The 54,701-nt window shown below is 30.7% G+C and carries 45 protein-coding genes, 8 tRNA genes, 1 pseudogene, 1 riboswitch and 1 other annotated feature; of the genes and pseudogenes, 52 read left to right on the top strand and 2 right to left on the bottom strand.

Annotated features, from left to right (window positions below; genetic code table 11):
- The 38 genes and pseudogenes from OREMA_RS17605 to OREMA_RS0109575 form a co-directional block, all read left to right on the top strand.
- The coding region (locus tag OREMA_RS17605) for an oligopeptide/dipeptide ABC transporter ATP-binding protein (protein ID WP_040657395.1) at window positions 1-251 on the top strand (251 nt) is incomplete at its 5' end.
- Window positions 252-263: 12 nt separating this feature from the next.
- Window positions 264-1,238, top strand: a complete 975-nt coding sequence (locus OREMA_RS0109755; protein WP_018249074.1) for an ABC transporter ATP-binding protein — start codon at window positions 264-266, stop codon at window positions 1,236-1,238.
- A 454-nt stretch (window positions 1,239-1,692) separates the two neighbouring features.
- A complete protein-coding gene (locus OREMA_RS0109750; protein ID WP_018249078.1) occupies window positions 1,693-3,324 on the top strand; it encodes an ABC transporter substrate-binding protein in 1,632 nt (543 codons plus the stop codon).
- A 161-nt stretch (window positions 3,325-3,485) separates the two neighbouring features.
- A complete protein-coding gene (locus tag OREMA_RS0109745; protein ID WP_018249077.1) occupies window positions 3,486-4,490 on the top strand; it encodes an ABC transporter permease in 1,005 nt (334 codons plus the stop codon).
- A gap of 54 nt (window positions 4,491-4,544) precedes the next feature.
- A complete protein-coding gene (gene nikC / locus OREMA_RS0109740) occupies window positions 4,545-5,441 on the top strand; it encodes a nickel transporter permease (RefSeq protein ID WP_018249076.1) in 897 nt (298 codons plus the stop codon).
- Window positions 5,442-5,547: 106 nt separating this feature from the next.
- Window positions 5,548-6,540, top strand: a complete 993-nt coding sequence (locus OREMA_RS0109735; protein ID WP_018249075.1) for an ABC transporter ATP-binding protein — start codon at window positions 5,548-5,550, stop codon at window positions 6,538-6,540.
- A gap of 12 nt (window positions 6,541-6,552) precedes the next feature.
- Window positions 6,553-7,527 carry an ABC transporter ATP-binding protein gene (locus OREMA_RS0109730; RefSeq protein WP_018249074.1) on the top strand — a complete coding sequence of 325 codons (975 nt, stop codon included), beginning with the start codon at window positions 6,553-6,555 and terminating at the stop codon, window positions 7,525-7,527.
- Window positions 7,528-7,859: 332 nt separating this feature from the next.
- Entirely contained in the window at window positions 7,860-8,546 is a 687-nt protein-coding gene (locus OREMA_RS18380) for a GntR family transcriptional regulator (protein ID WP_018249073.1), read from the top strand.
- Window positions 8,547-8,918: 372 nt separating this feature from the next.
- Window positions 8,919-10,202, top strand: coding sequence for an IS110 family RNA-guided transposase (locus OREMA_RS0109720; protein WP_018247242.1), 1,284 nt, complete (start codon window positions 8,919-8,921; stop codon window positions 10,200-10,202).
- Window positions 10,203-10,636: 434 nt separating this feature from the next.
- A complete protein-coding gene (locus OREMA_RS0109715; protein ID WP_018249072.1) occupies window positions 10,637-12,298 on the top strand; it encodes an ABC transporter substrate-binding protein in 1,662 nt (553 codons plus the stop codon).
- Window positions 12,299-12,712: 414 nt separating this feature from the next.
- Window positions 12,713-14,377 carry an ABC transporter substrate-binding protein gene (locus OREMA_RS0109710; RefSeq protein WP_018249071.1) on the top strand — a complete coding sequence of 555 codons (1,665 nt, stop codon included), beginning with the start codon at window positions 12,713-12,715 and terminating at the stop codon, window positions 14,375-14,377.
- 129 nt (window positions 14,378-14,506) lie between these two features.
- Window positions 14,507-15,187 (top strand): hypothetical protein, encoded by a 681-nt coding sequence (locus tag OREMA_RS0109705; protein WP_018249070.1) that lies wholly within the window; start codon window positions 14,507-14,509, stop codon window positions 15,185-15,187.
- Window positions 15,188-15,310: 123 nt separating this feature from the next.
- A tRNA-Leu gene (locus OREMA_RS0109700) sits at window positions 15,311-15,397 on the top strand.
- 396 nt (window positions 15,398-15,793) lie between these two features.
- Entirely contained in the window at window positions 15,794-16,504 is a 711-nt protein-coding gene (locus OREMA_RS0109695) for a DUF421 domain-containing protein (RefSeq protein WP_018249069.1), read from the top strand.
- Window positions 16,505-16,532: 28 nt separating this feature from the next.
- Complete coding sequence (locus OREMA_RS0109690) at window positions 16,533-16,904, top strand: DUF4363 family protein (protein ID WP_018249068.1); 372 nt, start codon at window positions 16,533-16,535, stop codon at window positions 16,902-16,904.
- A 13-nt stretch (window positions 16,905-16,917) separates the two neighbouring features.
- Window positions 16,918-17,595, top strand: coding sequence for a DUF421 domain-containing protein (locus OREMA_RS0109685; protein ID WP_018249067.1), 678 nt, complete (start codon window positions 16,918-16,920; stop codon window positions 17,593-17,595).
- Between the two features lie 300 nt (window positions 17,596-17,895).
- A complete protein-coding gene (locus OREMA_RS0109680) occupies window positions 17,896-19,197 on the top strand; it encodes a hypothetical protein (RefSeq protein ID WP_018249066.1) in 1,302 nt (433 codons plus the stop codon).
- 508 nt (window positions 19,198-19,705) lie between these two features.
- Window positions 19,706-21,034 (top strand): FAD-dependent oxidoreductase, encoded by a 1,329-nt coding sequence (locus tag OREMA_RS0109675; RefSeq protein ID WP_018249065.1) that lies wholly within the window; start codon window positions 19,706-19,708, stop codon window positions 21,032-21,034.
- Between the two features lie 331 nt (window positions 21,035-21,365).
- The gene (locus tag OREMA_RS18870; protein WP_018249064.1) at window positions 21,366-23,516 is read left to right on the top strand and encodes a phospholipase D-like domain-containing protein; all 2,151 of its coding nucleotides are present in this window, start codon (window positions 21,366-21,368) and stop codon (window positions 23,514-23,516) included.
- 24 nt (window positions 23,517-23,540) lie between these two features.
- Window positions 23,541-24,959: a PhnD/SsuA/transferrin family substrate-binding protein gene (locus OREMA_RS0109665; RefSeq protein WP_018249063.1), complete on the top strand. Its 1,419-nt coding sequence runs from the start codon at window positions 23,541-23,543 to the stop codon at window positions 24,957-24,959.
- Between the two features lie 176 nt (window positions 24,960-25,135).
- Window positions 25,136-25,912 carry an inositol monophosphatase family protein gene (locus tag OREMA_RS0109660; RefSeq protein WP_018249062.1) on the top strand — a complete coding sequence of 259 codons (777 nt, stop codon included), beginning with the start codon at window positions 25,136-25,138 and terminating at the stop codon, window positions 25,910-25,912.
- A gap of 350 nt (window positions 25,913-26,262) precedes the next feature.
- Window positions 26,263-28,356 (top strand): alpha-amylase family glycosyl hydrolase, encoded by a 2,094-nt coding sequence (locus OREMA_RS17595; RefSeq protein ID WP_018249061.1) that lies wholly within the window; start codon window positions 26,263-26,265, stop codon window positions 28,354-28,356.
- Window positions 28,357-28,549: 193 nt separating this feature from the next.
- A complete protein-coding gene (gnd, locus tag OREMA_RS0109650; RefSeq protein ID WP_018249060.1) occupies window positions 28,550-29,446 on the top strand; it encodes a phosphogluconate dehydrogenase (NAD(+)-dependent, decarboxylating) in 897 nt (298 codons plus the stop codon).
- Window positions 29,427-30,917, top strand: a complete 1,491-nt coding sequence (zwf, locus tag OREMA_RS0109645) for a glucose-6-phosphate dehydrogenase (RefSeq protein ID WP_211205760.1) — start codon at window positions 29,427-29,429, stop codon at window positions 30,915-30,917. Before gnd ends, zwf begins: the two co-directional genes overlap by 20 nt.
- Before the next feature lie 233 nt (window positions 30,918-31,150).
- Complete coding sequence (tnpA, locus tag OREMA_RS0109640) at window positions 31,151-31,543, top strand: IS200/IS605 family transposase (protein WP_018249058.1); 393 nt, start codon at window positions 31,151-31,153, stop codon at window positions 31,541-31,543.
- Window positions 31,544-31,582: 39 nt separating this feature from the next.
- Window positions 31,583-32,776 (top strand): RNA-guided endonuclease InsQ/TnpB family protein, encoded by a 1,194-nt coding sequence (locus OREMA_RS0109635; protein WP_018249057.1) that lies wholly within the window; start codon window positions 31,583-31,585, stop codon window positions 32,774-32,776.
- Between the two features lie 496 nt (window positions 32,777-33,272).
- Window positions 33,273-33,947 (top strand): hypothetical protein, encoded by a 675-nt coding sequence (locus OREMA_RS0109630; RefSeq protein WP_018249056.1) that lies wholly within the window; start codon window positions 33,273-33,275, stop codon window positions 33,945-33,947.
- 84 nt (window positions 33,948-34,031) lie between these two features.
- Window positions 34,032-34,385, top strand: coding sequence for a hypothetical protein (locus OREMA_RS0109625; protein ID WP_018249055.1), 354 nt, complete (start codon window positions 34,032-34,034; stop codon window positions 34,383-34,385).
- Window positions 34,386-34,453: 68 nt separating this feature from the next.
- Window positions 34,454-34,930, top strand: coding sequence for a cell wall hydrolase (locus OREMA_RS0109620; protein WP_018249054.1), 477 nt, complete (start codon window positions 34,454-34,456; stop codon window positions 34,928-34,930).
- An 11-nt stretch (window positions 34,931-34,941) separates the two neighbouring features.
- Window positions 34,942-36,363, top strand: a complete 1,422-nt coding sequence (locus OREMA_RS0109615) for a PepSY1/2 domain-containing protein (protein ID WP_018249053.1) — start codon at window positions 34,942-34,944, stop codon at window positions 36,361-36,363.
- 182 nt (window positions 36,364-36,545) lie between these two features.
- Window positions 36,546-37,614 (top strand): annotated as a pseudogene (locus OREMA_RS19465) (IS30 family transposase).
- Window positions 37,615-37,738: 124 nt separating this feature from the next.
- Window positions 37,739-37,814, top strand: a tRNA-Val gene (locus tag OREMA_RS0109605).
- A gap of 144 nt (window positions 37,815-37,958) precedes the next feature.
- Window positions 37,959-38,036: transfer RNA gene (locus OREMA_RS0109600), tRNA-Asp, on the top strand.
- A gap of 105 nt (window positions 38,037-38,141) precedes the next feature.
- A tRNA-Phe gene (locus tag OREMA_RS0109595) sits at window positions 38,142-38,217 on the top strand.
- 14 nt (window positions 38,218-38,231) lie between these two features.
- Window positions 38,232-38,307: transfer RNA gene (locus OREMA_RS0109590), tRNA-Gly, on the top strand.
- Between the two features lie 17 nt (window positions 38,308-38,324).
- Window positions 38,325-38,400: transfer RNA gene (locus OREMA_RS0109585), tRNA-Cys, on the top strand.
- Window positions 38,401-38,498: 98 nt separating this feature from the next.
- Window positions 38,499-38,587 (top strand) — tRNA-Leu (locus tag OREMA_RS0109580).
- Between the two features lie 107 nt (window positions 38,588-38,694).
- Window positions 38,695-38,770 (top strand) — tRNA-Val (locus tag OREMA_RS0109575).
- A gap of 105 nt (window positions 38,771-38,875) precedes the next feature.
- On the opposite strand, the gene OREMA_RS0109570 is transcribed toward OREMA_RS0109575, so the two are convergent.
- Entirely contained in the window at window positions 38,876-40,021 is a 1,146-nt protein-coding gene (locus OREMA_RS0109570; RefSeq protein WP_018249051.1) for a tyrosine-type recombinase/integrase, read from the bottom strand.
- 1,273 nt (window positions 40,022-41,294) lie between these two features.
- Between OREMA_RS0109570 and OREMA_RS18865 the strand changes: the two genes are divergently transcribed.
- From OREMA_RS18865 to OREMA_RS0109520, 7 genes are all read left to right on the top strand, one after another.
- Window positions 41,295-41,468 carry a hypothetical protein gene (locus OREMA_RS18865; RefSeq protein WP_018249048.1) on the top strand — a complete coding sequence of 58 codons (174 nt, stop codon included), beginning with the start codon at window positions 41,295-41,297 and terminating at the stop codon, window positions 41,466-41,468.
- Between the two features lie 527 nt (window positions 41,469-41,995).
- Window positions 41,996-42,301, top strand: coding sequence for a hypothetical protein (locus OREMA_RS0109545; RefSeq protein ID WP_018249047.1), 306 nt, complete (start codon window positions 41,996-41,998; stop codon window positions 42,299-42,301).
- Between the two features lie 405 nt (window positions 42,302-42,706).
- Window positions 42,707-45,094, top strand: a complete 2,388-nt coding sequence (locus tag OREMA_RS0109540) for a DEAD/DEAH box helicase family protein (RefSeq protein WP_018249046.1) — start codon at window positions 42,707-42,709, stop codon at window positions 45,092-45,094.
- Window positions 45,094-45,405, top strand: coding sequence for a nucleoside triphosphate pyrophosphohydrolase (locus OREMA_RS0109535; RefSeq protein WP_018249045.1), 312 nt, complete (start codon window positions 45,094-45,096; stop codon window positions 45,403-45,405). The genes OREMA_RS0109540 and OREMA_RS0109535 overlap by 1 nt, the downstream gene beginning before the upstream one ends.
- 29 nt (window positions 45,406-45,434) lie before the next feature.
- Window positions 45,435-45,812 (top strand): HIT family protein, encoded by a 378-nt coding sequence (locus tag OREMA_RS0109530; protein WP_157280060.1) that lies wholly within the window; start codon window positions 45,435-45,437, stop codon window positions 45,810-45,812.
- A gap of 141 nt (window positions 45,813-45,953) precedes the next feature.
- Window positions 45,954-46,247 carry a hypothetical protein gene (locus tag OREMA_RS0109525; protein WP_018249043.1) on the top strand — a complete coding sequence of 98 codons (294 nt, stop codon included), beginning with the start codon at window positions 45,954-45,956 and terminating at the stop codon, window positions 46,245-46,247.
- Window positions 46,248-46,349: 102 nt separating this feature from the next.
- Window positions 46,350-46,556: a hypothetical protein gene (locus OREMA_RS0109520; RefSeq protein ID WP_018249042.1), complete on the top strand. Its 207-nt coding sequence runs from the start codon at window positions 46,350-46,352 to the stop codon at window positions 46,554-46,556.
- Between the two features lie 602 nt (window positions 46,557-47,158).
- Here the strand turns inward: OREMA_RS0109520 and OREMA_RS17585 are convergent.
- Window positions 47,159-47,500, bottom strand: a complete 342-nt coding sequence (locus tag OREMA_RS17585; RefSeq protein WP_018249041.1) for a transposase — start codon at window positions 47,498-47,500, stop codon at window positions 47,159-47,161.
- Between the two features lie 66 nt (window positions 47,501-47,566).
- On the opposite strand from OREMA_RS17585, the gene OREMA_RS0109510 reads away from it, so the two are divergent.
- The 7 genes from OREMA_RS0109510 (at window position 47,567) to rplT (ending at window position 53,606) form a co-directional block, all read left to right on the top strand.
- A complete protein-coding gene (locus OREMA_RS0109510) occupies window positions 47,567-47,815 on the top strand; it encodes a hypothetical protein (protein WP_018249040.1) in 249 nt (82 codons plus the stop codon).
- A 151-nt stretch (window positions 47,816-47,966) separates the two neighbouring features.
- Entirely contained in the window at window positions 47,967-48,860 is an 894-nt protein-coding gene (gene ytxC / locus OREMA_RS0109505; RefSeq protein WP_018249039.1) for a putative sporulation protein YtxC, read from the top strand.
- A gap of 68 nt (window positions 48,861-48,928) precedes the next feature.
- Window positions 48,929-49,528, top strand: coding sequence for a DUF445 domain-containing protein (locus OREMA_RS0109500; protein ID WP_018249038.1), 600 nt, complete (start codon window positions 48,929-48,931; stop codon window positions 49,526-49,528).
- Window positions 49,529-49,582: 54 nt separating this feature from the next.
- Window positions 49,583-49,826 (top strand) — a binding site (T-box leader).
- Between the two features lie 448 nt (window positions 49,827-50,274).
- Entirely contained in the window at window positions 50,275-52,188 is a 1,914-nt protein-coding gene (thrS, locus tag OREMA_RS0109495) for a threonine--tRNA ligase (protein ID WP_018249037.1), read from the top strand.
- A 255-nt stretch (window positions 52,189-52,443) separates the two neighbouring features.
- Window positions 52,444-53,004: a translation initiation factor IF-3 gene (infC, locus tag OREMA_RS0109490; RefSeq protein ID WP_018249036.1), complete on the top strand. Its 561-nt coding sequence runs from the start codon at window positions 52,444-52,446 to the stop codon at window positions 53,002-53,004.
- 20 nt (window positions 53,005-53,024) lie between these two features.
- Window positions 53,025-53,225 carry a 50S ribosomal protein L35 gene (gene rpmI / locus OREMA_RS0109485; RefSeq protein ID WP_018249035.1) on the top strand — a complete coding sequence of 67 codons (201 nt, stop codon included), beginning with the start codon at window positions 53,025-53,027 and terminating at the stop codon, window positions 53,223-53,225.
- 27 nt (window positions 53,226-53,252) lie between these two features.
- Complete coding sequence (rplT, locus tag OREMA_RS0109480; RefSeq protein ID WP_018249034.1) at window positions 53,253-53,606, top strand: 50S ribosomal protein L20; 354 nt, start codon at window positions 53,253-53,255, stop codon at window positions 53,604-53,606.
- Between the two features lie 248 nt (window positions 53,607-53,854).
- A riboswitch (cyclic di-AMP (ydaO/yuaA leader) is annotated at window positions 53,855-54,004 on the top strand.
- Window positions 54,005-54,701: the final 697 nt, after the last annotated feature.

Here is a 54,701-nt window from a genome sequence, read left to right as displayed (position 1 = left end):
CAAAGCATCCTTATACAGCAGGATTAATCAAATCAATTCCAAGATTAGATGGTAAATCTCATAGATTAACACCAATTGAAGGAAATGTACCAGATCCATTCAGTTTCCCAGAAGGGTGTAAGTTTGCAACAAGATGTCCATTTGCAACAGAAGAGTGTTGGTCTAAAGAACCACAATTAGAAGATATAAAAGATGATAATCATACAGTAAGATGCCATAGATGGGATGAAATAGACTTAAAAGCAGAGTAGGAGGTGAAGATTATGTCAGATACGATTTTAAAGGTAAGAAATCTAAAGAAACACTTTCCAATTAAAGGTGGAATCTTTGGAAAGGTAGTAAACTCAGTTAAAGCGGTAGATGGATTAAACTTTGAAGTAAAGCGTGGCGAAACCTTAGGTTTAGTAGGAGAAAGTGGTTGTGGTAAATCTACAACAGGTCGTCTGTTACTAAGACTTTTAGAAGCTACAGAAGGTGAGGTTATCTTCGAAGGTAAGAATATCTATGATTTAAATAAAAAAGAGATGAGAAGTTTGCGTCGTGAGATGCAAATGATCTTCCAAGATCCTTATGCTTCATTGAATCCAAGAATGACAATTGGAGAAATAATTGCAGAGCCAATGAAAATCCATAAGATAGCTACAGGAAAAGAAGCAAAAAGAAAGGTAAAAGACCTATTAGAAAGAGTAGGTTTACAACCAAACTATGCAAGTAGGTATCCTCATGAATTTAGTGGTGGTCAAAGACAAAGAATAGGAATTGCTAGAGCTTTGGCAGTAGATCCAAAGATAATAGTCTGTGATGAACCGGTATCAGCACTTGATGTATCTGTACAAGCACAGGTAGTTAACTTAATGCAAGATTTGCAAAAAGAGCTAGGATTGACCTATATCTTCATTGCTCATGACTTAAGTGTTGTACGCCATATCAGTGATAGAGTAGCAGTAATGTATTTGGGAAGAATGGTAGAACTATCAAGTAAAGATGAACTATATAACAATCCAAAGCATCCTTATACAAAGGCATTACTATCAGCGATTCCAATTCCAGATCCAGAACAGAAAAGAGAGAAGATAATCTTAGAAGGTGATGTTCCAAGTCCGATTAATCCACCAAGTGGATGTCCCTTCCATACAAGATGTCCTTTTGCAACAGATAAATGTAAGACAGAAGTGCCACAGTTTGAAGAGAAAGATGATGGTCATTTTGCAGCTTGTCACTATGCTGATGAAATTTAATCATAAAAAGAAAGAACAATCTTGAGATTGTTCTTTCTTTTTATCTGATAAAAGGTGTTGACAAATAAGATTTTTTTGAGTATAATTATCAATAGAGAAGAATAATTATAAATTAGAAGTTAGTATTATTAGTAGAGTAGATATAAGTTATAAGTGATTAGATTTGAAGAATAATATGAGTAGTTTAGAAGTTGAGTAGAATAAATAAATATAATGCAATAACTAATTAAAAGAGTCTCTTTTAATTAGTTAAATTAGTTATATATACATATAATTGTTATTATATTTTGGATGTACTGGACTCTAAACTATTAAATTAGTTTGGAGTATTTTTATTTTTTGAGTATAATGACTTATGTTTGTCTTGTTATAAGGTTATTGAATTTCTTTATAGTAATTTTATTATAAAGAATAAAATAAAATAAAAAAAGAGAAATGAGGAGGAAGAAGTATAATGAAAAAAAGTATTATAGTTTTTTTGTTAATTAGTTTATTAGCTTTTCTAGCAATAGGATGTGCTAATACTAATGAAGCTAAAAAAGAAGTAGTAGAGAAAGAAGCTCAAAAAGAGGTTTCAGAGGAAAATAAGTATGGTGGAACTTTAATTTATGGACGTGGTGGTGACTCAGTTGGATTAGATCCAGCAAATGTTACTGATGGAGAATCACTAAAAGTAACAATGCAACTTTTCGATACTTTAGTTGATTATGAAGAGGGCAGCACAAAAGTAATCCCATCTTTAGCAAAAAGTTGGGAAGCTTCTGAAGATGGATTAGTATGGACTTTCCACTTAGAAGAAGGAGTTAAATTTCACGATGGAACAGACTTTAATGCTGAAGCTGTTGTATTCAACTTTGAAAGGTGGATGAACAAAAATCATCCATATCACCAAGGAGAATTTGAATATTGGGGATATATGTTTGGAGGATTCCCAGGTCTTCTTAATAAAGTAGAAGCTGTAGATGAATATACCGTAAAAATTACATTAAATAAAAAATCTGCTCCATTTATTTCAAACTTAGCAATGGCACCTTTTGCTATTTCAAGTCCAACAGCAGTTAAAAAATATGGAGAAGATTATTTCAAGCATCCAGTAGGAACAGGTGCTTTCAAGTTTAAAGAATGGAAGCGTGGAGATAGAATTGAATTAGTTAGAAATGAAGAATATTGGAAAGGTAAAGCTTATCTTGAAGGGATTGTTTTCAGATCTATTCCAGATAATACTGCTCGATTTATGGAATTACAATCTGGTACAATTGATATGATGGATGGAGTTAATCCAAATAGTGTACCACAAGTTAAATCAGATAATAAGCTTAAATTGACTTTAAGACCTAGTATGAATGTTGGTTACTTAGCTATGAACTTTGATAAGAAGCCTTTTGATAATAAACTAGTTAGAAAGGCAATTAATCATGCTATTAATAAAGAAGAGATTATTCAAGCATTATATGCAGGATTAGCAGAACCAGCTAAGAATCCATTACCACCTTCTTTATGGGGATATAATGAAGATGTAGATAAATATGAGTATAATCCAGAAAAAGCAAAGGAATTACTAGCTGAAGCTGGTTATCCAGATGGATTTAAAACAACACTATGGGCAATGCCTGTACCAAGACCATATATGCCGCAACCTAAGTTAATTGCTCAAGCTATTCAAGCAGACTTGAAGAAGATAGGGGTTCAAGCTGAAATTAAAAGTTATGACTGGGGTACTTACTTAGATAAGGTTGGAAATGGTGAACATGATATGTGCTTAATGGGATGGACTGGAGATAATGGTGATCCTGATAACTTCTTATATGTATTATTAGATAAGGATAATGCAGTTAAAGGAAGTGCAGGAAACTATGCTTTCTATAGAAGTGATGAGCTACATGATCTATTAATCAAAGCTCAAACTACAATGAATAGAGCTGAAAGAACTAAGCTATATAAAGAAGCTCAAGAGGTTGTTCATGAGGATGCTCCTTGGGTACCAATGGCACACTCTACTCCACCGATTGCTCTTAAAAATAAAATAGAAAACTATGTACCAAGCCCATTAGGAATTGAACATTTAAATGGAGTTTGGAAGAAGTAATTATAACAATAGATAACTATTGTTCAGCCTTAAGTGAAGACTTAAGGCTGAATAATTTATTTTTAGCTTATAATTGGTAATTAGTGATTAATAACTAATTTTTTTAATTATTAATCACAAATTACTAGTTATTAAATTATAGAAGGGAGTGTAGTTAATAAATGTTTAATTATATAATCCGCCGATTATTATTATTAGTTCCTATTATAATTGGTGTATCTATAGCGGTATTTTTAATGATTCATTTGATTCCTGGAGATCCTGCTCAAATTATGCTTGGTGAGAGGGCAAATCCTACAGATGTAGCTAGATTAAGAGAGGAAATGGGGCTGAATGATCCTTTATATGTTCAATACTTTACTTTTGTAAAACAGTTAGTAAAGGGAGATTTAGGTCGTTCAATATTTAGTAATGAAAAGGTGTCTGTAGAGTTGTTAGAAAGGTATCCTGCTACTATTGAATTGACTATATTTAGTATGCTGTTTGCTGTTTTAATTGGTGTACCAGCAGGTATTATATCGGCTACTAAAAAATATTCATTCTTTGATTATTTAAGCATGTCCGGAGCTTTAGTAGGGGTATCAATGCCAATATTTTGGTTAGGACTAATGGTAATTTGGTTGTTCGCTTTTAAATTAGGTTGGTTCCCTCCTTCAGCAAGATTGAGTGTGGGAGTAGAATTGAATAATATAACTAATTTTTATGTCTTAGATAGTATATTAACAGCTAATTGGGTGGCTTTAAAAGATTCATTATGGCATTTGGTTTTACCTGCAATATCATTGGGTACAATTCCTATGGCTATTATTGCGAGAATGACACGTTCTAGTATGTTGGAAGTTTTAAGTAAAGATTATATTAAAACTGCTTATGCTAAAGGATTAAGTCAAAAAGTCGTTATTTATAAACATGCTTTAAGAAATGCATTAATTCCAATTATAACAGTTATTGGACTTCAATTTGGAGTATTATTAGGTGGAGCGGTTATGACTGAAACAATTTTCTCTTGGCCTGGAGTAGGTAAATATTCCTTTGATGCTATTATGGCAAGAGATTTTCCAGTAGTTCAAGGTTCAATATTAGTTTTAGCAATTACCTTTGTTTTTGTTAACTTAGCAGTAGATTTATTATATGGAGTTATTGATCCTAAGATACATTACAATTAAATAGCTGATAGTCAGTTGATATTAACTGTTAGCTAGAATACAAGGAGGGATAGAATGGAAAGTACTCAAGCACAATTAGAGAATAAAACAATTGAAATAGAGGAAAAAAGCAGTGGATTGTGGGTAGAGGCTTGGAAACGGTTAATTAAAAATAAGACTGCTATGTTTGGTTTAGGGATTATCTCTCTTTTAATATTAGCAGCTATTTTATCGCCTTTTTTGGCACCTTATAATCCAATAGAAACAAATATTTTACAAAGATTAAAAGCACCTTCTGGAGGACATTTATTTGGAACTGATAATTTAGGTCGTGATATTTTAAGTAGAATTATCTATGGTTCTAGAATCTCTTTACAAGTAGGTATTATATCAGTTAGTTTGGCTTTGGTATTAGGTGTTGGTTCTGGAGTTATTGCTGGTTATTATGGTGGTAAGATTGATACTTTAATTATGAGGTTAATGGATATTATGTTGGCCTTTCCTAGTATTTTATTAGCTATTGGAATTATGGCTATTTTAGGTCCACAGCTAAGTAATGCTATGATTGCTATTGGTATTGTTAATTTACCACGTTTTGCTAGAATTATCAGATCTTCTGTTTTAAGTGTGAAAGAAGAAGAATATATAGAAGCAGCTAAATCTTTAGGAGCCAATGATTTTACAATTATCATGAAACATGTGTTGCCTAACTGTTTAGCACCTTTAATTGTTCAATCAACATTAAGTATTGCTACTGCGATTTTAGAAGCAGCAGGATTGAGTTTTTTAGGTTTGGGAGCTCAACCTCCAACTCCTGAATGGGGAGCTATGTTAAGTGCAGGTAGAGCATCGTTACAGATAGCACCCTGGGTAGTAGCTTTTCCTGGGATTGCAATTATGATTACGGTATTAGGATTTAACTTATTTGGTGATGGATTAAGAGATGCCTTAGATCCTAAGATGAAGGATTAATAAATTAGTCACTAACTATTGGCTAATAGCGTAAAGATTAAAAGAATTAAGCTAGTAGTCAAGCATTAATAGCTAGCAGCTAATAAGTACTAACGGAGGTGAGAAGATGAGTGAAAAAATATTAGAGGTAAAAGATTTAAAGACACATTTCTTTTTAGATAAAGGAGTAGTAAAGGCTGTAGATGGTGTTAGCTTTAGTATTAATAAAGGTGAAACCTTAGGGATTGTAGGTGAATCTGGTTCAGGTAAGAGTGTAACTTCAGCATCAATTATGCAATTAATCCCGACCCCACCAGGAAAGATAGTAGGTGGAGAGATAAATTTTAAAGGTGAAAACTTATTAGAAAAACCGATGCGTGAGATCAGAAAGATTAGGGGTAATGAGATTTCAATGATCTTCCAAGAACCAATGACCTCATTAAACCCAGTATATACAGTTGGAGATCAGATTGCAGAAACAATTCAATTACACCAAGATTTAGATAAAAAAGCTGCTTTAGAAAAAGCAGTAGAGATGTTAGAGAAGGTAGGAATACCTTCGCCGGAAAAGAGAGTTCATGATCATCCTCATCAAATGAGTGGTGGTATGAGACAGCGTGTAATGATTGCTATGGCTTTGGCATGTAGTCCAGACTTATTAATTGCCGATGAGCCAACAACAGCTTTAGATGTAACAATTCAGGCTCAAATTCTTGAATTAATGAAAGAGTTAAGAGATGAATATAACACAGCAATTATGTTAATTACCCATGATTTAGGTGTGATTGCAGAAGTAGCTGACAAAGTAGCAGTTATGTATGGTGGTAGAGTTGTAGAATATACAGATGTTAAGACCTTATTTAAGAATCCAAAGCATCCTTATACAGCAGGATTAATCAAATCAATTCCAAGATTAGATGGTAAATCTCATAGATTAACACCAATTGAAGGAAATGTACCAGATCCATTCAGTTTCCCAGAAGGGTGTAAGTTTGCAACAAGATGTCCATTTGCAACAGAAGAGTGTTGGTCTAAAGAACCACAATTAGAAGATATAAAAGATGATAATCATACAGTAAGATGCCATAGATGGGATGAAATAGACTTAAAAGCAGAGTAGGAGGTGAAGATTATGTCAGATACAATTTTAAAGGTAAGAAATCTAAAGAAACACTTTCCAATTAAAGGTGGAATCTTTGGAAAGGTAGTAAACTCAGTTAAAGCGGTAGATGGATTAAACTTTGAAGTAAAGCGTGGCGAAACCTTAGGTTTAGTAGGAGAAAGTGGTTGTGGTAAATCTACAACAGGTCGTCTGTTACTAAGACTTTTAGAAGCTACAGAAGGTGAGGTTATCTTCGAAGGTAAGAATATCTATGATTTAAATAAAAAAGAGATGAGAAGTTTGCGTCGTGAGATGCAAATGATCTTCCAAGATCCTTATGCTTCATTGAATCCAAGAATGACAATTGGAGAAATAATTGCAGAGCCAATGAAAATCCATAAGATAGCTACAGGAAAAGAAGCAAAAAGAAAGGTAAAAGACCTATTAGAAAGAGTAGGTTTACAACCAAACTATGCAAGTAGGTATCCTCATGAATTTAGTGGTGGTCAAAGACAAAGAATAGGAATTGCTAGAGCTTTGGCAGTAGATCCAAAGATAATAGTCTGTGATGAACCGGTATCAGCACTTGATGTATCTGTACAAGCACAGGTAGTTAACTTAATGCAGGATTTGCAAAAAGAGCTAGGATTGACCTATATCTTCATTGCTCATGACTTAAGTGTTGTACGCCATATCAGTGATAGAGTAGCAGTAATGTATTTGGGAAGAATGGTAGAATTATCAAGTAAAGATGAACTATATAACAATCCAAAGCATCCTTATACAAAGGCATTACTATCAGCGATTCCAATTCCAGATCCAGAACAGAAAAGAGAGAAGATAATCTTAGAAGGTGATGTTCCAAGTCCGATTAATCCACCAAGTGGATGTCCCTTCCATACAAGATGTCCTTTTGCAACAGATAAATGTAAGACAGAAGTGCCACAGTTTGAAGAGAAAGATGATGGTCATTTTGCAGCTTGTCACTATGCTGATGAAATTTAACTTAAAATTCTTTTCTACTAAAATTATATCATAGAACAAATAAATGTTAGTAAATATTTATATAATATTGATATTGAATTATAATCATCAAAATTAAGCCTATTAAGTGTTGACAAGGTATAGCAACTGTATTATAATTATAAAAAATATCGTATATTTATACAAATGGTTCTGTTTGGAAGTTTATTTTATAGTAGTTAAGTAATTTTTTAATTGAAGATAATTTTATCTTATTTAAGTAATAAAGTAACTTATGTTTGTATATTAATTAATGCTATTAAAATAAATTTTAGGCTCAGTAGGGATATGATTAATCAGAGGAGGTCAATCGAATGAGTAGTTTAGTAGAAGAGTATGGATTATATGACTTGACCAAGAAGGAAAGGGTGATTTATTTAGCTAAAAAGGATCCTTTTTTAAAGGTAGAAAGGATTTCTCAATTAGCTGAAACTACCTCTCATTATGTGAGAACTGTTTTATCAGAGGCTAATCTATCACTAACCAAGTTAAGAAAGCAATATGTTAAAAAGTTGGAAGATAAGAAGGATAAGAACAAGTTGTTGTTAGATTTATTAAATGTAAATCAATTAGGAAATTTAGACTTATTGGTACATAATAATACTGTTCTAAATAAGAGAAATAAGTATAATGATATTATAGGTGAGAAATCTAATTTTTTAGAAAGAACAATATTATTTCAAGACCAGAATGTACCTATTATGGTTAATACAACTATTGTTTCTGAAAATGTAGGATTAAATGATTTTGAAGAGTTAGAGAATAGAGCGGATACTTATTTTTCTGAAAATAGAATTCGAGCTGAGGTAAGCGATTCAAACTTAGCAGAACTATTGAATGTTAGTTCTGGTTCACCTGTATTGACATTGGAGAAAGAGATTTTTGTCTCTGAAGAATTAATCGGCTTAGATTTAGTTTATTTTATTCCAGGGGAGATAGAGCTTTTATTAAAGGTTAATAATGACCAAATAACAGTTATTAACTGTGAGAGTAATCTGTAGATAATAAGTAAATTAAAAAGCAGCAATTATTTTAAAATAATTGCTGCTTTTTTATATCTGAATTATAGTCTGTTTTGCTTTGTAATCATTATTTCTTTAAGTTATAGGCAATATTTTTTGACAATTGTATAATATTATAATAAAATTAATATCTGAGTTGTTTTCTAAATTTTAATAAATGACTTATGTTTGTCACTGATTAAATTTTAAGAAATTATCATAATAAAGCAAATAAATACTAAAAATAAATACATAATAAATAACAAGGAGCATTCCTGTAATAAATAAATATCTAGATAGACAAAAAGAGCACCTCCTGATATAATACGGGGTATCTAAAAGATCCCTAAATAAAAAGGAGGTACTCATAAAATGAATTATAATCGAAATCGTAAAATAATGCAAGTAAAAACTTCAACTTTAGTGATTGGGGTTGATATTGCAAAGAAAAAGCATGTTGCAAGAGCTCAAGATTATCGTGGTATTGAATACGGAAAAGCGTTAGCTTTTCAAAATTCAAAAGAAGGATTTGATAACTTTTCAAAGTGGATGTTTAAATTAAAAGATCAATATGAGAAAGAAGATATAATAGTTGGAATGGAGCCAACAGGTCATTATTGGTTGAATTTAGCTCAACTTTTAAGATGCAAGGAAATAAAGTTGGTATTAGTCAATCCAAGTCATACAAAGAGAAGTAAAGAGTTAGATGATAATTCTCCGACAAAGAATGATAAGAAAGATGCTAAAGTAATAGCTCAATTAGTTAAAGATGGGCGCTATTCAGAGCCTAATATACCAGTTGGTGTTTATGCTGATGTTCGTGTAGCAATGACCCATATGGAAAGATTAAATAAAGATTTACAACGGGTAGTAGGAAAGATACATCAGTTTATTGATAAGTATTTTCCTGAATATTTAACAGTATTTAAAGGTTGGGATGGAAAGGCGTCTTTAGTTACACTAAAGACATTTCCTCTGCCGTCTGAAGTAGTAAAAATGACACCAGAAGAAATAGTTTCAATTTGGAAGAAAAAAGTTAAAAGAGCAGTTGGAATAAAACGAGCTAAAAAGCTTATAAGAGCTGCTGAAAATTCAGTAGGTTTAACTGAAGGAGCTGAAATAGCAAAGTTTGAATTAAATTATTTCTTAGATCAATATGAAAATATAACAAATCAAAGCGAAGAATTAACCAATAAAATAGAAGAGTTATTAAAGAAAGTACCAGGTTCAGAATCAATGTTAAGTATCAAAGGGGTAGGAATAAAGACAGTAGCAGGATTTATTTCAGAAGTTGGAGATATAAATAACTATGAACATCCACGACAAATACAAAAGCTAGCAGGGTTGAATTTAATGGAAAATAGTTCAGGCAAACATAAGGGAAGAACTTGTATTACTAAAAGGGGAAGAGCTAAATTGAGAGCTTTACTATATAGAGTGATGCTGCCTCTGGTAGCAAAGAACGAAGAGTTTAAAGCACTTCATGAATACTACACAACTCGCTCTGAAAACCCTTTGAAGAAAAAGCAATCCCTAGTAGCTTTATCATGCAAATTAATTAGAGTATTATTTGCCTTATGGAAAAAGCAAGTGAAATATGATAGTGAAAAATTATTTAGAGATATTAAGCGTTCAAATTTACAGGAAGCTGCTTAAAGATATTTAAAGTAAATTATTGGAATGTAAATTTTATAATATAAATCAATTATTTATGTTTGTTTTTCTTAGAGTAAGTACTTTGAAAAAGGAAGACTGGAAGAGCTGGAATTAATTTTTTCAATACGGGCATAGACCCTGACAAGGAGCATATCCAGCCTCCACCCATGGATAGGTAGAACGAAGGAATGTAGGGACATAGATCCTGGGAGATATGGGAGGTTAAACTACCATGGAGATGTGGAGTTCCAATAAGCGACCATATTTTTTAAAATAATTGTTAAGTTTTTGGGGTTAGTTTATCCTTTCAATTCCAAATATTAATTGGTTTTAATAATTAAATCCATATTCCTTTTTTATAAGAAAACGAAATTCTAAGAATGAATGAGCATGAGTGAGATAAATTTAATTTATAGAGGGAGGTAATTTTAGTAATGTTTAAGAAATTAATTAGTATTATTGCAATTACACTTATATTGGCTTTTACTGTTGTAGGTTGTGGAGGAAATCAAGAAAGCAAGCAAGAAGAGCCTAAAAAAGAAAAAAATGAGGTTACTAAAGTAAGTGAAGAAGATAAATATGGTGGAGTATTTGAAGGAAGGATATCAGCTGATCCTCCAACATTAGATCCAGCTCATGGAACTGATAGTACATCTGCTAAAGTTATTAGAAATGTTTTTGATGGTCTAGTTGAATTCAATAAAGATTTAGAAATTGTACCAGCTATAGCTAAGAGTTGGAAGGTTAGTGATGATGGATTAACTTGGACCTTTGATTTAAGGGAGAATGTAAAGTTTCATAATGGGAATAAAGTAACAGCTGATGATGTTATTTATTCTTTTACAAGACTTTTAGATCCTAAGACAAAATCACCACGTGCATGGTTATTTGAAGGGGTTGAAGGTGCGAAATCTTTTCAAGAGGGCAAAGCAGAGAAAGTTACTGGATTAAGGGCAACTGATGATTATACTGTAGAAATTAAATTAACTGAGCCCTTTACTCCATTTTTATCTGTTTTAGCTATGGAAAATGCAGCAATTGTTTCTAAAGATGCAATTGCAGAATATGGTGAACAGTTCTCTCAAAATCCAGTAGGTACTGGTCCTTTTAAGTTTGTCGAGTGGAAACATGATAGCAAGATTGTATTAGAGAAGAATGAAGATTATTATCTAGATGGTCGTCCCTATTTAGACAAACTTCTTTTCAGAATTATTTCGGAGGGTACTTCTGCTTTTGCAGAGTATGAACAGGGAAATATTTATCAAATAGATTCTGATATTCCAGATGGGCAAATGTCAAGAGTACTAAATCCTGATGGAGAATTTGCTGATGAATTTAGGAAAGTAACTAGATTAGGAACTTATTACTTTGGATTTAACGTTCAACAAGAGCCATTTAATAATAAGAAGGTTAGAAAAGCAATTAACTATGCAGTTAATAAGAAGGTTATTGCTAATGTTCTTAAAAATGGTCTTGTAAAACCTGCACATGGTATTTTGCCACCAGGTATGCCAGGTTATAATCCAGATTTAGAAGGTTATGAATATGACCTTGAAAAGGCTAAACAGTTATTAGCTGAAGCTGGATATCCAGACGGATTGCCTGGAACTTATGAACTATCATATAATACTGCTAAAGCCCATCAGAGAATTTCAGAAGCTGTTCAAGCTAGCTTGAAGAAAATCGGCATTAATGTTGAGCTAATGAGTATGGATTGGGGTACTTATATCCAAAAAGTAGACAATGGAGATACAGAAATTTTTAGGATGGCATGGATTGCTGACTATCCAGATGCTGATAACTTCTTACATGTATTATTCCATTCTGATAACTTTGGATCAGGAGGAAACTATTCTTTCTACAAAAATGAAGAAGTTGATAAGATGTTAGATAAAGCTCGTGCTATGAAACCAGGTCAAAAAAGAATTGAGTTATACCAAGAAATAGAAAAGAAAATAATGGATGATTCGCCATGGGTTCCAGTATATTATTACACAACTCCAGTATTGGTTAAACCATTTGTTCATAATTATGTAATGACTGGTCAAGATGAATTATCCTTTACAGATGTTTGGTTAGAACCAAAATATCAATAAAGAAAAAAGTTCCAAAGTACTTAAGTGCTTTGGAACTTTTTTATAAATTTACAAAAATATAAAAACTTGATAAATTAGTTTGACTTTGTTATAATTATAAACGAGAAGAGAAGGAGCACAAAGCTAAATAAATAAGAAAACTCTAAAATTAGTAGTTTAGTAGCTAGTATAATATCAAAATATAATAATTGATTTTTAAGTATATTATTATATAATAATAATCATTTAGCGTAATTCTAAACTATTGGTTTAGAATTATTTTATTTTTTGGGAATATAAAGTACTTATATAAGTAATCTACAAAAGTGTTAATATTTTTATTTATTTGATAATATATATAGCTATATATATTATATAAATATTATTTAGTAGTTAAGAAATTATTTAATTTAAATTTGAGGAGGAAGAAGAGAGATGAAGAAAAGAAATTTATTTATTTTAATGCTATCATTTCTGATGGTGTTTGTTGTTGCTTGTGGTAATAATAAGACAGCTGATAATAATGCAAAATCAAAAGACAAAGTAGAGAATGTAAGCCAGATCAGTGAAAAAGATAAATATGGTGGTACTTTTAAAGGGCGTGTAAAGTCTGATCCCCCAACATTAGATCCAGCTCATTCAACTGATACTACATCTAGTCGAATTATTAGAAATATTTTTGATGGATTAGTTGCTTTTGATAAAGATCTAAACGTAGTTCCAGCTATTGCTAAAAGTTGGGAAGTAAGTGACGATTCATTAACATGGACTTTTAAGTTGAATAAAGGAGTTAAATTCCATAATGGGAGAGAAGTAAAGGCTGATGATTTTGTTTATACCTTTACAAGGATTTTAGATCCAAAGACTAAATCACCACGTGTATGGTTATTTGATGGAATTAAAGGTGCTAAAGAGTTTAGTGATGGAAAAGCTGATAAAGTAAGTGGTTTGAGAGCTCTTGATGATTATACGCTTGAAATTACATTAGCTAAACCTTTTACTCCATTTTTATCAGTATTAGCGATGGAGAATGCTTATGTAGTTCCTAAAGAAGAGGTAGAAAAATATGGTGAAGAATTTGCTCAACATCCAGTTGGAGCAGGACCATTTAAATTTGTAGAATGGAAGCATGATAGTAAGGTTATATTAGAGAAGAATGAAGATTATTATGTAAATGGTCGTCCTTACTTAGATAAGGTTGTTTATAGAGTTATTCCAGAAGGATCTTCAGCTTTTGCTGAATATGAACAAGGTAGTATTTATCAAGAAGTTGATGATGACTTGCCAGCTGGACAAATTAAAAGAATAATGGATCCGACTGGTGATTTTGCTGAAGATTTCAGTAATATTGCTAGATTAGGAACATTCTATATTGGTTTAAATACTCAAAAAGAACCATTTAATAATAAGAAGGTAAGACAGGCAATTAACTATGCAGTAAATAAAAAAGTTCTTACACAAGTAGTATTGAATGGTGTAGTAAAACCTGCTAAAGGTATATTACCTCCTACAATGCCAGGATATAATCCGGACTTAGAAGGATATGAATTTAATATAGAAAAAGCTAAGAAATTGTTAGCAGAGGCAGGATATCCAGACGGATTGCCAGGAACTTATGAGTTAGCTTATAATACAAGTAAGAAGAACCAAAGTATTGTTGAAGCTATCCAATCTAATTTGAAGCAAATTGGTATCAATATAACATTGATGAATATGGATTGGGGTACTTATATTAAGAAAGTGGACAATGGAGAAACACAAATGTTTAGATTAGCATGGATTGCAGATTATCCTGATCCAGATAACTTCCTATATGTATTGTTCCATTCTGACAATGCAGGTCCAGGAGGAAATGGTGCATTTTATATGAATAGTGAAGTTGATCAAATGTTAGATAAAGCTCGTGCTATGAAACCAGGGAAAGAAAGATTAGCATTATATCAAAAAATTGAAAAACAAATTGTTGATGATGCACCTTGGATTCCAGTTTATTACTATACTGCACCTATTTTAGTTAAACCATTTGTTCATAATTATGTATTTACAGCTCAATCTGCATTACCTTTAACAAATGTATGGTTAGAGCCACAATATCAATAATATATATTAAAAAGTAGTCAGATTTAATCTGGCTGCTTTTTTCTTTTTGCTCTAAAATCAATGTATAAAATGGCATAAGTTAGGGATAATACATTGTAGATAAGCAGTATGATAAAAGGAGTGAAAAGAATGAAGATGGAAGAATTAACGAAAAAAGAACAGATTATTAATTTTGCTAGGCATGATCCCTTTCTTAAAATCAGTGATATAGCTAAAAATGTAGAAACTACCCCTAGATATGTTAGAACGATATTATCAGAAGCTAATATTTCTTTGATGGAGTTAAGAGAGAAGTATGCTCGCAATATGGAGGAACGTTTGGCAGTAAAGGGTAATAACTTACAAAAGGCAACAGTACGTTTATTAAGAGAAGATGGTGAGGTTAATGTTAGTGAGGTTAGTTTGCAAAGGATATCAAATCTAGAGAGTAAAGAATTAGTAAAGACTAATCCCGAAGAAGAGTTATATAAGATTGTTCAGAAAAAATTATTAGATAGCCATCCATATAGTGTACAGGAAATTATCACTTACTTAAGTCCTGATATCAATCAGGAAAGAATTGCTGATTTAAATTCTTTATATGAATTATTCGGTAATAAAGGCGTTGATGGTTTTAAGTTCAGAAGTAATGTATTACAAGTAGAAAGATTTAATCCAATGATGGCAAATGAATTAGGGTTAAAAGAGGATGATCCTATTATAAGAAGTCAAAGAATGATTTTAATTGATAAGATGCCAATAGGTATAGAAAACTTCTATTTTGATGCTAATAGTATTCAATTGGTCTTTCCTGGTGAATTAGTAGTTTAATAGGCTATGGGTATTAGATGATAGGCGCTAGGAAGATCAATACCTTAAATCTTATTACCTATCCCCTATCTCCTAGAGTACTATTGACTTTTATACTTTGTATGTTATAATTATATAAGAAAAGCCGAGGTGGCGGAATTGGCAGACGCGTAGTGTTGAGGGCGCTATGGTCTATTGACCGTGTGGGTTCAAATCCCACTCTCGGCACCAATAAAATCAATTGAGAATGGATAATGGATATTTAAATTCAAAAAATAAATTAATATTACTTATAATTAGTGTTGAATAATTGTATATTTTTTGTCGGTGGTTGGGCGACGAATGGTAGACTAAAATTTCATAGAAAAAACTTAGAAACATACTCCAGATAATGGGGTATGTTTTTTATTTTATAAAGGGTAAGACAAAGTTAGTTTACTCTTTAGGATTTATTTTTACCTTTTCTACAAGAGAATAAGAAGGTATTGTCAAACTTCTAAAGTGTTGATATATAATTTTTAAATAGTCTGTACATTCTACTATAGGAATAATATATTAAATATCAGAAATAATACTATTGATCAGTTGATATATATTATTGTTCTATAACAGAGGGAGTTAAATAATATGATTCTAAATCTAATTATCAAAACTATAATAGCCTATTTCTTATTACTCTTCTTAAGTAGAGTAATAGGGAGAAAGATAATTGCTCAGATGACATTTTTTGATTTTGCAGTTGGTATCACTGTAGGAACAATTACTGGTTCTATAGCTATGGGGTCAAAGCCTACTAGTTTATCAGCTTCTATTGTCTTGATTATTTTAGCTTTGTTAGTTCTTTTAACTGATTATTTGCATTTGAAAAGTTATTTAATTAGAAAATACTTTAATTCCGAGCCAGTAGTGTTAGTCAAAAATGGAAAAATAGTTGAAGAGAATATGAAGAAAACTCGTTATACTATTAATGATTTAATGATGCAATTAAGAAAGAAGAATATCTTTGATATAGGTGATGTTGAATTTGCTATAGTAGAGATTGATGGTAAAGTTTCAGTTCAAGCAAAATCACAAAAACAGCCTGTTACACCACAAGATTTAAATCTATCGACTTTATATAAAGGATTGACTAAAGATCTTATAATTGATGGGAAAATAATGAATGAAAATTTAGGTGATGCAAAATTAGATAGAAAATGGCTGATTAGAGAGCTTTCAAATAAAGGTATTGATGATATTCAAAGAATTTTTTATGCAGGTTTAGATACATCAGGTAATCTCTATGTCTCTCTAAAGCAACATAAAGAGGAAACAGAAGGTGAATATGGACTAGAGTAAATATAAAAATTTCTTAGGAGGTAAAAGGATGTTTGATCGTTTAAGTACCCGTTATATTATCATGCTTTGTTGGGTTATTGCTCTTGTAGTTTTATGGGGTATATTACAGTTATCTTTGCCAGGTAAACTTTTAATTGATAATTTAAATAATATTGAAGAATCTATCACAGCTGAAGATTGGGATTTAACTAATGAAAATCTTAATAAGTTAAAAAAAGATTGGCATGATAATAGATTAGCAATTCAAATTAGTAATGGGTCAGCAGAAGTTTATGAATTTGAAAGAGCATTAGGCCACCTTAAAACTTTAGTTAAACACAAAGAAGATGACTCTCTTGAATACTTAGGTCTCTTAAAAGAAATATCTAAAAACATAACCAATGTTTTTCCAGGACCTTAAAGGGGTGATATAATTGACAGATTTTCTTTCATATTTAATTAGAGTTATATTAGTTTATTTCTTTACCTATTTTGGTACTAGAATGCTTTCTAAAAAAGCTATTGCTCAAATGACTGCCTATGAAATGGCAGGAGTTATAGTTTTAACAACTGTTGCTGCTGAACCTTTAGTTACTAAAATTACTACTAAAGCATTATTTGGAACTGGAGTACTTACCTTCTTAATCATCTTAACTAGCAAATTGACACTTATTGATAGACTAACTCCAATTTTGGAACATAAACCAACAGTATTAGTTAAAGATGGACAACTTGATATGTATGCTCTAAAAAACATGGATTTAAGTTTAAATCAAATGAAGGGATTATTGAGACAGAAGGGGTATGATAAGGTTTCCGATGTAGAGTATGCTATATTAGAACCTCAGGGTCAACTATCTGTTATACCAAAATCACAGAAAAGACCACTACAGCCTAGTGATCTAAATATTAGTACCCAATATGAAGGCTTAACAGTCCCACTAATAATTGATGGGGCAATTATAGAGAGAAACCTTCAACATGTTAAATTAACTAAGGAATGGCTAATGGGGGAGTTAAATAAGCAAGGAATTATTAATTATGAAAATGAAGTTAATTTAGCTGAACTGGATACCTTGGGGAATTTATTGATATCCAAAAATAAGGGTTAGTAATATTACAAGAAATTTAAATAAAAATATACTTAATCTATCTTATTGATAACTCATCAATTATAATTTAATAGAGCAATAATAAGAGGATGCTCAAAATTGAGTATCTTTTTTTGTCAGAATTATTAGTATAGAGATGATATATACTTGCTATGAATATAAAAAAATTAATTATATATTCTAATGAAAAATAATATTTAAAGGGGAAATAATCAATATTTCACAAGGGGTTTTTATAATAATATAGAAAATTATAATTAATGATTTAAATTATAAAAATCCAGGAGGTATATAGCAAATATGAAAAGAGATAGTTTAATTTTTATAGTGATTTTGATATTAGGAATAATATTAGTTGGGTGTAGTGATGATAGTTCTAATATAAGTGAGAAACTTATATTATCCAATTTAAAGGTTATTGATGCGGAGACATTAGAAGCAGAGTTTAATGATGGAAGTAAGATTGAAATTACCGACTTCACCCCAAAACCTTTACCTGAAGCTCAGGAAACTGAAGTTAGTTTTTTATATAATAAATTAGAATATAAAGCTAATGTTATTTATGGTGCAACAATCTTTAGTGGTAATGTGAATATGAGTAGTAAACTAAACTCAAATAATATGGCTATGAGTACAGGTGTTTTAACTACAGCGACTGATGTGAGTATAATGGCTGTAGATGAGTTGGGAAATGTATATTCAACAGATACAGATTCTAATGGTAATTTTGAGTTGCTTACAGTACCTGATGCTCCATATGTAATTATATTTATGAATTCAGCAGGTCAATATATAGGAATATTAAAAGATAATAATGAAGATACTGTTAAAATAACAGCATCAAATCAACGAGTTGACTTAGGAGAGATTAGTATAGATGAAGTTGCTCAAAGAGCAATTTCAGAGAATGTAAAGAGTTTAAATAATGTTGAAACAAGTAGTATAGAAGATCCTGATGCTATAACATATACAAGTGATGTAAATTCAATTAATTCAATGTTATTTTTACCTTCAACTAGCAATATAGCTCAAGTTCTTGGAAAGGAATTAATATTGGGAAAAGTAGACTATAGTGTTGAATTAAATAAGCCAATATTTATTGAAGCTAGTTTTAAATATACAGTGGATACTCCTGTTTCAGCAGATGATCTTATATTAAATAGGGTAGATTATTTCTATTACAAAGATAATTCTAAATATCTATGGAAGTATAAAGATGATGAAGATGGAAATGGAGCTTTTGAGGAAAGTGAGATACATAATCCTAATGATGTAGTAATGCCTGCTTTAATGGAAAGAAATAAAGAGTATACAGCAGATGTATATGGTGATGATTGGATATATAACTTTGAAGAGATTATTGATACACTTCCAAATGATAATAGTATTAATGAGAAGGAGATAATGGTTTTAAAATTAACTATGCCAAGTGGAGATATTAGATATAGTTATTTTGCAAAAGGCATAGGCTTTGTTGCATTTAAGAATACAGAAGGAACTTTTGACCAAGTTGATTATGCAAGAGCAGGTAAAGAAGTTTATGGAATCAATCCAGATTGGTTTACAACAGAATTAGAAGAAAACTTGAGAAGTAAATTTTAATAATTAACTTTACAAAGTAATAATTAATAGAGTAATTATTAAAATCCAAACTATAAAAAGATTCTTTAAATATTTAAAGAATCTTTTTATATTCTGTTTTACATTGTCACCTTAATCTCGAAATAATTCTCAATTTTTCCTCTAGTAAAGATATCTTCAGTCTTTATAATTGTATCAAGATTAGTTGCACCTATACCTATATTTTCATCATTTTTTAATAAATCATTAATATGCCTTTTTTAAAACAGTCTAAAAATATAATTAACTTTAATTGCACATAATAACTTCTAAATGTCCAAAAAATTATTAATTTAATAAATAAATTTTACAAGGACACACTATAAGAGAATATTTTTTATTTTATAAATTATTTGATGATTAATAAAATAGTGGATATAAATAGTATAGAAACCATCATTTTATTAATATTAACTTTAATTGAAAAAATTAATTACATATTATATAATAATAGTAGTAATCATTATTACTATTTAAAGGGGTGTTGCTAATGAAGATAGCTGTTATAGGTTGTACCCATGCAGGAACTGCTGCAATTGTAAATGCAGCTAAGTTATATCCAGAAGCAGAGATAACTGTTTATGAAAGAAATGATAATATATCTTTTCTTTCTTGTGGAATAGCGCTTTATGTTGGTGGAGTAGTTAAAGATGTAGAAGGGTTATTTTATTCTTCTCCTGAAGAATTAGCTAAATTAGGCGTTAGAACAAAGATGGGACATGATGTTTTAGATGTAGATATAGATAATAAAAAGTTAAAGGTCCGTAATCTAGATACTAAAGAAGAGTTTGAAGATAATTTTGATAAATTAATTATTACAACAGGTTCTTGGCCAATCATACCTAATTTAGAAGGTATAGATTTAGAGAATATAGTCTTATCTAAGAACTTTTATCATGCTAATGATATTATTGAAAAGGCTCAAGATACTCAAAATGTAGTTGTGGTAGGAGCTGGTTATATAGGAGTTGAGCTTGTTGAATCCTTTGAAAGGAACGGAAAGAATGTAACGTTAATAGACATGGAGGATCGAATTTTAAGTAAATATTTAGACCAAGAGTATACAGCTGTTGCTGAAGAAGAATTTAAAAAGCATGATGTCACTTTGGCCTTAGGTGAGAGGGTCAATAAATTTGCAGGTAAAGATGGAAAAGTTTCTAAGGTAATTACTGATCATAATGAATATGAAGCTGATTTAGTAATTATGTGTATCGGTTTTAAGCCAAATACAGAATTATTCAAAGGACAGATCGATATCTTAGATGATGGATCAATTATAGTTGATAATTATATGCGAACAAGTAACAAAGATGTACTTGCAGCAGGTGATTGTTGTGCAGTAAGATATAATCCTACAGGAGAATATAGATATATACCATTAGCTACTAATGCAGTTAGAATGGGGACTTTAGTAGCTAGAAACTTGAAGCAAGAGACTACAAAATATATGGGAACCCAAGGAACTTCAGGAATCAAGATTTATCAACATAATATAGCTGCTACTGGACTAACAGAAGAAGCAGCTCAAGAAGCTGGTTTAGAAGTGAGTACAGTAACAGTAACAGATAATTATAGACCAGAATTCATGCCTACATATGATGAGGCTAAATTAAAGGTTGTTTATGAAACAGATTCACGAAGAATTGTAGGAGCTCAAATCATGTCAGAAACAGACTTAACCCAATCTATAAATACTATGTCAGTAGTAATTCAAAATAAAATGACAGTAGATGAATTAGCATTTGTTGATTTCTTCTTCCAACCTCATTTCAATAAGCCTTGGAACCTATTGAATATGGCAGGGTTGAATGCTAAATAATATATTAAAAAAGATAAGGTTATAGATTAATTGAAAAAATTTAATAAAAATCTAAAGAGTTGAGTCTTAAGCATACCTGTAAAAGGGTATGCTTTTTTTATTTATGCTAAATTTAGATTTAATCTTGTACTAAATTAAAATCAAACTTTGCGTTTTTTAGAAGGATTTTCATATAATGTATCTAATTAATAAAATAATAGCAAAGTTTATTAATTCATAGTTAGTTGTATATTTTTTACAAATAGCAAAATGAAAATATTGAAATTACAATAAATTTTAGAAATATGATGCTATTATCAAATAAATATAATGAGGGGGAGGCTGAAATATATTGGAATTGGGAGGTAGAAGAAAGAATAAATTAAATATATATTCTATTATCTTATTTTTGCTTCTGATATTATTGTTACAATTAAATGATGTTAGTGCTCAAGATAATATTAATAGTATGATTAATTCTTTGAAAAGTGTTGATAGATTAACATATGTTAATTTTAAAAATTTAGACAAGAAAATTAAGAATTATAAATTATATGCAATTAACCTTAGCGAAGATACACAACATTACCCACTAATAGTTGCTTCTGAGGATAATATTGAGAGTATAAGAAGAGAGATTAAAGCTAGCAATTTATCTGAAAAAGAGATTATGGGTACCTTTGCTGATACATTATTAAATTATAAAACCTTTTACATTACAGATCAGACAGGAAATCATTATTATCTGATATTAAAAGAGAATAATGATATAAGCGATTTAGAATCCAAGCAAGAATCTTCTAATAAGTTATTAGAAGATTCTCAAGAAGAAAGTGGAATAGATATACCGATAATTTGGTATATATTTGGGGTTATAATTATTTCAGTTGTATTTTTCACTCTAAAAGTTAACAGATCTCAAGATAAGGATAATAGCATAAGTGATGCAAAGATTAAAGGTGATTATGGAGAAGAAGATACTGTAGATCCTCTAGAGCAAAGTATAGAAGAAGTTATAGCTTCTGAAGAGAGTATGATGGCTATGCCAAAAGATGAGTTATCAGAAATTATGGGATTACCTCAGAATATGGTTTTGAATATGTTGGTTCGTTTTGATATTGAATTATTTGATACTCCTCAAGTCAAAGGTATGTTACAATCTGTTGCAAGAGGAACCTTATCATTATTAAATAAGTTAGAGGCAAAGAAGAAATATTGTGAGACTTATACTGATAAGTTACGAGTACTTTCTCCTAAAGAAGAAGAGCTTAGCAAGATAAATAATTTAATTGAGGATATGTCATATATATCTAAAGAGATCAATGATTTTAATAATAATATATCTGTAGATATAAAGTTGATCAATAGGAAATGGGAAAATATAAATTTAATGAGTAAGGATGAAATTGCCCAATCAGTATATGGATATAGAGATATTTTAGTTGAAGCAAGAACAGAGATATGGAAATATCTAATGAATATAGAGAATTGTATGGTTGATGCTAAGAAATACTTAACAAAATATAGAAGTGATTTTGCTTTTGCTTCATCAGATATAGAGGTGGTAATTGAATATTTATCTGGATTTGAAGTTATAGTTGATACAATTTTTGATAGGTTAGAAAGTATTGATATGAATCAATCATTAGTACAAGAATGTATTAAGCAGCTAGTTAATGAATATCAAAATCTAGACAAGACAATTGGAATTATTGAAAAACAGAACAATAATATTTTAGATAATTATGAAGAGGTTTATCAAAAGATTGATGATTATGATTTTAATGGTTATCTGGAAATTGTTGAAGAACTAATTAATGAGATGGATAATAATAATCAGGTTATTAAAGAAGCCAACCAAAAGGTTGATAAATTAGAAGATAAATTTAATAAGAGAGAAGATGTACCTGTTGATGAAATAAATAAGATGAAAAAGTCATTAGACTCTCATTTTGAAAAATTTGAATCTATACAACAATCGATCATAGAAGAAAGGGAATTAATTAAAGAGTTAGCTGCTATTAATGATAAAGAGAAGATAAAAATTCTATCTAAATCTAAAAAGATGGAAGAAGAGATACTTAAATCTTTAGCAAAATGTAAAGAAGAGGTTTGTGTTACTGCTTATGACTTTACAAATGGAAGAATTTTGGATGAATTGAGTAGATTAGCTGAAGATAAGAAGATAAGAATTATAATCGATTCTAGTTCTAGAGATGAGGGTAGAAACAAGGAGAAGAAAGGCAAATTAAAAAGTTGGTTTTCAAATAATAAAAATGTAGAGGTAAGAGCTTATGATAGAAGATCCTATGGCCGTTATGCTAAAATGCATAGGAAGGAAATAGTGATTGATAATCAGATAGTAATAACAGGTAGCGCTAATTTTACATATTCAGGTTTGAGCAAGAATATTGAGAGAATGTTAATTATAGAAGAAACAGAGACAGCTAATAAACTCTTTAATGAGTTTAATGATTTATGGAAGCAAAGTAGGTCGATATAATAAATTATTTAAGGGGTGGTATTTTTGAATAATAAAGTAAGTAATCTATTAATTATACTTTTATTGGGGTTTTTAATTGGAGGAATGTTTTATTTATTTCAACAATATAAAGTGGTTGAGTCTGATCAAGCATCATTATCTGGCAAATTAGAAAATACCAAAGCAAAATTATCTAATGTTAATGATAAATTACTAAGGCTTGATTATAAGAACAAGCAATATGATGTTCAAATAAATAGCCTTCGTCAAGCTATGTCAGCTGATAGGATGGGACTAGGTTTAAAGAGAGTAAAGGCTTTTGCTTTAAATATTCGTCAGAATCAAGGAACAGATTTGCAGCCAGTAGGTGTGCTGTTCCAAAACGCTTTAGTTGAAGTTGTGGATACTAGCAATCCGATCTGGTATAAGGTTAAGTTATCTATGGACGGACTAACTCCAGTCAAAAAATACAAGTATACAGTAAAGTATGCTAATTCTGAAGGACAAACAGTAGCTAACATACAAAAGCAATTTCTGAAAGATGGAAATTTAGAGAATGGGCCTTATTATTATTTACATAGTTCATATTTGTCAGAAAGAACTATCAAGGTAGATAAGGCTCCTAGTAATCCTAGTAATCCTTTTGTATATGGATTGTTATTTTTTGATGATAATATCAAAAAAGTTTTAGAAGGGCAGATATGGAGTAATATGAAAGATGAATTATTTGCTAAAGGTTATGATGGGATAAAAGTAGTACCTGTCTATAGAAAAACATTTATTGATGATGTTAATGCTGGAAAATATGATGCTGTAGAGAGCTCTCCTGGAGATTTTATTTCAGCAAACAAGAATGGAACCTTTATGAAGGCTTTTGCAAAGACAGTAAATAAAGTTGATAATAGTACAAGCTATTCAGGAATTATTATAGTTAATAGAAATTCAGGGATTAATTCTTTTGAAGATTTAAGAGGAAAGACGATTTATGCTAGAAGTGAATATTCTGAATCAGGTTATAGATATCAGAAGTACTTTTTGAAGAAGTTTTATGATATAGATATTGAAGAGGATGCCAATGTAGAGACTGGATTTGGTCATCAAGAGGTATTGCTAAGAGTTGCTAAAGGAGAGGCTGATGCTGGATTTTGTGGCGATTTTGTAATGACTACTACTCCATTATATCAGTTCCAGTGGTATACGAAAAAAGCTGGTGTAGTTCTTGAAACTGAAGAGCAATTAGAGAGAATGAGAGATAGTGTTAAGTGGTTACGGATGGATGACGCAATGCCTGAAATACCTAATAATCCACATAGTATCAAAAAAGAGTTATACAATGATCGACAATTTGTGGATAAGTTAAGAAAGACTATGATTAAAACTTATAATGAATATAAAGAAGAGTTTGGATTAACAACTGCAATTACAGCTGAATATGAGCAGTTAAGAGAATTTGAGCTTGAGTAGAAATTAAAAGCATACTTCAAAAAGAAGTATGCTTTTAATTGATTATTGCAGGATAATAAATTAAAATAAGGTAATATTATAATGAGGTTTTACTAGTGATAAATTTAACTATCATTATAAAGAGGGGATTATAATAGTTTAGTAGTAATTACAGAGTTTATTAAGGAGGAATAGCATTGTTAAATTTGGAGAAAGTATTATCTCAGGTAAAATCATGGTCAAAAGAGGTAGGTAAGATTCAACTTGAAAAGATGAATTCAGATATAGAAATAAATATAAAAGGAGATGAGATAGATCTTGTAACAGAGGTTGATGAATTATCAGAGAAGATATTAATTGAAAAGATTAAAGACAGTTATCCAGAGCATTCTATCTTATCAGAAGAGAGTGGAGTTGATAGAAAAGAATCTAATTATTTATGGGTGATAGACCCTATTGATGGAACTACCAATTATGCTAGTGGATTTTTTGCTTTCTGTATCTCTATTGCTTTACAATTTAAGGGAGAAACAGTTTTGGGGTTAGTGTATGTTCCAACTTTAAATTACATGTATTCTGCTATAAAAGGAGAAGGGGCATTTTTAAATGATAATAAGATCAAGGTTGGCAATGCTAAGTGTTTGAGAGAATCAGTCTTAGCCACAGGATTTCCTTATGATCGTGCAAGTGATTCTGATAATAATGTCGATAATTTCACTAAAATAGCAACTAAAGTCAGAGGAATTAGAAGAACTGGAAGCGCAGCTTTTGATCTGTGTAATGTAGCGGCAGGGGTCTTTGATGGTTACTGGGAAGGAAAATTAAATCTATGGGATATAGGTGCTGGTCTACTAATAATTGAAGAGGCTGGTGGTAAAGTTATGTTTGATGAAAAAGAAAAAGGAATAACAGTTATTGTAGGAAATAAAGATATAGTCGATATATTAAATCAAGAATTAAAACTTATAGATTAATTTTAAAATACCTAGTTTACTAGTTTATACAAGAACTTGAATTTAAAGTGAAATTTAATGGGTATAATGCGACACTTTTAGGTGCTAGGTCATAGGAGTTAGTAAGATCTTTCTATATCCTATCTCCTAACGCCTAACTCCGAAACTGTCGCAATATTTTTCTATAAATATACATTTTAATTTTATGCTAAAAGTGGATAGATATAATTTTATGCTTATAATGGATAAAAAAAGCTTCTGTTTAACAGAAGCTTTTTATTTTAACATTTATAAAAAGGAAGCGCTTCTTTTTTATAGAATATAATATATTGAAGTATTGAAGAATTATTAAAATTATAGGAGGCTAACAGATGAAGAAGAAGATACTGTTATTTTTATTAATAGCTACTATCTCTGTCTTAACTGCTTGTAATGATCAGTTAACACAAGGAAAGTTATCTATTAAGGTAGAAAATCAATTTGGTGAAAGTGTAGAGCAGGCAAAAGTGAGTTTAGATGGTCTTAATGCTAAGCAAACTAATTCTAATGGAGTAATTACTTTTAATATTACTAAGCCTGATTATGAAGTAACAATCTCTAAAGTTGGATATGATACATTGACTAAAAATATTGTATTAAGAGAAAAAGAATCAACTTTAGTTTTAGAATTAAAGAAGAAAGATACAGCAGTTATAGTTGGTGAAAAAGAATATATAGATATTGATGATAATACAGTTAAATTCCTGTTTAAAACGAATTCATATAATAAAGTGAGTTTTTATTTGGGAGAAGATTCAAATGATTTAACAGTTAAAGAGCAAAATATTGATTATGATAATGAAGGTTTAGAAATAAGCAATTTAAAAGCAGGAAAGACCTATTATTATAAAATAGAGGCTAAAAATAATGAAGATAGTACTTCTACAGAAGTCATTACCTTTAAAAAATTAGGAAACACCAATAATTGGGAAGCACCTGATTGGCCTAGAAAGGCTGTTTTCTATGAGATTTTCGTGAGAAGTTTTTATGATGGAAATAATGATGGTGTTGGTGACTTTGTTGGATTAAAAGAAAAGATACCATATTTAAAAGACTTAGGTGTAGATGCATTATGGTTGATGCCTATTAATTCTTCTCCTAGCTATCATAGTTATGATGTAGTAGATTATTATGATACTAATGAAGATTATGGAACAATAGAAGAGTTTCAAGAATTTTTAAGAGCGGCTCATGAGAATGGAATAAAAGTAATTATGGATTTAGTTATAAATCATACTGGTGATAAACATCCTTGGTTTGAAGCAGCTTCAAAAGAAGAGGAGAATGAATATACAGATTATTATGTTTGGAGAGACCAATTTGATGATATTTATGAAAAAGGTCCATGGGGGCAAATGGTTTGGCATAAGGTTTCTACCCCAGAATATTATTATGGAACTTTCTGGAGTGGAATGCCTGATTTAAATCTTAGAAACCATAAAGTAAGGGAAGAGATGAAGAAAATAGCTAAGTTTTGGTTAGACCCTAATCAGGATGGAGATTTTTCTGATGGAGTAGATGGATTTAGATTAGATGCTGCTTTGCATATAGATGAGGATGGAGATGTAACTCATAATTGGTGGCAAGAATTTAATTCTGCTGTTAAAAAAGTAAATCCAGAAGCATTCTTAGTAGGTGAAAACTGGACAGAAACTGATGAGATGGCACAATTTTTTGAAGATTTAGATGCATCATTTAACTTTAGCTTAGCTGATCAAATAATAAGAATGGTTAATGGTGAGCCAAGAGATATTCTGGGTGATATAGAGTATATTCATAATCGTTATAGTAGGTATTCTAAAGATTTTATTGATGCTACTTTCCTAAGAAATCATGATCAAAATAGAGTGGCTCATGACTTAGTAGAAAATAAGGAAAAAATGAAATTAGCTTCTTCTTTATTATTAACATTACCAGGAACACCATTTTTATATTATGGTGAAGAACTTGGACAAATGGGAGCTAAACCAGATGATAATATCAGAGAGCCTTTTGATTGGTATGCTGATGCAGAAGGTGAAGGTATGACAATAATGGCAAAAAGTAATTTTTATAATAAGATGAAATATACTGAAGCTAATGATGGGATTTCATTAGAAGAACAAAAAGGTGTGGAAGGTAGTATTTTTGAGCATTACAAAGAAATGATAAAGATTAGAAAAGAGAATCCCATCTTTTCTACAGGTAACTACGAAAAGATAGATACTTCTGCTAGAACTTATGCTTATAAAGTAAGTGGTGGAGATCAAGAGTATAATCTATATGTAATTCATAACTTATCATCAGATAAGAAAATTATTAGTGCATCTTCTGATGTACTTGAATTAATAAATGATTCCAAATATAAAGCCTCAGATTCTATAGAATTAAAAGCTTATGGAACTTTAATATTAAAAGTTAAGGATAATAATTTAGTGATAAATTAATAGTTAAAATCTTTAAATAAAGCATATCCTATATAGGATATGCTTTATTTTTATATATGCAGGAAAAATTTATTTTTTATAGTAAAATAATAGTAGTGATTACTATTAGTATTATGGATAGAATATATTATAAAAAGGTATAAATAATAATATATAAATTTAGATTAAATAAAATCAATAAGGAGATGAGACCATGAAAATAGGAGTTATTGGATTAGGAAAGATGGGTAGGAATTTAGCATTAAATTTAGTGGATCATGGGCATGAGGTAATTGGTTATGATAGAAGTTCTGAAAGTGTAGAAGTAGCTGAGCAAGAAGGAGTTAAAGGTGTTAAAGACTTAGAAGAAATGGTAACTAGTCTGTTAGGAAGAAAGGTTATCTGGATGATGATTCCTGCTGGAGATCCTGTAGATAATACTATTGAAGTTTTAGCATCACTTTTAGATAAAGAAGATATTATTATAGATGGTGGTAACTCTAATTTTAATAACACTCTAAGAAGGAATAATTTTCTTAAGAAAAAAGGAATACATTTGGTTGATGCTGGAACCAGTGGAGGAGTTGAAGGTGCTAGAAATGGAGCATGTATGATGATAGGAGCAGAAGATGAGGTCTTTGATTATTTAGAAGATGTCTTTCGAGATGTAAATGTAGAAAAGGGATATTTACATACAGGGCCAACAGGTAGTGGTCATTTTGTTAAAATGGTTCATAATGGCATTGAATATGGTATCTTACAAGCAATTGGAGAAGGATTTGAAATTATGGATGCCAGTGATTTTAAACTTGATTATAAAGAGATAGCCCGGGTTTGGAATCATGGGTCTGTAATTAGAAGCTGGTTGATGGAATTAACTCAAAATGCTTTTAGTAAGGATCCTCAATTAGATAGTATAAAAGGTGTGATAAATTCTTCTGGTGAAGGATTATGGACAGTAGAGGAAGCTCTGAAACTTAAGGTTCCAGCACCTATAATTACTAATTCTTTATTTGTAAGATATCGTTCTCAACAGCAGGATACTTTTTCAGGTAAGGTTATTGCAGCATTAAGAAATGAGTTTGGGGGTCATGAGGTTGAGAAAAAGTAAGTTAGAATCCTGTCAAATTATTATATTTGGTGGTACAGGTGATTTGACTCATCGTAAGTTGATACCAGCTTTTTATAATCTCTTGGAAGATGACTTACTTCCTGAGGAGTTTACTATAGTTGCTACTGGTAGATGTATAGATAATCGAGAAGAGTACTTAAAGAGTTTGTATAATTCATTACAAAAGTTTGTAAGTAGAGAGATCAAAGAAGAGGTTTGGAATTCATTAAAAGAAAGAATTTACTATAAATGTTTTGATATTTTAGAGGAGAACGGATGTAAAGGTTTAAAAGAACTGCTAGATAGTTTAGATAATAAATATAATATTCCTAATAGAAGAATATTTTATTTAGCAGTACCTCCTAGATTTTTTGGAACTATCGTTACTAATTTAGATAGATATAAGTTGCTTGATTTTTCTGGTGATTCTTGGTCTAGAGTAGTTATTGAAAAGCCCTTTGGTTATGACCTTGAATCTGCTTGTGATTTGAATAAACAGATAACTAAAGTCTTTCCTGAAGAAAATATCTATAGAATTGATCACTATTTAGGAAAAGAAATGTTGCAAAGTATGATGGTAATTCGATTTGCTAATTTATTATTTGAACCATTATGGAATAATAAATATATAGACAATATTCAAATTATCTCTAATGAAAAGGTTGGGGTTGGAGATAGAGGAGCTTATTATGAAAAATCTGGAGCTTTAAGGGATATGGTACAAAATCATATGTTACAGATATTATCTTTAACTGCTATGGAACCTCCTGCCAATATGACTACTGAGTCTATAAGAGATGAAAAGATCAAAGTTTTGAAATCATTATCTAAATTTGATAATGTTGATGAGTATGTTGTTAGAGGGCAATATGAGGCAGGGAAGGTAGACAAAGAAGAGGTTATTGCTTATCATGATGAAAAGAATGTTTCATCTGATTCTAAAACAGAAACCTATGTGGCCTTAAAAACCTTTGTTAATAATTTAAGGTGGTCTGGGGTTCCTTTTTATATTAAGACTGGTAAAAGGTTGTCAACTAAGTTAACAGAAGTTATTGTAGAGTTTAAATCTGATTTTCATCCTGCCTATCAAAATAAATCTACTAATTTAAGTCCTAACTTATTAGTAATTAAGATTCAACCTGAAGAAGGAGTCTATTTTCAATTTAATGCCAAAGAGCCTGGGAGTAAAGAGAAGATTGTGCCTGTGAAAATGGATTTTTGTCAGAATTGTCAAGTTGGTTTTAATTCTCCAGAAGCTTATGAGAGATTAATGCATAGTGTGATTGTTGGTGATCAAACCTTATTTACTCGTTGGGATGAGGTTGAATATTCATGGGATTTTGTCGATCAAATAGCTGATTTTTGGAGTGAAAACCAAAAAAAATTACCCAAATATCCAGCGGGAAGTAATGGCCCTAAAGAAGCTGATGATCTCTTGATAAAAGATGGACGGAAATGGTGGGATATTTAATAGTTTTTTCTTAATATTAGAAAAGTGAACTATAGATATAGTTCACAGTATAAGAGGGAGTTGCTTTTACCGAATTGTATCCGAGAAAGCCTCGCTCTTGTTAAAGGGTGGGGCTTTCTCGGATATTTTAATTTTTAATCGACTTGAAAATTATTTATATAATACATTTCTTCAATACGAACTCCTTTCGTAATATAATACAGATAATAACTGATATTAAGGGGTTTTTAACAATGAATACCTATAATAGTACAAGGCACGCAAAGTTTCTTTTAAACTATCATTTTATATGGATACCTAAATATAGAAAACATATTTTAGATAATCCTGAAATCAAAAAATTAACTTTAGATACCATTAATGAACTAGCTGATACACATAATTTTGAAGTATTAGCTACTGAAATAATGCCAGACCACATACATCTTTTTATATCAGCTTTGCCCAAGTATTTTCCCAGTAAGCTAATGAATATTATTAAAGGTACTACTGGAAGACGAATATCAAAGCACTTTCCAAATTTGAATATTAAGGGCTTTGTATGGACTAGAGCTTATTTTGTAGCTGCTGCGGGAGACATAACTTCTCAAAGTATAAAACAATATGTTCAACAACAGACTAAATAACATAAAATTAAATTTCTATTAACACGGAGAGTTTTTGAATTGTTAAAAACTCGTAGGGGTAATGTTAGTTCTGAAACTATCCAACACTATATTGAAACCAAAGGTGATAATATGCAATTAACTTATGTCCTAGAGTTGCTAAAACCAACTAAAAGAAAACAAAATATATTCTTAAACAATATTGCAGAAGTAGTTAAGAATCGTCAATTTGTTGCTGACAAACTTAAAGCAGGAGAAACTAAACTGAGTTCTGCTGACTTTAAAGAAATAAATCTACCCTCTGCTGTTAAGAATCAAAATATTAGAGAAGTTAAAGCACTCTATAAGTTGTTTTTAAAATCTGATTCTAATAAAGATAATTTAGAATTTAAGGATAACCAACCCATTTGCTATAATAATCAAAATTATAAAATTGATGGGTCTATAATCTCAATACCTCTTTATACTACCAAATGTCAAAGATTCGCCTTTCCTATTAAGCAGACTAAAAGGTTTGAAGAATTGCAACAATATATCGAAAGTGGTTGTAAATTAGGTAAAGCTAGTCTGTTCTATAAAAGAGGTAAATGGTACTTTGCTGTAACAATTAAAATTTCTGATAAAGAAACCACTAACTCTAATGTAATGGGAATTGATATAGGACTTCGGCAATTAGCTGTTGCTAGTATTAAAACTCCTAAAGGTAAAGAGATTAATCGTCAATTCCACAATGGTAAACAAGCAGGCTTTATCCGCAAAAAGTATCGTTCATTAAGAAGGAAACTAGCTCAATCTAAGAAGGTAAAAGCCATTAAAACCATTGATGATAAAGAGCAAAGATGGATGGTAGATTTAAACCATAAAATTAGTCGTCAATTAGTCAATCTTGCTGTGCAAGAGCAAGTTGGCACTATAATTATGGAGAATCTAGAGAATATCCGAAATACCGCTAAAAGTCTTAATAGAGCAGGTTCTACCACGAAGAGTTCTTATAGAACTCGTAGGGATAGAAACCTTCATAGCTGGACTTTCTATCAACTTCAACAATTTATTGAATATAAAGCTGAATTAGCTGGGATTAAGGTAGAATATATTAACCCCAAATATACCTCCCAGAGTTGTTCTAAATGTGCTAAAGTTAAAAAGTCTAATCGTAAAGCTAATTTATACTCTTGTGAATGTGGTAATCATATCCACTCTGATTTAAATGCAAGCCGTAATATAGCTAATAAATATTCAGCCTCCGTGTCTTAACAGACACTACGTAATAAAGTACATTTGCAACAATCTGCTTAGATGGTAATAGTCTAAGTGCCTAAGTTGGTATATCCATATCTTAGGAGGGCTGATGGCATAGCCTAAAGTTTGCGTTATGACGGCCTTGATGGCCTAATACTGAAACTATCAATGCGCAATTTAAAAGAAAGTTTCAGTGAACTTGCCTACCAGAAATGGACTGGCATTTAATCAGCAGACAACCTCGTAAGTTTCTTTAAGGAATCCTCGTTCGGAGAATCACGAAAGGTCTATGACCTGTAGGTGACGATAGGAACGGGCGGGGAGGATGTCAACCTCTTATTTTGTTCTATTAGCAAAAATAGAATTTGATTTAAATGCCATTATATTTCATTTAATAACAGTTTGAAAAATGATATAATTATTTTAGTCTTCCTTCTAAATCTAGTCATTATAAACAATACAGCAAAAATCATTGCATTAATATAAAAATTTTAAGTGGAAGGATGATCTTATGAGAAGATTTATGGTAATTGCGATTATATCATTTCTTTTATGCTCTAATACGATAGCAAGTGCTAATAATTTAGAGTTCAATGGAGGAGTTACATACAATAACTTTGTTTACTCTGACATTGAAGAGGGAAATATTAATGAGTCTTACTGGGTAAGGGAGTCTTTAAATAGTGGTAAAGGATTTTATTTAGAAGGAGTATATTGGATAGGTAGTAAATATGGATTGGGTTTAGGATTAAATAATGCATCATCTTCATGGAGTTCTTTTGACACTTATAATGATAGTAGTAGAACAGAGTATTCATCTGAATATGATTTTGATGGATATTATGGTAAGTTAGCTTATAAATTAACAGATAATGTTCGATTAAATATGGGACTTAGCCATAATCAATTTACAGAGAGTTATTATGAGTATAATTCTTGGGAGAAGACACCTTTTGAACAGGATATTCTAGCAGGAGATGGATTAGGAGTTATAGTAGAAACACAAATAGATTATCCTATTAATGACCATGTATCTTTTATTAGTAATTTTGGTTATGGTAAAACAAAGATTAAATTAAATCATGTATATGATTGGGATACAGATAAATTAGTTGAGAATTCAGCAGATAAAGAATTAATAGTAGATAGTTTAAGGCTTGGAATGAATCTTGCTGTTAAATTTTAGATTGTATTAATCATTAAAAATACTTAATACCCATAATTCACCTTTATTAATCTTTTGGAATAGATTATATAAAGGAGGTGGATTATGGGTATTTTTTCTTTAACCAAGAAAATTAAAAATAAGATTACTAATTTTTTTAAAAAGGAGTGCCATTGTAGAAATAAAGATCAAGTACATCTTAACTTAGATGGATTAGAAATATTTTTGGAACGTTGTATGGCTTACGATAAACCCCATGAAGTTACTATAGTTGTTCCTAGAGCAGAGTTAAGAAAGAAGATAGAAAAAGGAGATGAATTAGAAGAGATAGAGATTTTATTGAATAGCATTACAGTTGTTAGTTCACCTCAGCGTCCATCTAATGAAGGTAATGGAGAAGAAGCTCCTTTGCCAGAACCACCAGAGATACCACGGAGAAGTTTAAACTCAAAAGAATAATTTCTGTGAATAATTGAAAAGCTAAAAGCAAACTATAAGAAAGTAATAAATTAATAAAGGAGGTAATAATGAAGAGATTAGGTTTATTATTATTAATTTTTGCATTAGTTGGTACAGGTGCTTTTCTTTATTATACTCAAGCAGATACTACAATTGAAAAAAGTGAAGCAGCTACATCATTCTATAGTTTATCTCCTACCATGAGGTTAATGGCTAGGACTTTGGATGCTGAAGCTCGAGGCGAACCTTATGAAGGTCAGGTAGCAGTAGGAGCTGTTATTATGAATCGTGTCCGTGATTCTCGTTTTCCTAATACTATATCTGGTGTTATTTATCAGCCTTGGGCTTTCACAGCAGTAGCTAGAGGTCATATATGGCAACAGACGCCAAGTGATCAAATTGTAAAAGCCACTTTAGCAGCCTATCGTGGTTGGGATCCTACTTATGGTTCTGTATACTACTACAATGCAGCAAAAGTAGAAACAAATTGGATTTTTTCTCGAAAAATTGTACGAACAATAGGTAAGCATATCTTTGCTAAATAGGAGTGATAAATTTGGATTTTAAAACAATAGGTATAGTAGTCTTAGTCTTTGCTATAGGAGTATTAGGTTATTGGGGTTATAATCAGTATAATGTTACTAAAGATGTAGAGAGTGAACTAAATAATAGATATGAGAATGCATTTCAAGGTGTAAATCATCACATAGATGCTTTAGAAGCGGAATTAGGAACGGTTATGGTTGCTAAAGCTGCTGACAACTTATCAGTAAATCTATCTAATATTTGGCGTTCAGCTTATTCGGCGCAAGAAGATATAGGACAAATCCCTATTAGTGATAGTTCATTACAGAACGTTAAAACTTTGCTACATAGGGTATTACAATATACAAATCATTTAGATAAAAAGGTTGTTGATGGTGGTTTAAATGATAAGGACAAAAAAATGTTAGATTCTTTTTATCAACAGGTTGCAGTTGCAAATAAGAACTTAGAAAGTATTCATGATAAGATGGATCGAAAGAAGTTCAAGTGGTATAATAAAAAAAGAGTTAAGATGGATCAAAAAGATAGTCAATATTCTGCTAGTCCTCTAGCTGGTTTAATTGAGATGGATGGTAAACTAAAATTAAAGGATATTCAAAAAGAATTAGAATCTCTTTTTCCTGACGGGGGTATTAGGTTAACAGAAGAAGATACAATTACTGGTTTAACACAGATTAAAGGAGATAACATCAACCAGAAGCAAGCAATTCAAAAAGCTAAGAGATTTATTAAAGATCCTAATCGATACAAATATGAAATTAATGATCAAGAAAAATTAGAAATAAAAGGTAAGACAGTAAAAACTAATTTACCGGCACATTCTGTAAAAGCTACTAATAAGAATAATAAGAATGAGGTAGTATATATAGATATCAGTAAAAAAGGTGGAAGTGTAATCTGGTTATTAAATCAAAGAAATATAAAGGGTAAGAAAATTGGAGAAGAAAAATCTGAAGCGGTTGCCGAAAGATTTCTCAAAGAAAATGGATATGAAAAGATGGAGGTAGTCTCTAGTAAGCCTTTTAATGATATAGCTATGATTGTACTTGCCCCTGTACAAAAAGTTGGGAACTATGATGTAATAGTTAGTCCAGATTCGGTGAGTGCAGAAGTTGCTATGGATAATGGTGAAATAATAGGTTTTAATGCCATAGAATATCTTTTACATCATAAAGATAGGCCTAAGGGTATGTTAACACCTAAGTTAAGTATGAAAGAAGCTAAGGAAAGAATAAGTGCTAATTTAAATATAATAGAAGAAAGATTAGTTATAGATACTCATGGTGGAAAAGAAGTATTGTGCTATGAGTTCATTGGAAAAATTGCCAATGGAAGAGGAGATGCTAATTATCGAGTTCATATTAATGCAATGACTGGAAAAGAAGAGGTTGTACAAGGTGTTGATGATGATTTTTATAAAAATGTAAAGTAATATAATTAGATTCTGAGGTTGGGTACTCAACCTCAGAATCTAATCCTTAATAAGCGGATTTTCAGATAAAAAGGTGCATTGTATAATTAAATGCACGGATAGTTCAAAAAATAAAAAATGACACACATTAATACCTCATATATAATGTTAACTGACCAAAGCAAACATTGGAGGTATTAAATATGTGCCAAAATAATTATAACACAAAAAGTAGAAAAGGAAAACATTTAAAGTGGGAAGAGAGAAAGATAATAGAACATTTATATAATATACAAAACAAATCGAAGACAGCAATAGCAAGAGAGTTAGGGAGGCATAGGACGACAATAAGTCGAGAAATTGAAAGGGGAAAGCTTGTATTATTAAATTCAGATTACACTAAAAGAATAGAATACGATGCTGATATAGCTCAAAACTTATATGATAACAATGCGACTGCTAAAGGAGCTAAGATTAAAATAGGAAAAGATCATCAATTAGCTGAATTCATAGAAGAAAAAATAAAGGAAATTATTCTCCAGAGGTAATTGCAGAGATGATTAAAGAGGATGATGGGTTTGAAATTAAAATACATTGGAAGACGATATATAATTATATAGATAAAGGCATTCTGTTTATAGATAGAGAAGATTTGGTTTATGGTAGATATAAAAAGACTAATAAATCTAAACAGAAAGAAAAAGAATCAACAAAAAGAGAAAAGAGGGAAGAAAGATATCAGATAGGCCTAAGGAAGCTGATAAAAGGTCAGAAATAGGTCATTGGGAAATGGACTTAGTAGAGGGTAGGAAAGGTAAAGATGAGCCCTTTTTATTAGTTTTAACAGAGAGATATAGTCGCAAAGAAATAATAGAACTAATACCTAATAAGACTCAAGAATCTGTAATAAAAGGATTAGATCGCGTAGAAAGAAGAATAGGAGTTAGAAAATTTAGAGACTTATTTAAAACTATAACTACAGATAATGGTAAAGAATTCTATGATTATGAAGGGATAGAAACTTCCTTTACAGGAAGTGATATCTCAAGAACTAGTCAATATTATGCTGATGCTTATTGTTCTTGGCAAAGAGGTAGTAATGAGAATTTAAATAAAATGATTAGAAGGTTTTTACCAAAAGGAAGTAGCTTTAAGAATATTAGCAGAAATGAAGTTAAAAGAATTGAGCGATGGATAAATAATTATCCACGAAAAATGTTTGGGTTTAAGAATGCAAATTATATATTTGAAGAACAGTTAAAGGCAGCTTAAAATTTATGAGGTATTGAGTAAATAAAAAACCGTGCATTTTATATTGCAATTTATATTTTCAGATAAAAAATAAAAAAGTTCTTGACCTTTTTAGTGAAGTTATATATAATAATATTTGTGTTAAGGGCGAATAGCTCAGTTGGGAGAGCACCTGCCTTACAAGCAGGGGGTCACAGGTTCAAGTCCTGTTTCGCCCACCAAAAATTTCTGATTTTAATACGCAATGAAATTTTTAGTATTAGGCCATCGAGGCCGTCACACCATTTATATAGCCATTAGCTTTTAGCAAAATCTTAAAAGATTTAGCCAGAGGCCAACAGCTAGAAGCCAAAAGCTAACAATACGGGGATGTGGTGGAGTTGGTTTACCACGCCGGCCTGTCACGCCGGAGGTCGCGAGTTCGAGTCTCGTCATCCTCGCCATTTTAATATAATTTATCATTTAGATAGACCTAAAATAATCAAATTCGAGAGAACTGGAATTTGATTTTTATATTTTTAAATCTTTCTTGTTCAAAACTCTGATATGGCGAGATAGCTCAGTCGGTAGAGCAGAGGATTGAAAATCCTCGTGTCCCCGGTTCAAGTCCGGGTCTTGCCACCATCTTTGAATAATATGCGAAAGTAGCTCAGCTGGTAGAGCATCTCGTTGCCAACGAGAAGGTCGCGGGTTCGAGTCCCGTCTTTCGCTCCAGTTTAAGTTAATATTAGGGTGGCATAGCCAAGTTGGTAAGGCAGAGGACTGCAAATCCTTTATTCCCCAGTTCGAGTCTGGGTGCCACCTCCATAACTTAATTTATAATGTATAATTAATAATTGATAATTAAAAGTATAAATTATTTTCAATTATACATTTCACATTATAAATTTCAAATTAAATATTATGCCGAGGTGGCGGAATTGGCAGACGCATCGGACTTAAAATCCGGTGGGCTTTTATGCCCGTGTCGGTTCGAACCCGACCCTCGGTACCATCTTTAATTTACAATGAAAATTAATAATTCACAATTAAGAGTTTTGAAGACTTTTAATTGTTTTTTTAATATATAATTGTAGATTATCAATTTTAACTTAATATTATGGGGATATAGCTCAGTTGGGAGAGCGTTACGTTGACATCGTAGAGGTCAGTGGTTCGAGACCGCTTATCCCCACCATTTACTAACCTAGTGATATCAATGGATTAGACAACATTGATGGAACGGGTTATTTTTTATTTTGGGGTGATTTCCCGAAAAAGTCCCGAAAATGATTTACAGGGATTATTTCTTTAAACTATCTTTAAGTTTTTGAACAGCTGTTCTCTGCATTGAAGGAGTTATATGAGAATAGGTATCTAGAGTTTGAGTAATTGAAGAATGGCCCAATCTCTCTTGGACTATCTTTGGATGGATTCCAGCTTGTAACATAAGAGTGGCATGGGTATGTCTTAGATCATGTAATCTAAAATTGGATAAGTTAGCTTTTTCAGCAACTTTATTAAATTGTCTTGTTGTATATAAAGGCAGATAAGGATCACCATTTTCTTTAGCAAAAACTAAATTATACTTATTATTATATTGACTTCCTAATTTTAATTTATTTTCTTTCTGCTCTTTATTCCGACATTTTAATATTTTGACAATATCATCATCAATACTTATTAGTCTTATACTTGATTTGGTTTTGGGTTCTCTATAGATTAACCTTCCTCCAGAGAGCTTACTTACACTCTGTCTTATTTGTAGTGACTTATCTTTAAAATTAACATCCTTCCATCTTAAAGCTAATAGCTCACCTCTTCTCATTCCTGTGAAGGCAGCAATATAAATAAAATCATGAATCCATCCTTTAGCGATATCTAATATTTTTTCTAATTCTTCTTGCTTAAGGGCTTGAATTTCTGGGTTTTCTGGTTTGGGTGGATCAACATATTTAGCTGGATTGTTCTCAATTACCTGTAACTTTGCAGCATATTTCAAAACCTGATTAATGACAGTATAATGCCTCTTAACAGATTTATTAGATAGACCACCAGATTTTCCATCTAATCTACCATTTCTTAATTTTTCACTTAAATATCTTTGGATATGCATAGGTTCAAGATCAGATATTTTAATCCCACCTAACAAAGGAATTATATGAGAATTGATTATAATATCATAATATTCCTGTGTAGATGGAGCTAAATTAGTTTGGGCATAGTCTTGATACCATTGATGTAACAGTTCGCTAAGAGTTAGTTCTGAAGGCTTAATATAAGTGCTATGTTCTAATTCATACTCTAATTCCATCATTCTTTTTTTAGCTTGAGTCTTATTCCCTTGAACAGTTTCATATATCCGTCCATATTTTCCTGTAACAGGGTCTTTTCCAGTACTGATTGTTATTTCCCAGGTGTTTTCACCTTGTTTTCTGATATGACCCATTTTTTCATCTCCTTTTTTATATTGTGATTATTTTCCCTTAATAAGAGGGTATCCAATCGCTCTATTCTTTGTTTAATTCGTAGTAATCTCCTTTTTTCAAAGAAGAATGGAATTCTTTCTAAGGAACCTGCTGGATATTGTCTAAATCCTTCATCATAGAGTTAATTCTATTAATATAATCTGATTCTGTAGGGAGGATATCTAATGATAATTGTTGATTTTTCTGCACAAGACCACCGCCTTAATTAAGTTATTTGTATATTACTAGTATGCCTATATCATGCTAAAAATATGCAGAGTTTCAATAAATAATATAAAGTTATGATAAAGAATGATAGGTGTATGACATAAGTTATTTTCAAACATATTATCCTCATATACCAGCAATTTCTTTTAATGCTGGAAGGAGAAAAGGTCAAGGAGGAACGCAAGAATGAGTAGTCCTTGATGTTTTTGACTGGAAGCATATAATGAGCAGGACTGGTGTAGAAGGGGAAGATTTAGATATTTTTAATTATATATCCTAGCATATATTTAATTTTTATAGTGATATTAGTTCATAGTCATGATGCTTAATTCCCCAACCTTGCTCTATTTAGATAGATGGGGCTGCTATATAGTTCGTAATGTAATGGAGAACTATGTTGCAGTAATAACATAAACTAACATTCTATTAATATTGATCTTTAATCTTTTATCTCCCGGAAGCAAGCTGAGGACAGATGAGAAACTGATGCGTCATTTCTCATCGCCTCAAATCCTGTCCTTCAATCTTCCCTGTCCCCCATTTTAATGCAACCTTATTGGCGAAGTGGTCTGTTGAGCCTGCTTAGGAAGGGAGTGACGATAGTACGAAAAGTCTGTTAAGACTTGAAGAAAAGGCTAAGGGGGTTTGGGGGAAAGGGAATGAGGGAAACAATGGGCTTGCGAAAAGTGCAGAGTAATTCAGGTAGAAGTAGTAATTTTCTTGTCTTTACAGCTAGCATGGTTTTTTATGCTGGCTGGGTAGGGAGATGCTCTTAGCCGAGTGTAAGGAGTGGAAAGCAAGATAGATACGAGACCGGATTTGTTTTTCACGAAGAGTCTGATAAGACTCCCAGGGTGCTAGCAGGTTGTAGCTATCTTGCTTGGAAGGACTGGAACTGGGCGTCTGCTTTTAGGGATTGTGATAGCAGGTGGTTGTGCTGCTTTGACAATCCCATTCCTTGGAGTGAATAATATTGTTTGGTTTATGGTAATATGATACAATTAATATAAAAGGTGGTGATTAATTATGTGGAGTGTAAAAAGGATAGTAAAAAGATGGTGGGATAGTCCAATTGAGTACTCTTTGGGCCTAGGTGCAATAGTTTTTTATTTTCTAGATCATAATCTACAAGTTGCAGCTTGGTTAGGGTTTGCAACTATTTTTTTCTTAGTTTTCAGAATTATAGAAAAGAATGATTAAAATGGAACACCTAGGAAACTGTTTAGATGTGATGATGATATTTGGGAAGAATTTAAGAATATATGTGATAAACTTGGCAGTAATGCAAGCGTGGAAATAAGAAAATTTACAATTGAATTTAATAATAAACATAACAAAAATAAATAAGAAAGCTATATAATTTTTGAAGATTAGATTATGAAAAACACCACTTTACAAGAAATAAAGTAGTTAGATTAATATTTATTACCTAAAAATAACAAAATCAGATATTTAAATCCTAGGAATATTAATTGTAATCATATAAAAAACATCTTGGAGGCAATCTGATCTATGATTAATATTCCTAAAAAAGAAATGAAACCTTAATGTTTATTTTAGTATCACTCAAATTTTGCAAAACTAAGCTTTGAAATTTTTAGTTTGATAATAAGAGCTATAATTTAGCTAGATAAAATGTTTAGTATCAGAGTAAATTCATAAATGAGCTTTTTATTAATATAGTAAGTCAAGTAATAGGTTGCTTATCATTATTGAGTATATTGATTATGGGATTGAGGAAGTGGAAGCCAGGCTTAGATCCTTATTTTAGGACTGGAGCTTTTGTTTTAGCAGAGGTTGATGATGTGATTGATGGAGTATTACTGGAGTTCCCTGAGAATGATTCATTAAATAGCATTAATGATTTATTGGATAAGGTCTTGAGTGAGTTGGAGGAGGCTGGTTATGAGATTGGTAATGAGAGTAAAAAGAAGGTTGAGAATAGGTTGAAGGCTAAGGTTAAGAAGGAAGAGGGGTTGAAGTTGGAGCTGGATCGTGGGGAGTATAAGGTTAGGTGGGATAAGGAGTTTTAGGATGGATAAGATAGTTACAAAATAATTGAATATAATGCAGTAAATTTAGGGTGTAGGCTAAAGCTTACATCCTTTTTTTAGTTTATAATATAAGATAAAGAAGTAACTTTATAGTAATTGTTAAATAATTTACTATAAATGAAAAGGGAAAAGATAATTTTTATAGAATAAATGGGATAGATTTACCAATATTTATTTTTTTATGGTTTGTGTTTTTTATTTTATCTATAATTATTGAAAAGTCATTATAAGATATTAGTTAAGTATAGTTAATTTTAATTTTTACTGGCATTTACAATAAAAAATAGAAGAGTCTTAAAGATGGAATTATGGGTTTATCAAAAAAATTTTAAACAGTAATTAAGTTCAACGAAAAGATTACGTAATAAAATAGGGAGGGCTATTATGCTAAACTCTATAACAGGAAGAGAAATCTCACTATACAGCCATTTCAAAGAAGAGTTAAGTAAGGCTAAAGAGATTAAAATAATAGTTTCTTTTTTAAGAGAATCAGGTGTTAAATTAATTGTTAAGGATTTAAAGAAGCAAGCATTAAAAGGTGCAGATATAAAGATTATTACTAGTAAATATCTCAATATCACTGAACCATCTGCCTTAAGCTTATTAAAATATGAGTTAGGTGATATGGTTGATTTAAGATTTTTCTCCAAAGAGAATATATCATTTCATCCTAAGACTTATTTCTTTAAAAATGATAAGGAGAAAGTATTATTTATAGGATCTTCTAATATTTCATATTCTGCTCTAGTCTCAGGAGTAGAATGGAATTATAGATTAGCTGAAAATAATGACCCAAGTTCTTATGAGAAATTTGAAGAAGAGTTTGATAAGGTTTTTAATAAGGAATCAATTATAATAGATGATAAGATACTAAGCAGCTATGCTAGTAACTGGAAAAAGCCTAAAATATATAAGTCTGAAGCAGAAGAAAATAATACTGAGATAAAAACTCCAGAACCAAGAGGGGCACAGATTGAAGCACTATATGAATTGAAGTTGTCGAGGGAAGAAGGATATAACAAGGGTATGGTTATAGCAGCAACTGGAATAGGTAAAACTTATTTAGCAGCTTTTGACTCGATTCAATTTGATAAGGTTTTATTTGTAGCTCATCGAGAAGAGATTTTAAAGCAAGCAGAAAAATCTTATAAAAGAATAGAACCTAGCTTAACGACTAGTTTTTTCAATGGGGAAGAAAAAGATAAGAGTGGTAAAGCAGTATTTGCTAGTGTTCAGACCTTGAGTAAAGAAGATTATTTGAATGATGAGTACTTTAAAAAGGATGAATTCAAGTATATTGTGATTGATGAATTTCATCATGCAGCAGCAGATAGTTATAAGAGAATTCTTGACTATTTTGAACCTGATTTTTTATTAGGTCTTACAGCTACACCCTATCGTATGGATAATAAAGATATTAATGAATTATGTGATGATAATATTATCTATGAGATTTATTTAAAGGATGCAATTAATAGGGGGTTGCTAGTTCCTTTTAAGTATTATGGTATTTATGATTATGAGGTAGATTATGACAAGGTAAAGATGTCTAATGGACAATATAATATCAAAGATTTAGAGAAGAATCTATCTACTCATCAGAGAGGTAATTTAATTTTAAAGCATTACAATAACTTAGCAGGTAAAAGAACTTTAGGTTTTTGTGCCTCTATTAATCATGCAGATTATATGGCTAAATATTTTAATGATAATAATATCAAAGCAGTCTCTGTACATAGCTCAAATAATCAAAAGCAATATTTTATGGAGAGAGATGAAGCAATTGATAAGTTTTTAAAAGGAGAAATAGATGTTATCTTTGCAGTAGATATATTTAATGAAGGAGTAGATATACCTGCTTTAGATACTGTGTTATTTTTAAGACCAACGGAATCTTATACGATTTTCTTACAACAATTAGGTAGAGGATTGAGAAAAGATAAAGGTTCAGGTAAAGAATCTTTAAAAGTGCTTGATTTTATCGGTAATTATAAAAGAGCACACTATATACCTCTTCTTTTATCAGGAGAAAACCCTTTGGAGAATAAAAAGAATAATTTTAGAGATATTGATGAATTTGAATATCCAGATGATTGTAAGGTATCTTTTGATTTGCAAATAATGGACTTATTTAAGGAAATGGCAACTAGAGACCCATTAAGAAAGCGTATGGAAGATGAATACTTTAGATTAAAGAATTATTTAGGTAGAAGACCATTAAGAAAGGATATCTATGAGGGGATAGATATAGATATAAAAGAGTACCTTAGAAAGAAACACAAAGGTTATCTTAGGTTCTTAGAATCTATTGGTGAATTGAAGGATAATGAGAAAAAGTGGATAGATACTATAGTTGAAGATTTTTTAATTGAATTAGAAAAAACAAGCATGAGTAAGTCTTATAAGATACCTACTTTATTAGCTTTATTAGATGATGAGAGATTAAAAAGTGAAGCGAGTATTAAGAAAGTAGGAGAGACTTTCAGGGATTATTATAAGAATTACAAACTTCATCAAAAGGATTTAAATAACAAGAGGCATAAAAATTGGAAAAATTGGGACAAGGATAAGTTTATCAAAGAAGCAGTAAAAAATCCCGTAAAGTTTTTAAGTAAGAGGAAGTTTTTTATCCATGATGAAGTGAATAAAAGGTTTATGTTAGATGAAGAGTTGAAGCCTTATTTAACAGAGGATTTAACAGAACATTTTATTGATATCTTAAAATATAGAGAGTTAAACTACTTTAGAAGAAGATTTAAGGAGAGAGATTAATGAAAAAATATGATAAATTAATCAGAGATAGGATACCAGGTATTATTAAAGAGTCAGGGAAAGAATATGAAGTAGAGGTTATGGATGAGGTAGAGTACAAGTCATACTTAAAAAAGAAGTTACTAGAAGAAGTCAATGAGTATATAGAATCAGAAGAGGTTGAAGAATTAGCTGATATTTTAGAAGTAATGTATGCTATTATAGATCTTAAAGAAGTTACTTTAGAAGAAGTTGATAAGATTAGAAGTGAGAAAGTTGAAAAGCGCGGAGGATTTAAGGAGAGATTAAAATTATTGAAGGTTTATGATTAATTTTATAATTTTTCTAAAGAGAGGTCTTTATAATGGAATGTATATTCTGTAATACAGAAGAATTAGAGATTATATTAGAAAGTCAATTCAGTTTTGCGATTTTTGATAAGTATCCAGTAAATAAAGGTCATTTATTAATAATACCGAAAAGACATTTTAGTAGTTTCTTTGAATTAAGTAAAGAAGAGATGAATGATATTTATGATTTAATTAATCAAGGTAAAGAAAAATTGGATAAGCTCTACAGTCCTGATGGATATAATATAGGAGTTAATGTTGGAGAAACAGCAGGTCAGACTATTATGCATTTACATATACATATAATCCCTAGATATAAAGGAGATATTGAAAATCCTAGGGGTGGAATTAGAAAATTAATGCCGAATTTAGTACCTTATGATGGTTAAAGTATTTATTACATATAAGCAGTTAATATGGTTAATATTAGCTATATTTGCTGTTTTTTTATTATACAATTATTAATGGTACATAGTTTATAGTAGAAAGGGTAGAATACACCCTATTAAATGGAATATCGGGGTGTTTTTATGAAACTAATTGAATACTTTTACTGTAAAGGTAGACAAGGATTTTATTTTGTAGGGACATTTGAAGGTCAAAATCTAAGCTATGATATGGTCTATATTTGTACGACTCCTAATGGTTATAGAATTGGAAGTCAAGATATAGAGAATTTGGATATACATCAGTTCAGTCCAAAAGAGATAATAAATAGATATAGTGACCCAAGCTGTAGAGAGAGTAAAAATCCATTAGATAATGATTGGAGTAGAGAAGATATTGTAGAGTTATTAGATCAAGGAGAGGAATGTCCTTGTTAAAATTTTTCAAGTATTTAGATTTGAGAATAATTATAAAAGCATTGGTTTAAGGGAGGAAGTAATATTTTAATTATTAAATGTGCCAAATGTAAATTTAAAATTATGAAGTATAAGAAGATAGGACAAGGTAAAGTCTTATGTTGTTGGGAAGATAAGATTAGAAAAATATATGCTAAGGTTAAAGGTAAGAAACTATTATGTAGCAATTATGATAATTTAATAGGAGAGATTAGGTCCAAAGGTCAAAGAAATTATGTCAAGATGAATAGAGACCAATTTGCGTATAGTGGAACTAAAATTAGGAAATAAAATCTATAGAATATAAGGTTAAAATGGCTGATTAGAATAGGTGTGATTATTATTTTAGGATTGAGATATGACATTGTAAAGCTATACTTCTATACTTTGAAATAAAATATACTTTTAATTTTTAGGCAGGAATACTTTTAGTATTTGAATATAAACTTAGAGATGCTATGTTAGCAAAGTTGATAATTAGAAATTAAGAGTTGAAAGATAGAGTTTAAGATGAGAGAGCTAGACAATGGAGAATAAATATAATTCTTGGTGATAGGGACTATTCTTTTCAGAAAGAACTTAATACCTATTTTCAATATTTAAAAGAAAATTTAAAGCTTCCTTGTGAGGTAACTGGTATTGAAGATTTTAATTGGGAAGAACCTTATATATTTGGATTTGGAGATGAAGAAGAATATGAGAAACTCAAAAAGAATCAACCATCTTATACTGATATATATGAACTTATTGATATTGAGGAGAATATAGATTCAGAGTGGATTCTTACAAAAGTAAGAAGTGATATAGGAGCTAAAGCAAGACGTAAATCAGATAATAACTATAAACGAGCAAAACTCATTACATTTTTTGGAATCAAGTGATTAGACCAATCCCTAGGTTATTTTTAAAAACTGAAAAACATTATTTAATGGTATATTGCCTTTAGCACAATTATAAATCCATTTAATATAATCTTTTTTACTTTGTTTTCTAACTTTTAAAATGCCTTTACCAAATTTCATAGGTTGATCTAAACCAATAGTACAAAATAAATGAACTAATGCTTGTAAAATCCAAATTCTTTCTATGCCTTTAATTGAACGGATTTGATAGTTATCAAGACCTAATAATGATTTTTCTTGTCTAAAAAATATTTCAATAGGCCAACGCTTACAATAATATTTTAAGATAGTTACTGTATCTAATGAAACATCTGTATAAATAAATGCTTTCAAAGCCTTAGGATCTTTAAAAGCATTTTCAGGCCAAGTTAAAATTACAATAAATTTGGATATACCGAATTGGAGGAGCTAATTGAGGAAGAGCAGATTATTCTAATAGAGGATGGTTATCTACTTAAAGAGTTAGGAAGTAAGGGACTATTCTTATTAACTTTTCAGCAGGCATGTGATTTCTTTAATAAAGATTATTACCAGAAACAGTATTCTAATTTATATCAATTAGATAGTAACCAAGAATTCTTAAATAGGATAGAAGAGATTGGAGATGAACTAGATGATATTGATGAAATTAGAACACTACAATCGTAGAGGTCAGTGGTTCGAGACCGCTTATCCCCACCATTAATTATAACACTCAAAAGAAGAGTGTTTTTTATTTTTTGGCCATTTCCTTTAACAGTATATAAGCGATATAAACTACATATAATAGTATAGATTTGATTTTTAAGGGAGTGGTAAAATGCCTATCATTCAAATAGGTACTAATCATTATGAAGAATACCTTCGAGACAGGTTATTTTTTGAGCTAGCATTTTTAAAACAGGATGGGATAATTATAGAGATAGATGAATTTCAAAAGGGAGATTTAACTGTTTTTGATTGCCAATTAAAACTTGATAAAGATGGATTAGATAATTTGGATTTTATCTTTAATGAATATATTGCTAATGCTTTATCTGATGTAATTATTAATAATATAGAGGGAGAATTGTTAGAGAAGATATTGAAAAGTAAGTATAAACAATTCTCTAATCTTGAAAATCGAGAAATTATAGAGATGGCAACAGATAGATTAAACTTCTTAATAAGTCAAGAAGATCAAAGTATTATTTCTAAAATTCAACGGAAGAATAGAATATTATTAGAAATTCTTGATTACTTAGAAGTAAGAAATGAAATGAGTTTGGAAGGCTTTGTTCAATTTAGATTAAAGGATTATTTGTCAGAATTAGAGGTAGCTATTGATAGAGCAGTGGATGATTTTATTGTAGAAAAAGAATATGAAGAATTTATTCATTTATTGAAATATTTTATTGATACCCAGGAAACTAAAAACGAGTTGATTCATGTGGTTAAATTTAAAAATAATCATTTTAAATTATTAAATGAAGATGGTATGGTAATAGAAAATACCTACTTAGATGAAAATCTTTTAAGTATGGTAGATTGTGATTTAGATTATGATGATTTATTAATCAGTGCTTTGATAACTGCAGCACCTGAATTAATAATCTTACACTTTAAAGAACCAGTTTCTATAATTAAGCCATTAAAGAACATATTTGCTGATAAGATCTCCATCTGTCTAGGTTGTGAGTATTGTAATTTGAATAATTTAAATGAATTAGACTAATTACCTTGTCAAATAAAAACTCAAATTATATAATAGTAATTAGTTTTAAAAGAAGGCGAGGGATTTTAATGATTTTTAAGTTTTTATTTTTACCGATAGTTGGAGCAATAATTGGTTGGATAACTAACTTACTAGCAATTAAATTAATTTTTAGGCCTTATGAACCAATTAAAATTCCTTTATTAAACTTTGAAATTCAAGGGTTATTACCAAAGCGAAGTAAAGAGTTAGCTAAAAAGATTGGAGAGGTTGTAGAAAGAGATTTATTGCCTAAGGAGGAGTTAGAAAGAGAGTTATCAGGACTGGAAGTTAAAGATGACATTAAGGTGGCTATTTTAAGTATTATAGACCAGAAGGCTGAAGAAAAAATACCACCATTTATACCTGATAATTTTAAAGTTATGATTATTAACTTCTTAAAAGAGATGGTAAATAAAGATTTAGATCCATATCTTGATCAGCTAATGGATAGGGCTAAAGACAAAATTTTAAATGAGACAGATTTAGCTCGTTTAGTAGAAACAAGGGTAAGTACCTTTGAAATGAGGGAATTAGAAGAATTAGTATTACAAATTGCAGCTAAAGAATTAAAACATATAGAGGTTCTAGGGGCTATTCTTGGTTTTCTTGTTGGAATAGGACAAACTGTAATTGTTATGAATTTCTAAATTTAACTTGACAGTAGATTTAATAGGATTTATAATTTTAGTAAGTTAATAAGCTTAAAAACTATGAAGAGGACGAGTAAGTTAATTTGATTCTTAGCAGAGAATGGAGATTATAAGCTGGAAGTCTCCTAAGAATTGTTAACTGAAAACCACCTCTGAGTTGACGCCTGAACTTAATGATAGTAGGGTGCTCCGGTAAAAAGCCGTTATTTAAATTGAGATAAATCCATATTTATATATTATATTCTAAAATTTATGGGTTTAATTAGAGTGGAACCACGAATCTTTCGTCTCTAAATTAGAGATGGGGGATTTTTTATTTTTTGTAGCTATGCTTAGGTTTCGCCTAACGGCGAGTTGCCTTTTTCCTTAGATAAAAAAGTAACCAAACCTATGAGTTTTTAAAATAAAAAACTCTTCGTGGCAAACCCAGTCCAATCATTTAAAAGATAGGGAAAACGCTTATACTTTATTAATGTTATCAGAGTTATTAAGTAAATTTGGTGCATTAATAACTAATTTTTGATTTAATCAGATTTCGCTTGCTTTCCCAAGGAAACAGGCTTGATTATATTAATTAATATTTGTTTAAACCATAAATTTGGGACATAAACGAAGCTTAAAATATAACTCAGACATCGCTTACGTTTCTTTGAATTCTTAACTTTTAACTAAAGAAATTTCACATAATTATTTTAAAGCTTTGTTATCTACAATTATAAATTATATATAAGGAGGAATTAAAAATGAGTCAAGTAAAAGTTACTTTACCAGATGGATCAAGTCGGGGGTATGATCGAGGAACAACAGTTAAGGATGTTGCTTTTGATATTGGATCTAGATTAGGAAGAGCTTCAATTGCAGGAAAGGTTAATGGAGAGACTGTAGATGTTTATTATAAAATAGAGGATGATATTAAGTTGGAATTAATTACTTTAGGTTCTGATGAAGGTTTAGAGGTTTATCGCCATACTGCAGCTCATGTTTTGGCTCAAGCAGTAAAAAGATTATATGATGATGTTAAATTAGCTATAGGACCTACAATTGATGATGGTTTCTATTATGATTTTGATATGGAACATAGAATCTCTGAAGAAGATTTTGAAAAGATTGAAAAAGAAATGAAGAAGATTATCAATGAAAAATATGCAATTAAACGAGAAGTATTATCTAAAGAAGAAGCGATTGAATTAATGAAAGAGTTAGGTGAAGATTATAAAGTAGAATTAATTGAAGAATTAGAAGATGATACTGTAAGTATTTATACTCAAGGTGAATTTAGAGATTTATGTCGTGGGCCGCACTTACCATCAACAGGCAAATTAAAGAATAATGCTTTTAAATTATTAAGTGTAGCAGGGGCTTATTGGCGTGGTGATGAAAATAATAAGATGTTACAAAGAGTATATGCTACTGCTTTTTACAAAAAAGCTCAGTTAGATGAGCATCTTGAAAGATTAGAAGAAGCTAAAAAGCGAGATCATCGTAAATTAGGCAAGCAATTAGATTTATTTAGTTTACAAGAAGAGGGTCCAGGATTTCCATTTTTCCATCCTAAAGGAATGGTTTTAAGAAATCAATTAGTAGATTTTTGGAAAGAAGAGCATAGAAAGGCTGGATACCAAGAAATTAAGACTCCTATTATCCTAAACCAAAGTCTTTGGAAGCAGTCTGGACACTGGGACCATTATCGTGATGATATGTACTTTACTCAAATTGATGAGCAAGATTTTGCAGTTAAGCCTATGAACTGTCCAGGTGGTATTTTAGTTTATAAAGATAAAAAACATAGTTATAGAGATTTACCAATTAGAATGGGTGAGCTAGGTTTAGTACACCGCCATGAATTATCTGGTACATTACATGGTTTAATGAGAGTTAGAAACTTCACTCAGGATGATGCTCATATCTTCTGCTTACCATCACAGATTGAGGAAGAGTTAACAGGAGTTATCAAACTAGTGGATACTATTTATAATGCTTTTGGCTTTAAATATAATGTAGAATTAAGTACTAAGCCTGATAAAGCCATGGGGTCTGATGAGTTATGGGATCAAGCAACATCTGCTTTGGAAGAAGCAATTAAAGCTAATGATTTAGATTATGAAATCAATGAAGGAGATGGAGCCTTTTATGGTCCTAAGATAGATTTTCATTTAGAAGACTGTTTAGGACGCACATGGCAATGTGGAACTATACAATTAGATTTCCAAATGCCAGAACGTTTTGATTTAACTTATGTCGGTAGTGATGGTGAAGAACACAGACCAGTTATGATTCACCGTGCTATTTATGGAAGTTTAGAAAGATTTATGGGAATCTTAATTGAACATTATGCAGGTGCTTTCCCAACTTGGTTAGCTCCAGTACAAGCTCAAATTATTCCGATTACTGATAATCATATCGACTATTCTTATAAGGTAAAAGAAGAATTAGAAAGTGCAGGAATAAGAGTAGATGTGGACATTAGACAAGAGAAGGTTGGGTATAAGATTAGAGAAGCTCAAGTTCAACAAATCCCTTATATGTTGATTATAGGTGATGATGAAGTAGAAAGTGAAACAGTATCTGTACGAGATCGTCGTGAAGGTGATTTAGGTGCTGTTAAAGTTGATGAGTTTAAAGAAGATGTTTTAGAGGAAGTTGAGAATAAAAAATAAGGGTTGCTAGTTATCAGCTCCTGGCTTCTAGCTGATTAATCTATAGCTAACAGTTAGGAGCTAATAGCTAAAGGCTGATTTTTTTCTTGACACAATATTTAATCTATAGTATACTGTTATAGAACAATAAAGAAGAAGTCATCCGCTTCTCACCTAGAGCAAGTAACTTTGGGTTAATAGAGTTGAACATAATTTCCTTATAAATATATTAAGGTATTTCTATGTTTAAATCTTCAAGCGGGATGACCTATATCTATGGTCATCTTTTTTCTTGTTAAAAACTTAGGAGGTGCATATAAAATTAGTACGGATTTAAGAGTTAATGAGCGAATTCGTGCTCGTCAGGTTAGAGTTGTTGATAATGAAGGTGAACAAGTTGGTGTTATGCCACTAAAAAAAGCTTTAAGTATTGCTGAAGAAAGAGGTTTTGATTTAGTAGAGGTTGCTCCTCAAGCTAAACCACCTGTTTGTAAGATAATGGATTATGGTAAATATAAATATGAACAGGCCAAAAAAGCTAAAGAGGCTAAAAAGAATCAAAATGTTATGAAGGTTAAAGAAGTTCAAATGAGTGTTAAAATTGAAGACCATGATTTCAATGTAAAGGTGAACATGGCTAAAAGGTTCTTAAACAATAAAGATAAAGTAAAAGTAAGAATTCGCTTCCGCGGAAGAGAGATCGCACACAAAGATCTTGGATATGAATTAATGGATAGGTTCGCAGAAGAAGTTAAAGATTTAGGTAGAGTATCTAGTAAAGCAAGTATGGAAGGTAGACATATGCTAATGTTTATCACTCCAACAAGTGACAAGTAAGTTAGGAGGAGGAAATAATTATGGGTAAAATGAAGACACATAAAGGAACTAAGAAGAGATTCAAAAAGACTGCTAAAGGTAAAATTAAGAAAAAAGGTAAAGCTTTTGCTAGTCATTTAATGACTAATAAAAGTGGAAATAGAAAGAGAAAATTAAGAGGCGGAGAAATGGCAAGTAAAGCAGATTCTAAGAGGATTTCAGAAGCATTACCATACGAATAATAGAAAGATTATTGAGGAGGAAAGATTATGCCACGAGTTAAACGGGGAAATAGAAGAAGAAAAAGAAGAAAGAAGATATTAAAGCTAGCTAAAGGTTATTTCGGTTCTAAAAGTAAATTATATAGACCAGCTACAGAACAAGTACTAAAATCTTTAGCTTATGCATATAGAGATAGAAAACAAAAGAAAAGAAACTTCAGAAAATTATGGATTACAAGAATTAATGCTGGTGTAAGACAACATGGACTTTCTTACAGCAGATTCATTTATGGATTAAAGCAAGCTGATGTTGATATTAACAGAAAAATGTTAGCTGAACTAGCTGTTAATGATAGTGAAAGCTTTGAAGAGTTAGTTAACTTAGCTAAAGAAAATCTATAATTATTTCTTAGACCTAGAGCTGATGCTTTAGGTCTTTTAGTTTTTTGATAAGAAATTATTAACTAATACATAGAACTCAATAATTTTTGTCACAAGTTAGTACTAATTAAAGAGGAGATAATTAAGTTGTTATATTATGACTATTATTTTTAATTGATATATATTCACAGTTTTCAAGTCTTATTATCATTAAAATCTCCTTGACAAAGCACCGACTTAATAGGTATAATAACAAGTAAATTGAATAGTTGCTTTAATCGCTTAATTCTATTAATTATATAGAAGCGGGGGACCCACTTTATTTTGGGGCGAATGTAAACTTACTTGTAGTGAGTTTACTAAGGTTACCTTTAACCTGAGTCCGACAGCTAACCTCGTCAGCGTTCAAAAAGGGGTAGGCGGTATTATATTAAATATAGTATTCGAACTATATTTAGTATTTATTATTATCTTATAAATAAGGTGATAATAGATATTTTATTATGATACTTTAAAGGCTATAGCTACCTGCTATAGCCTTTTTTTTATGTGTGCCTCGTAGATTTAGTAAACAGTAGGTGAAAATCCTATCCATGCTGTTTTCGCCAGTACGGTGTGTGAAATCAACAGTAGCAGGGTGTCTACCGTGAGGTAGAATCTGAAGAGTTTGAGATGAGCAATCAGTCCGGAACAATATGTGAACCAGAGGTGGCATTTAGCTTTGGCGACCCGCCATAAAAACGGGGAAGTCCAATGTTAGCTTGGGGCTCTGTACAAAGGAGAGACAGGTAGCGCTGGTAAATACGTGTAACTGGAAGTGCCCATGTTAGAAAACTAGGTGTGATTAGGGTCGGAATGATTGTAGGGTTTACGTAATTGACCGAGGGAATCTCTAATATAATTCTTTATAGAAATCTATAGAGATAAGTGATGGTATAACTCCAACAGGAAAGCCAGAGTGATGATATATTAGAGTTCAGAAGATATCATAGTAGTGAGAAAAAAAATCAACGAAAGTTGATTATAGCGAAGGATATCTAGGTTATTGAAGTTTAAGATTTGATTACTAATGATATCTTAATTTTGAGTGGTTTAAACACTAGTACTATAGTGGGT

The sequence above is a fragment of the Orenia marismortui DSM 5156 genome (assembly GCF_000379025.1).
In the GTDB taxonomy this organism is placed as follows: Bacteria; Bacillota; Halanaerobiia; order Halobacteroidales; family Halobacteroidaceae; genus Orenia; species Orenia marismortui.
This window is presented reverse-complemented; position numbering and strand designations above follow the sequence as displayed.

What these genes read in the sequence shown, in the direction of transcription:
- OREMA_RS0109695 (WP_018249069.1), top strand. Translation starts at nt 15,794, where the DNA reads ATGATTCTAAATCTAATTATCAAAACTATAATAGCCTATTTCTTATTA.
- OREMA_RS0109720 (WP_018247242.1), top strand. Translation starts at nt 8,919, where the DNA reads ATGAATTATAATCGAAATCGTAAAATAATGCAAGTAAAAACTTCAACT.
- OREMA_RS0109540 (WP_018249046.1), top strand. Translation starts at nt 42,707, where the DNA reads ATGCTAAACTCTATAACAGGAAGAGAAATCTCACTATACAGCCATTTC.
- OREMA_RS0109735 (WP_018249075.1), top strand. Translation starts at nt 5,548, where the DNA reads ATGAGTGAAAAAATATTAGAGGTAAAAGATTTAAAGACACATTTCTTT.
- OREMA_RS0109750 (WP_018249078.1), top strand. Translation starts at nt 1,693, where the DNA reads ATGAAAAAAAGTATTATAGTTTTTTTGTTAATTAGTTTATTAGCTTTT.
- nikC (WP_018249076.1), top strand. Translation starts at nt 4,545, where the DNA reads ATGGAAAGTACTCAAGCACAATTAGAGAATAAAACAATTGAAATAGAG.
- ytxC (WP_018249039.1), top strand. Translation starts at nt 47,967, where the DNA reads ATGCCTATCATTCAAATAGGTACTAATCATTATGAAGAATACCTTCGA.
- OREMA_RS0109520 (WP_018249042.1), top strand. Translation starts at nt 46,350, where the DNA reads ATGAAGTATAAGAAGATAGGACAAGGTAAAGTCTTATGTTGTTGGGAA.
- OREMA_RS0109570 (WP_018249051.1), bottom strand. Translation starts at nt 40,021, where the DNA reads ATGGGTCATATCAGAAAACAAGGTGAAAACACCTGGGAAATAACAATC.
- OREMA_RS0109625 (WP_018249055.1), top strand. Translation starts at nt 34,032, where the DNA reads ATGGGTATTTTTTCTTTAACCAAGAAAATTAAAAATAAGATTACTAAT.
- zwf (WP_211205760.1), top strand. Translation starts at nt 29,427, where the DNA reads ATGAGGTTGAGAAAAAGTAAGTTAGAATCCTGTCAAATTATTATATTT.
- thrS (WP_018249037.1), top strand. Translation starts at nt 50,275, where the DNA reads ATGAGTCAAGTAAAAGTTACTTTACCAGATGGATCAAGTCGGGGGTAT.
- OREMA_RS0109745 (WP_018249077.1), top strand. Translation starts at nt 3,486, where the DNA reads ATGTTTAATTATATAATCCGCCGATTATTATTATTAGTTCCTATTATA.
- tnpA (WP_018249058.1), top strand. Translation starts at nt 31,151, where the DNA reads ATGAATACCTATAATAGTACAAGGCACGCAAAGTTTCTTTTAAACTAT.
- OREMA_RS0109500 (WP_018249038.1), top strand. Translation starts at nt 48,929, where the DNA reads ATGATTTTTAAGTTTTTATTTTTACCGATAGTTGGAGCAATAATTGGT.
- rplT (WP_018249034.1), top strand. Translation starts at nt 53,253, where the DNA reads ATGCCACGAGTTAAACGGGGAAATAGAAGAAGAAAAAGAAGAAAGAAG.
- OREMA_RS0109535 (WP_018249045.1), top strand. Translation starts at nt 45,094, where the DNA reads ATGAAAAAATATGATAAATTAATCAGAGATAGGATACCAGGTATTATT.
- OREMA_RS0109620 (WP_018249054.1), top strand. Translation starts at nt 34,454, where the DNA reads ATGAAGAGATTAGGTTTATTATTATTAATTTTTGCATTAGTTGGTACA.
- rpmI (WP_018249035.1), top strand. Translation starts at nt 53,025, where the DNA reads ATGGGTAAAATGAAGACACATAAAGGAACTAAGAAGAGATTCAAAAAG.
- infC (WP_018249036.1), top strand. Translation starts at nt 52,444, where the DNA reads ATGGTCATCTTTTTTCTTGTTAAAAACTTAGGAGGTGCATATAAAATT.
- OREMA_RS18865 (WP_018249048.1), top strand. Translation starts at nt 41,295, where the DNA reads ATGTGGAGTGTAAAAAGGATAGTAAAAAGATGGTGGGATAGTCCAATT.
- OREMA_RS0109630 (WP_018249056.1), top strand. Translation starts at nt 33,273, where the DNA reads ATGAGAAGATTTATGGTAATTGCGATTATATCATTTCTTTTATGCTCT.
- OREMA_RS0109715 (WP_018249072.1), top strand. Translation starts at nt 10,637, where the DNA reads ATGTTTAAGAAATTAATTAGTATTATTGCAATTACACTTATATTGGCT.
- OREMA_RS17595 (WP_018249061.1), top strand. Translation starts at nt 26,263, where the DNA reads ATGAAGAAGAAGATACTGTTATTTTTATTAATAGCTACTATCTCTGTC.
- OREMA_RS0109705 (WP_018249070.1), top strand. Translation starts at nt 14,507, where the DNA reads ATGAAGATGGAAGAATTAACGAAAAAAGAACAGATTATTAATTTTGCT.
- OREMA_RS0109710 (WP_018249071.1), top strand. Translation starts at nt 12,713, where the DNA reads ATGAAGAAAAGAAATTTATTTATTTTAATGCTATCATTTCTGATGGTG.
- OREMA_RS0109730 (WP_018249074.1), top strand. Translation starts at nt 6,553, where the DNA reads ATGTCAGATACAATTTTAAAGGTAAGAAATCTAAAGAAACACTTTCCA.
- OREMA_RS0109675 (WP_018249065.1), top strand. Translation starts at nt 19,706, where the DNA reads ATGAAGATAGCTGTTATAGGTTGTACCCATGCAGGAACTGCTGCAATT.
- OREMA_RS0109755 (WP_018249074.1), top strand. Translation starts at nt 264, where the DNA reads ATGTCAGATACGATTTTAAAGGTAAGAAATCTAAAGAAACACTTTCCA.
- OREMA_RS0109690 (WP_018249068.1), top strand. Translation starts at nt 16,533, where the DNA reads ATGTTTGATCGTTTAAGTACCCGTTATATTATCATGCTTTGTTGGGTT.
- OREMA_RS0109525 (WP_018249043.1), top strand. Translation starts at nt 45,954, where the DNA reads ATGAAACTAATTGAATACTTTTACTGTAAAGGTAGACAAGGATTTTAT.
- OREMA_RS0109680 (WP_018249066.1), top strand. Translation starts at nt 17,896, where the DNA reads ATGAAAAGAGATAGTTTAATTTTTATAGTGATTTTGATATTAGGAATA.
- OREMA_RS0109545 (WP_018249047.1), top strand. Translation starts at nt 41,996, where the DNA reads ATGGGATTGAGGAAGTGGAAGCCAGGCTTAGATCCTTATTTTAGGACT.
- OREMA_RS18380 (WP_018249073.1), top strand. Translation starts at nt 7,860, where the DNA reads ATGAGTAGTTTAGTAGAAGAGTATGGATTATATGACTTGACCAAGAAG.
- gnd (WP_018249060.1), top strand. Translation starts at nt 28,550, where the DNA reads ATGAAAATAGGAGTTATTGGATTAGGAAAGATGGGTAGGAATTTAGCA.